The 57,671-nt window shown below is 54.8% G+C and carries 55 protein-coding genes (1 of these 55 only partly in view); 17 read left to right on the plus strand and 38 right to left on the minus strand.

The features are described from left to right. Positions 1–903, minus strand: a 903-nt coding sequence (locus DWV16_RS19570) for an HAD-IC family P-type ATPase (protein WP_243007294.1), incomplete at its 3' end; no start/stop codon positions are given. A gap of 18 nt (positions 904–921) precedes the next feature. After that, positions 922–2,664: a potassium-transporting ATPase subunit KdpA gene (gene kdpA / locus DWV16_RS08230; RefSeq protein ID WP_118478669.1), complete on the minus strand. Its 1,743-nt coding sequence runs from the start codon at positions 2,662–2,664 to the stop codon at positions 922–924. A gap of 284 nt (positions 2,665–2,948) precedes the next feature. Here kdpA and DWV16_RS08235 point away from each other — a divergent pair, with 284 nt between their 5' ends. Further along, positions 2,949–3,149, plus strand: coding sequence for a hypothetical protein (locus tag DWV16_RS08235; protein ID WP_066458650.1), 201 nt, complete (start codon positions 2,949–2,951; stop codon positions 3,147–3,149). 355 nt (positions 3,150–3,504) lie between these two features. On the opposite strand, the gene DWV16_RS08240 is transcribed toward DWV16_RS08235, so the two are convergent. After that, entirely contained in the window at positions 3,505–4,833 is a 1,329-nt protein-coding gene (locus tag DWV16_RS08240; RefSeq protein ID WP_118478671.1) for an MATE family efflux transporter, read from the minus strand. A gap of 484 nt (positions 4,834–5,317) precedes the next feature. On the opposite strand from DWV16_RS08240, the gene DWV16_RS08245 reads away from it, so the two are divergent. Continuing rightward, entirely contained in the window at positions 5,318–5,758 is a 441-nt protein-coding gene (locus DWV16_RS08245; protein ID WP_118478673.1) for a GNAT family N-acetyltransferase, read from the plus strand. Positions 5,759–5,993: 235 nt separating this feature from the next. Here the strand turns inward: DWV16_RS08245 and DWV16_RS08250 are convergent, their stop codons facing one another. Together DWV16_RS08250 and DWV16_RS08255 are read right to left on the minus strand one after the other, a co-directional pair. Further along, on the minus strand, positions 5,994–6,938 hold the full coding sequence (locus DWV16_RS08250) for a (4Fe-4S)-binding protein (protein WP_066458641.1): 945 nt from the start codon (positions 6,936–6,938) through the stop codon (positions 5,994–5,996). A gap of 13 nt (positions 6,939–6,951) precedes the next feature. Continuing rightward, positions 6,952–8,577, minus strand: coding sequence for an FAD-dependent oxidoreductase (locus DWV16_RS08255; protein WP_118478675.1), 1,626 nt, complete (start codon positions 8,575–8,577; stop codon positions 6,952–6,954). Between the two features lie 138 nt (positions 8,578–8,715). Here DWV16_RS08255 and DWV16_RS08260 point away from each other — a divergent pair, with 138 nt between their 5' ends. Next, the gene (locus tag DWV16_RS08260; RefSeq protein WP_066458634.1) at positions 8,716–9,627 is read left to right on the plus strand and encodes a LysR family transcriptional regulator; all 912 of its coding nucleotides are present in this window, start codon (positions 8,716–8,718) and stop codon (positions 9,625–9,627) included. A 27-nt stretch (positions 9,628–9,654) separates the two neighbouring features. Here DWV16_RS08260 and trxA read toward each other — a convergent pair whose 3' ends face one another. The 5 genes from trxA to DWV16_RS08285 form a co-directional block, all read right to left on the minus strand. Beyond that, positions 9,655–9,966: a thioredoxin gene (trxA, locus tag DWV16_RS08265; protein WP_066458632.1), complete on the minus strand. Its 312-nt coding sequence runs from the start codon at positions 9,964–9,966 to the stop codon at positions 9,655–9,657. Between the two features lie 98 nt (positions 9,967–10,064). Beyond that, complete coding sequence (locus DWV16_RS08270; RefSeq protein ID WP_118478677.1) at positions 10,065–10,733, minus strand: Crp/Fnr family transcriptional regulator; 669 nt, start codon at positions 10,731–10,733, stop codon at positions 10,065–10,067. A 30-nt stretch (positions 10,734–10,763) separates the two neighbouring features. Continuing rightward, a complete protein-coding gene (locus DWV16_RS08275) occupies positions 10,764–11,156 on the minus strand; it encodes a NifB/NifX family molybdenum-iron cluster-binding protein (RefSeq protein ID WP_066458622.1) in 393 nt (130 codons plus the stop codon). Further along, complete coding sequence (locus tag DWV16_RS08280; RefSeq protein ID WP_066458621.1) at positions 11,134–11,541, minus strand: DUF134 domain-containing protein; 408 nt, start codon at positions 11,539–11,541, stop codon at positions 11,134–11,136. The genes DWV16_RS08275 and DWV16_RS08280 overlap by 23 nt, the downstream gene beginning before the upstream one ends. A 227-nt stretch (positions 11,542–11,768) precedes the next feature. After that, positions 11,769–12,713, minus strand: a complete 945-nt coding sequence (locus DWV16_RS08285) for a sugar-binding transcriptional regulator (protein ID WP_066458618.1) — start codon at positions 12,711–12,713, stop codon at positions 11,769–11,771. 276 nt (positions 12,714–12,989) lie between these two features. Between DWV16_RS08285 and deoC the strand changes: the two genes are divergently transcribed. After that, positions 12,990–13,655, plus strand: coding sequence for a deoxyribose-phosphate aldolase (deoC, locus tag DWV16_RS08290; protein ID WP_066458616.1), 666 nt, complete (start codon positions 12,990–12,992; stop codon positions 13,653–13,655). Positions 13,656–13,788: 133 nt separating this feature from the next. Here deoC and DWV16_RS08295 read toward each other — a convergent pair whose 3' ends face one another. The 6 genes from DWV16_RS08295 to DWV16_RS08320 all read right to left on the minus strand — a co-directional run bounded on the left by DWV16_RS08295 (position 13,789) and on the right by DWV16_RS08320 (position 19,451). Continuing rightward, positions 13,789–14,802 carry an asparaginase gene (locus tag DWV16_RS08295; protein ID WP_243007295.1) on the minus strand — a complete coding sequence of 338 codons (1,014 nt, stop codon included), beginning with the start codon at positions 14,800–14,802 and terminating at the stop codon, positions 13,789–13,791. 83 nt (positions 14,803–14,885) lie between these two features. Beyond that, positions 14,886–16,076: a M20 family metallopeptidase gene (locus DWV16_RS08300; RefSeq protein WP_118478681.1), complete on the minus strand. Its 1,191-nt coding sequence runs from the start codon at positions 16,074–16,076 to the stop codon at positions 14,886–14,888. A 14-nt stretch (positions 16,077–16,090) separates the two neighbouring features. Beyond that, entirely contained in the window at positions 16,091–16,825 is a 735-nt protein-coding gene (locus DWV16_RS08305; RefSeq protein WP_118478683.1) for an amidohydrolase family protein, read from the minus strand. Then, a complete protein-coding gene (locus DWV16_RS08310; protein ID WP_118478685.1) occupies positions 16,822–17,574 on the minus strand; it encodes an amidohydrolase family protein in 753 nt (250 codons plus the stop codon). Before DWV16_RS08310 ends, DWV16_RS08305 begins: the two co-directional genes overlap by 4 nt. A 6-nt stretch (positions 17,575–17,580) precedes the next feature. Continuing rightward, positions 17,581–18,039, minus strand: coding sequence for a hypothetical protein (locus DWV16_RS08315; protein WP_147349445.1), 459 nt, complete (start codon positions 18,037–18,039; stop codon positions 17,581–17,583). Between the two features lie 26 nt (positions 18,040–18,065). Next, complete coding sequence (locus DWV16_RS08320; RefSeq protein WP_158572822.1) at positions 18,066–19,451, minus strand: cytosine permease; 1,386 nt, start codon at positions 19,449–19,451, stop codon at positions 18,066–18,068. A gap of 254 nt (positions 19,452–19,705) precedes the next feature. On the opposite strand from DWV16_RS08320, the gene DWV16_RS08325 reads away from it, so the two are divergent. Further along, positions 19,706–20,671, plus strand: coding sequence for a LysR family transcriptional regulator (locus DWV16_RS08325; RefSeq protein ID WP_066458590.1), 966 nt, complete (start codon positions 19,706–19,708; stop codon positions 20,669–20,671). Positions 20,672–20,717: 46 nt separating this feature from the next. Here DWV16_RS08325 and DWV16_RS08330 read toward each other — a convergent pair whose 3' ends face one another. The 8 genes from DWV16_RS08330 to trxB all read right to left on the minus strand — a co-directional run bounded on the left by DWV16_RS08330 (position 20,718) and on the right by trxB (position 30,485). Further along, positions 20,718–21,713 carry a Gfo/Idh/MocA family protein gene (locus tag DWV16_RS08330; RefSeq protein WP_066458587.1) on the minus strand — a complete coding sequence of 332 codons (996 nt, stop codon included), beginning with the start codon at positions 21,711–21,713 and terminating at the stop codon, positions 20,718–20,720. 26 nt (positions 21,714–21,739) lie between these two features. Next, entirely contained in the window at positions 21,740–22,732 is a 993-nt protein-coding gene (locus DWV16_RS08335; protein WP_066458584.1) for a LacI family DNA-binding transcriptional regulator, read from the minus strand. Positions 22,733–23,125: 393 nt separating this feature from the next. Then, entirely contained in the window at positions 23,126–25,024 is a 1,899-nt protein-coding gene (locus DWV16_RS08340) for a sialidase family protein (RefSeq protein ID WP_158572823.1), read from the minus strand. Between the two features lie 44 nt (positions 25,025–25,068). Next, positions 25,069–26,358, minus strand: a complete 1,290-nt coding sequence (locus DWV16_RS08345; protein WP_341472910.1) for a TRAP transporter large permease — start codon at positions 26,356–26,358, stop codon at positions 25,069–25,071. After that, positions 26,355–26,873, minus strand: coding sequence for a TRAP transporter small permease (locus tag DWV16_RS08350; RefSeq protein WP_066458578.1), 519 nt, complete (start codon positions 26,871–26,873; stop codon positions 26,355–26,357). Before DWV16_RS08350 ends, DWV16_RS08345 begins: the two co-directional genes overlap by 4 nt. Positions 26,874–27,318: 445 nt before the next feature. Continuing rightward, complete coding sequence (locus DWV16_RS08355) at positions 27,319–28,395, minus strand: C4-dicarboxylate TRAP transporter substrate-binding protein (RefSeq protein ID WP_118478693.1); 1,077 nt, start codon at positions 28,393–28,395, stop codon at positions 27,319–27,321. A gap of 308 nt (positions 28,396–28,703) precedes the next feature. Continuing rightward, positions 28,704–29,459, minus strand: coding sequence for a polysaccharide deacetylase family protein (locus DWV16_RS08360; RefSeq protein WP_118478695.1), 756 nt, complete (start codon positions 29,457–29,459; stop codon positions 28,704–28,706). A gap of 96 nt (positions 29,460–29,555) precedes the next feature. Further along, positions 29,556–30,485 (minus strand): thioredoxin-disulfide reductase, encoded by a 930-nt coding sequence (gene trxB, locus DWV16_RS08365; protein ID WP_066458548.1) that lies wholly within the window; start codon positions 30,483–30,485, stop codon positions 29,556–29,558. Positions 30,486–30,659: 174 nt separating this feature from the next. On the opposite strand from trxB, the gene DWV16_RS08370 reads away from it, so the two are divergent. The 7 genes from DWV16_RS08370 (at position 30,660) to DWV16_RS08405 (ending at position 38,110) form a co-directional block, all read left to right on the plus strand. Further along, on the plus strand, positions 30,660–31,529 hold the full coding sequence (locus tag DWV16_RS08370) for a prephenate dehydrogenase/arogenate dehydrogenase family protein (protein WP_195376831.1): 870 nt from the start codon (positions 30,660–30,662) through the stop codon (positions 31,527–31,529). Next, positions 31,516–32,604 carry a 3-dehydroquinate synthase gene (gene aroB, locus DWV16_RS08375; RefSeq protein WP_118478697.1) on the plus strand — a complete coding sequence of 363 codons (1,089 nt, stop codon included), beginning with the start codon at positions 31,516–31,518 and terminating at the stop codon, positions 32,602–32,604. Before DWV16_RS08370 ends, aroB begins: the two co-directional genes overlap by 14 nt. Beyond that, entirely contained in the window at positions 32,597–33,874 is a 1,278-nt protein-coding gene (aroA, locus tag DWV16_RS08380; RefSeq protein WP_118478699.1) for a 3-phosphoshikimate 1-carboxyvinyltransferase, read from the plus strand. Before aroB ends, aroA begins: the two co-directional genes overlap by 8 nt. Next, a complete protein-coding gene (gene aroC, locus DWV16_RS08385) occupies positions 33,846–34,964 on the plus strand; it encodes a chorismate synthase (protein WP_118478701.1) in 1,119 nt (372 codons plus the stop codon). The genes aroA and aroC overlap by 29 nt, the downstream gene beginning before the upstream one ends. A 412-nt stretch (positions 34,965–35,376) precedes the next feature. Next, a complete protein-coding gene (locus DWV16_RS08395) occupies positions 35,377–36,393 on the plus strand; it encodes an ABC transporter substrate-binding protein (RefSeq protein WP_066458533.1) in 1,017 nt (338 codons plus the stop codon). A gap of 42 nt (positions 36,394–36,435) precedes the next feature. Further along, positions 36,436–37,323, plus strand: coding sequence for an ABC transporter permease (locus DWV16_RS08400; protein ID WP_118478703.1), 888 nt, complete (start codon positions 36,436–36,438; stop codon positions 37,321–37,323). Next, positions 37,316–38,110 carry an ABC transporter ATP-binding protein gene (locus tag DWV16_RS08405; protein ID WP_066458527.1) on the plus strand — a complete coding sequence of 265 codons (795 nt, stop codon included), beginning with the start codon at positions 37,316–37,318 and terminating at the stop codon, positions 38,108–38,110. Before DWV16_RS08400 ends, DWV16_RS08405 begins: the two co-directional genes overlap by 8 nt. A gap of 51 nt (positions 38,111–38,161) precedes the next feature. On the opposite strand, the gene DWV16_RS08410 is transcribed toward DWV16_RS08405, so the two are convergent. After that, positions 38,162–39,172 carry a sugar-transfer associated ATP-grasp domain-containing protein gene (locus tag DWV16_RS08410; RefSeq protein WP_158572824.1) on the minus strand — a complete coding sequence of 337 codons (1,011 nt, stop codon included), beginning with the start codon at positions 39,170–39,172 and terminating at the stop codon, positions 38,162–38,164. 176 nt (positions 39,173–39,348) lie between these two features. On the opposite strand from DWV16_RS08410, the gene DWV16_RS08415 reads away from it, so the two are divergent. After that, positions 39,349–40,359, plus strand: a complete 1,011-nt coding sequence (locus DWV16_RS08415) for a hypothetical protein (RefSeq protein ID WP_118478707.1) — start codon at positions 39,349–39,351, stop codon at positions 40,357–40,359. An 84-nt stretch (positions 40,360–40,443) separates the two neighbouring features. Here the strand turns inward: DWV16_RS08415 and DWV16_RS08420 are convergent, their stop codons facing one another. Then, positions 40,444–40,659 carry a hypothetical protein gene (locus DWV16_RS08420; RefSeq protein ID WP_118478709.1) on the minus strand — a complete coding sequence of 72 codons (216 nt, stop codon included), beginning with the start codon at positions 40,657–40,659 and terminating at the stop codon, positions 40,444–40,446. Positions 40,660–40,892: 233 nt separating this feature from the next. Here DWV16_RS08420 and DWV16_RS19025 point away from each other — a divergent pair, with 233 nt between their 5' ends. Beyond that, positions 40,893–42,224, plus strand: coding sequence for an FMN-binding protein (locus tag DWV16_RS19025; protein ID WP_118478711.1), 1,332 nt, complete (start codon positions 40,893–40,895; stop codon positions 42,222–42,224). Between the two features lie 52 nt (positions 42,225–42,276). On the opposite strand, the gene DWV16_RS08430 is transcribed toward DWV16_RS19025, so the two are convergent. From DWV16_RS08430 to DWV16_RS08445, 4 genes are read right to left on the minus strand one after another with little or no spacing between them, the layout of a single operon-like run. Then, on the minus strand, positions 42,277–43,482 hold the full coding sequence (locus DWV16_RS08430) for an aspartate kinase (RefSeq protein ID WP_066458511.1): 1,206 nt from the start codon (positions 43,480–43,482) through the stop codon (positions 42,277–42,279). Positions 43,483–43,516: 34 nt separating this feature from the next. Next, positions 43,517–44,407 (minus strand): homoserine kinase, encoded by an 891-nt coding sequence (gene thrB, locus DWV16_RS08435; protein WP_066460402.1) that lies wholly within the window; start codon positions 44,405–44,407, stop codon positions 43,517–43,519. Positions 44,408–44,409: 2 nt separating this feature from the next. Further along, on the minus strand, positions 44,410–45,657 hold the full coding sequence (locus tag DWV16_RS08440) for a homoserine dehydrogenase (protein ID WP_118478713.1): 1,248 nt from the start codon (positions 45,655–45,657) through the stop codon (positions 44,410–44,412). A 50-nt stretch (positions 45,658–45,707) separates the two neighbouring features. After that, positions 45,708–46,142, minus strand: a complete 435-nt coding sequence (locus DWV16_RS08445; protein ID WP_066458505.1) for an ACT domain-containing protein — start codon at positions 46,140–46,142, stop codon at positions 45,708–45,710. 237 nt (positions 46,143–46,379) lie between these two features. Between DWV16_RS08445 and ytvI the strand changes: the two genes are divergently transcribed. Then, positions 46,380–47,450 (plus strand): sporulation integral membrane protein YtvI, encoded by a 1,071-nt coding sequence (gene ytvI, locus DWV16_RS08450; RefSeq protein WP_066458502.1) that lies wholly within the window; start codon positions 46,380–46,382, stop codon positions 47,448–47,450. A gap of 24 nt (positions 47,451–47,474) precedes the next feature. Here the strand turns inward: ytvI and DWV16_RS08455 are convergent, their stop codons facing one another. Further along, positions 47,475–48,104: an HAD family hydrolase gene (locus tag DWV16_RS08455; RefSeq protein ID WP_066458499.1), complete on the minus strand. Its 630-nt coding sequence runs from the start codon at positions 48,102–48,104 to the stop codon at positions 47,475–47,477. Between the two features lie 170 nt (positions 48,105–48,274). Between DWV16_RS08455 and DWV16_RS08460 the strand changes: the two genes are divergently transcribed. After that, complete coding sequence (locus DWV16_RS08460; protein WP_066458496.1) at positions 48,275–49,087, plus strand: DivIVA domain-containing protein; 813 nt, start codon at positions 48,275–48,277, stop codon at positions 49,085–49,087. Further along, the gene (locus DWV16_RS08465) at positions 49,068–49,622 is read left to right on the plus strand and encodes a FumA C-terminus/TtdB family hydratase beta subunit (RefSeq protein ID WP_158572825.1); all 555 of its coding nucleotides are present in this window, start codon (positions 49,068–49,070) and stop codon (positions 49,620–49,622) included. Before DWV16_RS08460 ends, DWV16_RS08465 begins: the two co-directional genes overlap by 20 nt. Before the next feature lie 54 nt (positions 49,623–49,676). On the opposite strand, the gene DWV16_RS08470 is transcribed toward DWV16_RS08465, so the two are convergent. The 7 genes from DWV16_RS08470 to sdaAB form a co-directional block, all read right to left on the minus strand. Then, positions 49,677–50,693, minus strand: a complete 1,017-nt coding sequence (locus DWV16_RS08470; RefSeq protein ID WP_118478715.1) for an ABC transporter permease — start codon at positions 50,691–50,693, stop codon at positions 49,677–49,679. After that, complete coding sequence (locus DWV16_RS08475; protein WP_118478717.1) at positions 50,693–51,847, minus strand: ABC transporter permease; 1,155 nt, start codon at positions 51,845–51,847, stop codon at positions 50,693–50,695. Before DWV16_RS08475 ends, DWV16_RS08470 begins: the two co-directional genes overlap by 1 nt. 21 nt (positions 51,848–51,868) lie before the next feature. Then, entirely contained in the window at positions 51,869–53,677 is a 1,809-nt protein-coding gene (locus tag DWV16_RS08480; RefSeq protein ID WP_118478719.1) for a hypothetical protein, read from the minus strand. A 46-nt stretch (positions 53,678–53,723) separates the two neighbouring features. Continuing rightward, positions 53,724–54,389, minus strand: a complete 666-nt coding sequence (locus DWV16_RS08485) for an ABC transporter ATP-binding protein (RefSeq protein ID WP_066458487.1) — start codon at positions 54,387–54,389, stop codon at positions 53,724–53,726. 221 nt (positions 54,390–54,610) lie between these two features. Then, the gene (locus DWV16_RS08490) at positions 54,611–55,960 is read right to left on the minus strand and encodes a sensor domain-containing diguanylate cyclase (RefSeq protein WP_066458485.1); all 1,350 of its coding nucleotides are present in this window, start codon (positions 55,958–55,960) and stop codon (positions 54,611–54,613) included. 122 nt (positions 55,961–56,082) lie between these two features. Next, complete coding sequence (sdaAA, locus tag DWV16_RS08495) at positions 56,083–57,015, minus strand: L-serine ammonia-lyase, iron-sulfur-dependent, subunit alpha (protein ID WP_066458483.1); 933 nt, start codon at positions 57,013–57,015, stop codon at positions 56,083–56,085. A gap of 14 nt (positions 57,016–57,029) precedes the next feature. Further along, positions 57,030–57,671, minus strand: the 3' portion of a protein-coding gene (gene sdaAB, locus DWV16_RS08500) for an L-serine ammonia-lyase, iron-sulfur-dependent subunit beta (protein WP_370218970.1). 24 nt of this gene lie beyond the right edge of the window; only the last 642 of its 666 coding nucleotides appear in the window; its start codon lies off the right edge, out of view; its stop codon occupies positions 57,030–57,032.

Consider the following 57,671-nt stretch of genomic DNA (forward strand, 5'->3'; position numbering starts at 1 on the left):
CGCGCGGCCGCTCATCGCGAGGACGTTCGCCTGATTGAGGCGGCTCATGCCCGCGATACCGATCGCGGAAAGCAGCGCGCCGATCGTGGTGGGCGCGAGGCAGACGAGCAGTGCGACCAGGGAAGTGATCGAGGTTGGGTTCGCCATACCGGCCTGTTTGGCTGAAAAGTCAGAGTAGGAATAAAGCGACATTGTGACCATCAGGAAAATGATCGAAAAGGCTACCAGCAGGATCTGCAGGGCAATTTCGTTCGGGGTCTTTTTGCGGGCCGCGCCTTCAACCATGGCAATCATCTTGTCAAGAAAGCTTTCGCCCGCCTCGCTGGTGACCCGCACGACCAGCCAATCCGAAAGGACGGTCGTGCCGCCGGTGACCGCGCTGCGGTCGCCGCCCGATTCACGGATGACCGGAGCGGATTCGCCGGTGATGGCGCTCTCATCCACAGAAGCCGCGCCGTCGATGACCTCGCCATCCGCCGGGATCTGTTCCCCGGCGCGGACGATGAACAGGTCGCCTTTTTTCAAGACCGAGGAAGAAACCTCTGTAAAATGTTCCCGGTCGGACGGATCCGAAAGCCGGTGCGCCTGCACGTCACGGCGCGCGGCGCGCAACGAATCCGCCTGCGCCTTGCCGCGGCCTTCGGCTATCGCCTCCGCGAAATTGGCGAAGAGGACGGTCAGCCAGAGGATGACTGCGATACCGAGCGTGAAGCCGCCGGGCGCGTCCTGGATACCGAAAAGGCTTAGGATATAGAGGATGGTGGTCAGGATCGCGGAGATATAGACCAGCATCATGACCGGGTTTCGCGCCTGTGTCGCGGGCGCGAGCTTTATAAAGGAATCCTTCATCGCGCGGACGACCATTTTGTGATCGCTCAGCGCGGTTTTCTTTTTCTCGTTCATCAAATTCTCACCCTTTCTTTAAGCCAGCATCTGGAAGAACTCGGCAATCGGGCCAAGCGCCAGTGCCGGGAAGAAGCTGAGCGCGCCGATCAGCAAAACAATCATGATCAGCAGGAAAACAAACATCGCGTTGCAGGTGGAAAGCGTACCCGCGCTGACCGCGACCTTTTTCTTTCGAGCCAGGCTGCCTGCAATGGCAAGGGTCGCCACCATCGGCAAAAAGCGTACCAGCAGCATTGCCAGGCCGAGCGCCACGTTGAAGGATGGGGTGTTGCAGTTGAGGCCCGCGAAGGCGGAGCCGTTGTTGCCGCCCGCCGAAGCGAAGGCATAGAGGATCTCCGAAAGGCCGTGCGCGCCGGGATTATTGAGGCTTGCCACCGAGGATGGGAGCAATGTCAGCACACCGCTTCCAATCAGGACCGCGATCGGCGTTGCCAGGCAGACCAGTACCGCCATCTTCATTTCATACGGCTCGATCTTCTTGCCAAGATATTCCGGCGTGCGCCCGACCATCAGGCCGGCGATGAACACCGTCATGATTACGAAGCCGATCATTCCATAAAGTCCGCATCCCACGCCGCCAAAGACCACTTCGCCCAGCATCATCAGGAGCATCGGGATCATGCCGCCAATCGGCGTATAACTGTCATGCATCGAGTTGACCGAACCGTTCGAAGCCGCGGTCGTGAACGCCGCCCAAGTGACTGAGGTTGGGATGCCGAAACGGGTCTCCTTGCCCTCCATATTGCCGCCGGAATAGCCCTCCGAGGCGGTGATGTCAACCGTACCGCCCTGTGCCATCTGCGGGGTTGCGGCCTGTTCGCTCACCGCGACGACCGCCAGGCCGATGACCAGCATAATGAACATCGCAAGGAAAATCGCATAGCCCTGCCGCTTATCCTTTACACATTTGCCAAAGGTGAAGCAGAATGCCACCGGCAAAACCAACAGAAAGATCATCTCGATCAGATTGGAAAACGGGGTCGGATTTTCAAACGGGTGCGCCGAGTTGGTGCCCTGGAATCCACCGCCGTTGGTGCCCAGCTGCTTGATGGCAATCTGGCTCGCCGCCGGTCCGAGCGGAAGCACCTGTTCAGTCACCTCGGTGCCGTCCTCCAGCGTGATTGGCTCGACGAGGCTTACCGTCTGGTATTCATCAAACGACTGGACAACCCCCTGCGAAACCAGCACAAGGGAAGCCACCAGACAGATCGGGATGAGGATGTACAGGGTGTAGCGGGTAACATCTGCCCAGAAACTTCCAAGCCCGGTTTCTTTTACTTTTGTGAACCCGCGGATCAGCGCGAACATGACCGCGCCGCCGACCGCCGGAGTGACAAAGTTCTGAACAGTCAGGCCCATAAACTGGGAAAAGTAGCTCAGAACCCCCTCCGCCGAATAGGACTGCCAGTTTGTATTGGTCACGAAGCTGACCGCCGTATTGAAGGCGAGGTGCCAGGAGTTGCCCGGCACATGTTCCGGATTGAACGGCAGGATGTTTTGGAACTTGAGGATCAAAAACAAAATCAGAAGTGAAAACCCGCTGAACGCAAGCGCGCTGGCCGCATATTTCTTCCAGGTCATCTGCTCATTCTTGTCGACCCGCAGGATCCGGTAGATCAGGTTTTCGCACGGGGTGAGCACGGGAGATAAAAATACCTTCTCACCGTTCATAATCTTTGCCATGTAGCTGCCCAGCGGAATCGCCGCCAGCACAAGGATCGCGAGATAGAATATGTATTGCAACGTCGCGTTCATCAGCGGTCATCCCCTTTCATAAGAACATAGGCCAAATAGATCAGCACCAGTACCGAAATAACTCCGATCGCTGCTATCACAATTTGCATGTTTATCCCTCCTTTTTACGAACCAAAGTCTATCATGAATGAAATTAGAGTGCCGTTAAAACCGCCCGGTTCAGATTAAGACGGTATTAAAATTCTCCCGGAGCCAAAATGTCTTTGCAAAGCCTTAATGCCCGCTCTCAAACCTTTAACCCATGCGAACATCTTCGGCTTTATACTATAAACAAAGGATGTGATCTTATGGAAGCACTTGTATTAATTGGCGGCCTTTTCTATATCATTGCGGTTGGCTTCTGGGTCACGCGCCGTTTTTCCCGCTCCCTGCAAAAAGGTTTTTACCAGCAGCGCTGGTCCGCCAATGAGCAGACCCCTCAAATGGGAAAAAAGACACATTTTACGTTTTTTCATCATCTCTTCCTAATAGGAAAGGGCGGTATCTAACCGCCCTTTCTTTTTTACATTCCAGGATTTGATTTTTCGAAATTTATTGACACAGCAGAAGATGGGCGCCAACGGCGGATACTGTTCTTTCGGAGGACCCCGCGCGGCAAATCCTGTGCCGCGCCGGTGAAGCGGTCTGTGTTCCGCTCGTCCTCGCCGCCCGGCGGCCGGGCACGACGGACATCGCGGCCCGCATTCAGGAGGAGCTCAGCCCGCTTTGCAAAGACGCCTCAAGAGGATCACGACATATGGCGTCGGCCCAATAACTTTCGGATCTTCCCCGGATTAAAAACAGAATCTTCCATACAAAAACCGGCGCGCACCAAATCTGGTACGCGCCGGTTTTTTGATCGGGCTATCGGGTTTTCCCATCCACATTTCTGAGTTTTGGCCAAACGAGCAACAGCATTGTGCCAAAGCACGCCGTTCCGCCAATGAAGTTGGAGACCGGCTCCGCGAGAAATACCCCGTCGGTGCCGAACCAGAGCGGCAGCAGGAAGGTCAGCGGGGTTACGATGATCACCTTGCGGAAAATCGAGAAAAAGACCGCCTGCTTCGATTTGCCCAGCGCCACAAAGACGTTCTGCCCAGCCATCTGCAGGGACATCATGAAGATGCCGAAGAAATAGATATGCATCGCGGGCACCCCCTGCGCAATCAGCTCCGGATCGCTGTTAAAGATATGAATGAACGGTTCCGGAAAAGCCATCAGACAGATCCACACCGCCGTTGTGTATGCGACGCAGACAATCGCTGTAAACTGGATGCCCTTGCGTACCCGCCCGTATTCCTTTGCGCCGTAATTAAACCCGAGAACCGGCTGCGCGCCGCTTCCAATTCCATTCGCGGGCATGATAATAATCTCACGCAGCGAATTGATAACCGTCATGACACCAACGTAAAGGTCTCCTCCGTACCTCTGCAAGGTCGCGTTGCAGACGATCTGCACCGTCGAGTTGGTGATCGCCATGATGAACCCCGATGTTCCAAGCGCGAGAATACGCCGTACAAGCGCTCCCCGAAGCCGGAGCGTTCTTTTCTGCAAGCGGTAGATTGCATCCGGACTCGTGAGAAACCGCATGACCCAGAAAGCGGAGAGAAACTGCGACACCACCGTGGCGAGCGCCGCGCCGCGCACCCCCATCCCAAAAACAAAGATAAAAACCGGATCAAGCAGAATATTGACGATCGCGCCAAGCAGCACGGTCATCATCCCGATGCGGCCAAAGCCCTGAGAATTGATGAAGCTGTTCATTCCAAGCCCCACCATCACAAACAGGCTCCCGCAAAGGTATATCGTAAGGTAAGCGTCCGCATAAGGAAATGTCACATCGCTCGCGCCAAACAGGTAGAGCAGCGGCCGTTTGAAGCAGAGGCAGATTGCCGTGAGCGATACGCCAAATATCAAAAGCAGCGTGAAGGAATTGCCCATGATGCTTTCGGCTTCCTCATGGTCTCCGCGGCCGCGCGCAATCGAGCAGAGCGGCGCGCCGCCCATGCCCACAAGGTTCGCAAAGGCGGTGATGATCGAGATGACCGGAAAGGTCAGTCCCAGCCCAGTCAGGGCCAGTGTCGACGCCTGCGGGATATGGCCGATATACATCCGGTCCACCACATTATAAAGAACATTGATCAGCTGCGCGATCGTCATCGGCAGCGCAAGGCCCATGATATTGCGCCACATACTGCCTTTTGAAAAATCATTTTTCTCCGTCTGTTCCTCGCCTGCCTTTTATTTGGACGCATAACTGTTTCATGAAAAGTGACGCTTATCATATTCGCTGGGCATATAAGTCAAAATTAATACGCCATTCGCCGTCATCTTTTACGATAACATCCTGCCAATGAAAATTATCCTTTTCTATAACTCTAACTTTAAAGAACTGAATCTGTCAAGATATTGCGTGGAATTTTATGTCGTACCCTCGGTCTTTATAAAATCCGGGAAGCAAAAACTTAATATGCAGCTATTTTATTGATTTAATAGGCAAAATCGTTTTATAAGCCCTCATAAGTGTTTTTATAATCCCTTGAAACGGCTTAATTTCATTTCCAACTCAGTGAAACGTTTTGAAGGGCATGCAGTGGACAAACAATATGGAGTATGATATAGTGCAGATGTCAAAAGCAATGTTATTTTGATAGAAGCGGATGGGATGGGGATATGTATGAAAATAATTAAAGTTGAAAATAGAAATCAAGCACTAATAGAACAGCTTGAAAAAGTCTGGAAAACTTCTGTGAAAGAAACGCATTTATTTTTGTCCGATGAAGAAATAAACAATATCCAAAAATACATTCCGCAAGCATTAATAGGAATTCCTCATTTAATTATTGCAGAAAACGAGAACGGCGAGCCAGTTGCATTTATGGGGATAGATGGACAAAAACTTGAAATGCTATTTATTGCCCCCAAAGAACGCGGACGTGGTCTAGGAAAAAAATTACTTGAATACGGCATCAAAGAATACGGGATTAATGAGTTGGGGGTTAATGAACAAAATCCAAAAGCAAAAGGGTTTTATGAACATATGGGCTTTAAAGTTTATAAAAGAACCGAAACAGATGAACAGGGTATGCCATATCCTATTTTGTACATGAGATTATGAGTAAATAACGCAAGTGATAGCAACAGTCAAGGGAGCGAAAGCAAATAATGCTTTCGCTCCCTGTCATTATGGTATTTCTTTGTTGCGCAGTAGAGGCAGTAAAAGCCTTACAGGACACACCTTTCAAAATTCGCTATGGACTGAACATTCTAAAGGTGCAAATAGGCTTGTATTCATGTGGTTTGCGTGAACTTACACCTTTAGTCAATGCTTACTGGTACTATTCTTTCCCTATTCAGCACTGAGCGCCGCCTTCGAGATGCAAAGGCGCGTCGAGAATCTGCTGTTTTCTAGCGAGGATTTCATCCGAAAGCAGTTGGGAGATGAAGTTGTCCGCGCCAAGCCGGTCGATCATGATGCCGAAGCGCTCACCGGTTTTTCCCTGTTCACGGTAGATGAGCAGGGCTTTTTCGATGCAGGACAGGACCTGATCCTTGGAAAAGACGCCTTTGACCGGTGTGCCGGGACGGACCGCCTTGCCCCATTTGCCGCCAACATAAAGCTTGTAACCGGAAGCTTTCTCTTCAATCGTATCAAAGGTGCATTTGTCGATGCACTTACCGCAGTTGTTGCAAAGCGTCTCGTCCAGCACGACCTCACCGTCTTCCATATGGAGCGCATGGATTGGGCAGAGGGAAACCGGCGGGCATTTTTTACAGCTGTTGCACATGTCCGCGTCGAATGCCGGGACCCGCTGACCGACGATGCCGAAATCGTTCAGGTCAGGTTTGATGCAGTTGTTGGGGCAGCCGCCAACACCAATTTTAAATTTATGCGGGAGTTTGACGTCGTACCAGCCCTTGTAGAAAATTTCGTGGATCTCCGCGGCCAGCGCCTGGGTATCGCAGAGCCCATGGACGCAGACGGTGCCTTTGCAGGCCACGACCGGACGCACGCGGGAACCGGTGCCGCCGGTGACCAGCCCGTCTCGGGCGATAAATTCGGTGAACGGCTCGATGTCCTCATATGCGAGGCCGGGCAGCTCAATGGTCATGCGGGAGGTATATGTAACCTTGCCGTTACCGAATTTTTCCGCGGCTTCTGCCAGCGTGATCGCCTGAGCTGAGGTGATTACACCGTTGACCGTGATGATCCGCGCGGAGAAATGGACGCCGTCATTGTTGGCGAGAAACCCTCTGCCTTTGACGGCTTTCTTTTCCGCTTCCGTGGGTTTGTACATTCTATTCGCTCCTTTATTCTTCTTCGATTGGATTGAAGGTGATTCCGCCTTCGAGCACCTTCGTGTTGGCATAACCGTACCGTTTCAGACGGTTCTGGGCAAGGTATGCCTGCTTCCCCTTCTTGCAGACGAGCACCATTGGCGTCTGTGGGTCGATGCCCGCAATCGGACCGTTGATGCTGGTGAACGGGATACTGCGGCAGCCGGGAATCGAGGGAGACTCGGTTACATCCACCCAGAGGGTCCCCGCAGGCATCGTTTTGGCTTCGCTGAGGGTCACACCATCCATAAAGCCGTCAAGCTTATTGATGAGCACGTCGACGGCGGTGACAAATGGATGGATTGCGGTAGAAAACGGCGGTGCGTAGCAGAGGTCGAGATTATCGAGTTCGTCGACCTTCGCGCCGAGCGAAATCGCGGTCGCGCCGACGTCCACCACCTTATCAACTTCGCCTGTGCCGAGCGCCTGTACGCCGAGCAGTTTGCGGCTCGTGCGGTCGGCGATCAACCGGATGATGAAACTGTCTGCGCCGGGATAGTAATGGGCTTTGTCATCGGTCACAACGGTGACCGAACAAACGTCGTAGCCTTGTTCTTTCGCGGCCACGGTATTGAGGCCGGTTTTGGCAGCGTTTACACCCGGCAGCTTGACAATTGCCGTGCCGAGCACGCCGGGATATGCCTTGCCCTTTCCAGAAAGGATCTTGGCCAGCAGGCGGCCTTCCATGTTGGCGGAGGAGCCCATGGGAGACCAGGCGGACTGACCGGTGATGCGGCTTTTGACCAGAACGCAGTCGCCTGCTGCAAAGATGTCCGGGTCATTGGTCTGCAGGTGGTCATCCACCAGCAATGCGCCGTTCTTTGCCATTTCCAGGCCGGTGTCCATGAGAAAATCGGTATTCGGGCGGATGCCGAGCGACAGGATAACCGCGTCGGCCTTCATGGCACGGTTTTCGGTGCGGACTTTCTGTACTTTGCCATCGCCTTCGATGGCGACCAGCCGGTCGCCGGTAAAAACCGGGATGCCTTCGTCGCCAAGCTTATTTTCAGCCCATTCCGCGAAATCCTGGTCAAAGCCGGGCATGATCTGATCTGCCATATCGATGACGACCGGCCGCACACCCTGCAGTTTGAGGTTTTCGGCAACTTCGAGCCCGATGAAGCCGCCGCCCGCGACAACGGCACGCTTGACGCCCGTGTCGATTGCTTCGCGCAGACGTACTGCATCGTCTGGGGTACGCATGAGAAAGACGCCGGGCAGGTCGACGCCTTCTATCGGGGGACAGACCGAACGCGCGCCCACTGCGATGACCAGTTTATCGTATGGGAAGGCCATGTCCACACCGGTGTAGGTTTCCCGCGCGTGAACAATTTTGGCCTGCCGGTCCACGCCGACCGCTTCGATGCCGCAGCGAACCTCCACGCCGGTCAGGACGGAAAAGCGTTTGGGGGTGTTAACAATCAGCTGGTCGCGCGAAGGAATGACGCCGCCCACATAGTAGGGCAGCCCGCAGCCCGCGTAGGAGATGTCGTCGCTTTTGGTTATGATGGTGACCTTGCAGTTGTCCCCAAGTTCACGTTTGAGCTTGGCGGCGGTCTTGGTGCCGGCGGCGACGCCGCCGATGATCAGGATATTCATACGTTTCATCCTTTCACCTGCCCGGAATATTCACCGGGGCTTTCATAGTTATCATTTTAACACTTGACATAATATATGTAAAATACTAATATTTAAATAAAATCAATAGGTAAATACCTATGAATTAAGGAGGCACACATGACGACACGACATCTGCAGATTTTCGTCAAAGTGGCCGACTGCGGCCGTATGAGCGAAGCCGCGCGCGAAATGTACATCACCCAGCCTTCGGTCAGCCAGGCGATCGCCGAGATCGAACGGGAATACGGTGTGCGGCTGTTCGAGCGGCTGGGAAGGAGCCTCTACCTGACCCGCACCGGCAGCGAACTGCTCGACTACGCGCGGCATTTTCTCTCGCTTTGGGAGGAGATGGACGGTTACCTCAAAAAAGCCGCAGAGCGGATGCACCTGCGCGTTGGCGCAACCGTCACGGTCGGCACCTGTGTGATGAGCCCGATCATCTCCTGGCTGTGCCGGGAATTCCCGGTCGCGCAGCCAGAGGTATTTGTGGCGAACACACATATCATTGAGGAACGGCTCCTGAAAAGCGAACTGGATATCGGGCTGGTGGAGGGCCGGATCACCCAGCCGGATCTGGTCGTCAAACAGGCAATCCAGGACAGAATGGTGCTTGCCTGCGGAAAAAACCATCCGTTTTTTGGCCGTGCTTCGGTGATGCCTTTGGAGCTCGCGCACCAGCCGTTTGTACTGCGCGAGGAAGGGAGCGGTACCCGTGCACAGCTCGAAAATCAGCTGCGCCTGCGGCAAATTCCTTATGAAGTCAAATGGACCTGCTATAACGAGGGCGCGATCAAGAACGCTGTGATGGACGGGCATGGGATTACCGTGCTGTCCGAACGGCTGGTACGGCAGGAGATTTCAGAAGGCAGGCTCTGGGCCTGCGGGATTGAAGGTCTTTCACTCGGCCGCAGTTTCAATTTGGTGTACCACAAGAACAAGTTTTTTTCGGAAGTGCTTTCCTGTTTTGTTTCGGTCTGTGAACGGTTCGGACAGGAGGAACAGAAGCATCCCCACGGACAAACCCCATGAAAAAAAGCCGCCCGCGGGCGGCTTTTTTTACTTCAGCATCTTGGCAACCATAAATTTCGGTTTGACGCCGACCGATGTGGATACCGGCTTGCCGTCCTTTACCAGCACCAGGGTTGGGATGCTCATGACGCCGAACTGTTCGGCCAGTTCCGGCTGTTCGTCGATGTTTATCTTGCCGACCTTGACTTCGCCGGAATGTTCTTCAGCGATCTCATCAATGACGGGGGAAAACATCCGGCACGGGCCGCACCAGGGCGCCCAGAAATCGAGCAGCACTGGCTCGGAAGCGTTAAGTACCTCTTGGTTAAAGTTTTCTTTTGTAATAGAAAAAGCAGACATCTTACATGCTCCTTTCAGGATGTGTTTTGTTTACATCCATAGGATACAGCAAAATGCCCGCCTTTTCCGTGACCAAGTCACACAGCGAAAGGAATTTGTCAGCGGAGACTGTCCGCTGCAAGTTGTCGGAGTTTATCGGGGGAAACGATGGTAACCGTACCGCGTGAGAGCGCCACAATTCCTTCGGACTGAAAATATTTCAGCATCCGGGTGACTACTTCGCGCGCGCTGCCCAGATGCCGGGCAGCCATTTCATGGGTGATCCGCAGCTGATTCGTGTCCGCGATTTCGCCTTCTTCCAGCAGAAAAGCCGCCAGCCGGGAATCAAGCCGTTTGTAAAGGACCTGGTCCATCAGCCACATCACGTCGGAAAACCGGGAAGCCATCAGTTCGTTCGTGTAGTTGGCCACCGCGGCGGATTGCTGCATCAGCCGCTGGTAAACCGGTGTGGGGATCAGCCAAAAGCGGCTGTTCTGTGCCGCTTCCACCGTGATATCGAACTGGATGCTGCGCAGCATGCAGGAGGCGGAGAACAGGCAGATATCCCGTTCAAACAGCCGGTAGAGGGTGATTTCACGCCCTTCCTCCGACAGGATGCTGGCGCGGAGCTGTCCGGACTGCACAACAAGCAGACCCACGCAGTCCTCCGATCCATTGTGGATCACGGTTCCCTTTAATACCGATCGTTCGACCGCGTTCTTACGCAGCAATTCCCGCTGATCTTCTGAAAGCTGATCCCAAAACGGGAGGAATGCTCCCAGTGGCATTACAACGCCTCCGTTCCTATTGCCTGCAAATCAATGATTTCCCGGGCAGCCGTCATGGCCGTGGCATTCGCCGCCATGATGTTCGTGACCGTGATGGTCACACAGCGTATCGGGGTCATACTGGAGCCGTCCCGCCAAAAGCGCGGCGGCCTGCTCATCCGCGTTTCCGGCGGCGCCGGGGAAGATGGCGATCCCGGCCTGTGCCAGGGCGGTGCGCGCGCCGCCGCCGATGCCGCCGCAAATGAGCGTGTCGACGTCATGTGCCTTTAGAAAACCCGCCAGGGCCCCATGACCGCTCCCGTTGGTATCCACCACGCGGGCGGAGAGGATTTTCCCGTCCTCTGTGTCATAAATCTTGAACTGTTCGGTATGGCCGAAATGTTGGAACACCTGGCCGTTTTCATAAGTGACTGCAATTTTCATTGGGACAACCTCCATCACATGTTTGATTTCCTTCGCATCGGCTGGCGCACCGCCGTCCGCCGCAGTTTCTGCCGCAGCATTCGCGGGCGCGCGGGCAGAGGATATAATCCCCGCCGGTGATCGTCAGGATTTTGCCGTTGACAAGGGCGTCGGCAAGCTTTTGCCGGGCGGCGTTATAAACTGCCTGCACAGTGGTGCGCGCAACGGCCATCCGAGCGGCACATTCCTCCTGTGTGCAGCCGAGCAGATCGATGAGCCGGATGGTTTCGTATTCGTCCAGCGTCATTTTGATCCGGCTTTCCGGCTCGGCGGCCGTATCCAGCGGCCCAAACCGTCCGCACTGCGGCAATGCGCAGATCCGGCGGCATTTTTTTGGCCTCGGCATGCGTTCCCTCCTTGTCTGAGCTTGTTGTATTCTATTATACTCTATTATTGACATATGTCAATAATAGATGGATTAGAGCTGAAAATCCCAAAGGAGGCACCCGAATTTGCATTTACAGACACGGAAGTCTATTTTTTATACATCGGCCTTTGGACGGCGCGTTTTAAATTAACCGGCCCATGCGGCGAGACTTATGCCGCATGGGCCGGTTTCATTTTTTCTATCTTTCAGTCGTCCATCTCCAGCAGTTTTGCCGCTGAAAGAGAATCGATCGCAAGCACATCGACATAACGCGCCCGCAGGCAGGCATGCAGCACAGGGACCTTGCCCGGATCCGCTACACAGGTCATCACCTGTTCCTTGCCACGCAGATCGGAGAGCCGGATACCAAACGTCCGGTCGTCAAGCGCCTGGTCACAGAGTTCCCCTTCCTCATTGACAAACCGGCAGCAGATGCTTCCCACCGCATTTTTCTCCCGCAGCTGTGCAATCTCCCGATCACCGATATAATCCGCCCTGTAAAGACAGCAGGTTTCATTCGCCTGCGCAAGCGAAACGATCAGCTTGTTGCAGGAGCAGGCCAAATCGAGCATCTTTTTTACCTTTGCGTCGTGCAGCAGCATGTCGAGAATAATCGAATTATCAAGCATGGCTGGACATGGGAGGGTATAGGCGTCGGCCGTATGCAGCTTTTGAGAAAGCAGGCTTACGATTTCTCCCGCGTGGCTTCGGGTACTTGTATTGTCCACGCTTCCGGTCACCTGCACCACCGAAGCATTGCCAAGCGCCAGCTCGGGAAAATATTTGGCCATGGTATAAAGGGTATATCCCCAGGAAACGCCAATCCGGTCACCCGGCGCGAGAAATCCGGAAAAGAATGCCGCCGCTTCCTGCGCGGTGATCTGGACGGCAAGCGCCGCGTCCTGCTCTGGCACCGAAATCACCTTGGCCGCCTTCAGCGGAAAACGGGACATCAGACGGTCTTCCAGCAGGCTGCTCCCACCAGCTTCGTCATCGATAAAAATCTTGACGATCCCCTTTTCCCGCGCCTGCGCGAGTACACGCGAAACCTTCGCGCGCGAGATGCCAAAACGTTCCGCAATGTCCGACTGGGTACAATCGTGGTTATAATAGAGCCCCGCCGCCCGTTTGATCAAGTCGATATCGTTCATACGATCCCTCATTCCGCTCCTCATCTGAGCAAAATTTCACATTTGAAATATTTTTATCTTTTAAAAGTATTATAATACAGCTTGTCCGCTCATGCAAGCTTTTTACAGATCAAATACACACAAAGACAATTTGATCAATTTTGCACAAATTTTCTATATAATTTTGTTTTTTACGAAAACCGCTTGACTTTTCTCTGAATTTACATTACGATAGAAATAGATTTTGAAATTATTCTCTAAATCGATTAATTGATCATTTTTAGGAGGACATCTGCTATGAACTTTAAAAAAGCCGACATCGCCAAAATGTGCGACCACACCCTGCTCAAAGCTTTTGCAGAGGACGGCCAGATTGAAAAACTTTGCAACGAGGCGAAGGAATACCACTTTGCCTCGGTCTGCGTCAATCCCTGTTATGTGGCGAAAGCCGCCGAGCTGCTCAAAGGCACCGGTGTGAACATCTGTACGGTGATCGGATTCCCTCTGGGAGCAAATACCCCGGAAACCAAAGCGTTTGAAACAAAGGACGCCATCGCCAAGGGCGCGACCGAGGTCGACATGGTTATCAACGTGGGCGCGCTCAAATCCGGCCGCACCGACGACGTGTATAACGACATCAAGGCGGTGGTGGATGCGGCAAACGGCACGCTGACCAAAGTGATCATCGAAACCTGCTACCTCACCGACGAGGAAAAGGTTGCCGTTTGCAAGCTGGCCCAGAAAGCGGGCGCAGACTTTGTGAAAACCTCAACCGGCTTCGGCACTGGCGGCGCGAACGCGCACGACGTGAAGCTGATGAAGGACACGGTGGGCGATACGATGAAGGTCAAAGCCTCCGGCGGTATGCGCACCTACGAGGATGTTGTTCCGGTACTCGAGGCCGGTGCGGACCGTCTCGGCGTGAGCGCGAGCATCGCCATCTGCGAGGGCGCGCCCGAATAAACCGTTCCCCCGCGACGCGGAAAAAAGTCCGCGCCGTATCAATATTGCGATCTCTCTTCATTCTTCAGCCAAACCCACAAAGAAAAGGGCCTGCGGAAATTCCGCAGGCCCTTTTCTTTGTCCGGCTCCGCCTTCACGTCGCAGGCGCGACGGTCAGTTCCCCTTCCAGGCTGCGCGCAAACAGATCCGAAATCTCCATCGGGCTTTTCCCCTGCCCAAGTGCCCACATCAGCTTGGTGACCGCCGCCTCGGTCGTCATATCGCCGCCTGGGATGACCCCTTTTTCCAGCGCGCGGCGGCCGACCTCGTAGGTACTCATGTCGCTGCGTTCATAAAGGCACTGGCTGCACACCACAACCGCCACGCCTCCCTGTACCAGCCCTTCAAGCGCTGAAACCAGGTCGCGCCGGATAAAATGCAGCCCGCCGGAACCGAACGCCTCGATAACCACGCCGCGGCATCCGAGCTTCGCCAGCGCCGCGAAAAGCGCCGGGTCCACGCCGGGGATCAGTTTTACAAGCGCAACGCGGTTGTCCAGCCGGTCGCGCAGGACACATCCAACCGAACGGCGGGATGGAAGAAGCTCTCTGCGGACGAGCAGACCGTCCGCGCTGACCTGTGCGACCGGCGGCAGATTGACACTCTCAAACGCGTCAAAATCGGAGGTGCGAACCTTAACCGCCCGGCAGCCGAGCAGCACCTTGCGAAAAAACGCGACAAAAATCCCCGGTTCACCCGAAGCCGCCATCGCAAAAGCTGTGCGCAGGTTTTCCGGCGCGTCGCTCAGCGGATGCCCGATCGGAAGCTGGCTGCCGGTAAAGATGACCGGCAGATCGATCCCCGGCAGCATAAAAGTGAGCACCGAGGCGGTATAAGCCATCGTGTCGGTGCCGTGGGTGATCACCACTCCATCGTATCCCTCCCGCATCGTGTAGACGCTGCGGGCGATCAGCTGCCATTCCTCTGGCTGGATATTCGAGGAATCCAGCGTCAAGATATCGCGCACCGTCACCTCATAGGGCAGCGGGCCCAGATGTTCCAGCAGCTGCGCGCCGGTTTCTTCCGGACGCAATCCCCGCTCGGACGCGCCGGATGCAATCGTGCCGCCGGTTGCCAAAAGCAAAATCCGTTTTTTCTCGCCGGACAAAGGCTTCATCTCCTCAAAGGTTTTGTTCGGATGTACAGAGCAGGGGCCGGACCAGCCGGTCCGGCCCTCAAAACAGTTTTATTTTATTCCCACCGGGCAAGCCAGTCAAGCGCGGTCTGAGCCATCAGCGCGGACCCGAGATACAGCTCGCTGTCGTCGATCGCGAAGCGCGGGTTGTGGTTGGCATAAGTTTCGCCTTCCCGGGGCGGTGTGGAAAACACCCAGTAGCAGCCCGGGCAGTGCTGCAGAAAGACCGACATATCCTCACTGCCCATAAGCGGTTTTTCCAGCCGGTCCACGCGCTCCTCCCCAAGCAGCCGCCGTGCGGACTGCTCCGCGAAAGCGGTCAGCTCCGGATCGTTCATCGTGACCGGATAGCCGCGTTCGTACACGATCTCACAGGAAGCACGCATCGTTCTGGCGATACCTTCGCACATCTCCCGGATCCGCTTCTCAAGTTGAATGCGGATCCCTTCGTTCAGGCAGCGAACCGCTCCCTCGAGCACAACCTCGTCCGGGATGATGTTGTAGACCTCGCCGCCGTGGATCGATCCGATGGTCAGCACCGCCTGATCGGTACCATTGATTTCACGGCTGACGAGCGTTTGCAGCGCCGTGATAAGATAAGCGCTCACCGCGACCGGGTCAACCCCCTGCGCGGGCGCGGAACCGTGGCAGCCACGGCCGCGCACCATAATTGTGAAGCTGTCGCGCGAAGCCATGAACGCGCCCGGATAGAATCCAAAATGACCGCCAGGCAGCTCGGTCGCCATCACGCCCGCATGCTGGCCGAACACCGCGTCCACACGCGGGTTCTCAAGCGCCCCTTCGTCTATCATGCGCTGCGCGCCGCCGGAACATTCTTCACCGGGCTGAAAAATCAGCTTCACACTACCAGAAAAACATGCCCGGTTGCGCATGAGCAGTTCTGCGGCGCCCAACAGCATCGCCGCATGCGCATCATGCGCGCAGGCGTGCATCCGCCCGTTTTGTGAGGCGAACGGAATTTCCGCCTTCTCCGCGATGGGCAGCGCGTCCATATCGGCGCGCAGGGCCACGGTTCGGCCCGGCCCCGATCTTCCTTCGATCAGCGCGACGATGCCGAAATGCGCCTCGGATATCCGGTACGGGATGCCCAGCTCTTCCAGCCGCGCACATACATATGCCGCTGTCTGCGGCAGATCGAGATCCAATTCCGGTATCCGGTGCAGGTCCCTGCGCCAGCCGGTGATTTGATCCGCCAGGCATTTTGCCTGGCAAAGCATTGATTCCATTGTTTTCCTCCAGCTCACATCGCCAGAAGCGCGCGGATATTTTCTGAAAAGATCTTATCCTTCTGCATCTGCGGGATCTGTGCCGCTTCGACACGCGCAATTTCAAGCGAGATATCCATATAGGGCGCGCAGGAACCGAACACTACGTTTTCTTCGCCGGCTGACGCGATCAGCAGCTCAATGAAGTCCCGGCGATAGACGCCGGACAGGTCAAATTTGAGGTTTTTCGCGGACTTGGCGGCATAGACCGCATCGTCGAAGCTCAGCCCGCTGATGTCAAGCTGCCCGCCATGGGTGGCGATAAAGGTGATCTGCGGAAATTTCATCGCAAGCTCCCACAGCTGCAACGGCTCAGATACGCAGGGATACCCGGTAGAAACGTAAACCGGCAGGCCATGCCGTCCACAGGCCTCCACCGCAGGGTATACCTTCGGATCGCTGATGATAAAGTTGTCCTCCCACGGATGCAGGTGCAGGCCCCTGAGCCCATAGGAGACAAGCGCGTCCACCTGCTGTGGGGCAGACTTTTCAAGCGGATTTACCCGGCCGAAGCCGATGAGCTCCGGATGGGCTTTCTGCACTTCGGAAATGTACCGGTTCGCCCTGTCGTAGTTGTAGTCACAGGGTTTGAACGGGCGCACGACCGCCCGTTCCACGCCGTTTTGTTTCATCTGCGCGAGCAGCTCCTCCGGCGAAACCGAATTGCCATAGAGCGAATCGCCCACAAATGCACATGCGTCAAATTTCATACGGCATGCCCCCTTATCGTCTTCAGCCCGAGAAGCCGGACGGCATTTTTATAGAGGATCTTGGCTTCGGTCTCCGGGTCGAAGTGCAGATCCAACACCTTTCGCAGGTCGGAAACCGGATCGCCCGCCGGGTTGTCGGTCGCGAAGAGCACCCGGTCGGCGCCAAGCTCCTCTACCGCCCTGCGTACAATCGCGGGATACGGGGTCGAGGAGGTGTCGAGGCAGACATTCGGGCAGGCTTTTGCCATACGGATCGACTCCTCCCCGTGGAAGAACCCGCCCATGTGGCAGATGATCTGCGTCTCCGGACAGAGCCCGGCGCCCAGCCCGATCTGCCAGGGCTGGGCCGCCACCTTGTCGCCGCAGTGGATAAATACCGGCAGGCCAAGTTCGGCTGCCTTTTTCATCACTGCCACGCAGAAGGGATTGTATGGTTTTAACAGATTGGAGATCGGGTGCAGCTTGAACCCTGTAATCTCAGGGTGTTTCGCCGCCTCTTCCATTGCGGAAAGCGCCGCGTCCCCGCCGCTGGGATTGACCCGCAAAAAACCGGTCAGGCGTTCGGGGAAACGCCCCACAAAATCCAGCAGGTTTGAAAGCGCCTTCGGATATCCTGGCGCTTCGCCGTAAGTGGTAATACAGGTCAGATCGATCCCGGCGCGGTCCATAAGGTCAACCACGCGTTCTGGCGGATCGATCCATCCGAACGTTTCATATTCGTCCGCATGCCCGTGGAAATCAATGATCATGCCGCCTCAGCCCCCTTCCCTCATTGCGTCGGAATGTTTCTTCCGCTGCTTGGCGGAAAAGACAAAGCACAGGATGAAGATACCCACCGCCACCAGCATAAAAATGATGCTGGCGCTTGTAAACATCCGGGAAGTGAAGGCGGCTTCCGCCGTCTGTCCGCTCGCCGCGTCCTTCACGACGATCTTATAATCGCCCATCAGATCGATTGTATAGGTTTCAAAGCATTCGTTCGCGCTGTTCCAGCGCTCCTGGCGCGGGCTTACGTCAACCGTGGCGCCGTTGGGCTTGGTGATTTGAATGCTGACATCCTGGGGATCTATCTGCTGCTCTGAGGAAACCGCGATGACTACCAGCTCGCCGGTGGAATACGCGTCCTTGACCTGCACATCCAGCGCTGCCGCGCTACAGCAAAGCAGGGAGGAAATCAGGAAGATGACCGCGAGCTGAAAGATCCTTTTTTTCACTGCAAACACCCTTTCTTTCACGCCAGTCATTCGGCGGCCTGCGGTTCTTCAGCCTCTTCGCGGATAACCGCGGGCGATTCCATCACATAGCCGGCAGCCATTTCCGCCTGCGGGAACTTCGGCAGTACCCAGAAACGGTAAAGAACATAATAAATGACCGCACTGCTGACGATACCTACGATCGTGCTGAAATCGAGCCGGATGATCGAAAGCAGAAATCCCGCTACCAGCGCGAAGATGCCCGCCTGGTTGACGCCTTTTCCATAGGAATATTGCCCACCGGGCTCATAGAGCGCGCGCATGTTATATTTCTGCTTGCGCAGGAAGATGAAGTCGGTGATCATAATACCGGAAAGCGGCCCGAGCAGCGCGCCATAGACATTCATAAAGGAATAGAATCCATTCGAGGTGGTCAAAAACCACGGCAGAACAAACAGCGACAGGCAGCCTGTAAACACCGAGGTGAACCACCAGGGGAATTTGAAAATGTGCTCCCAGATCATATTTGCGGGCATGATGTTCGCAAACATGTTGGTGGAGAACTGGCCCAGGATGATAAACGCCATCGCAATGATGACAATGAAGAAGTTCGGGACGTATTTTACGAACAGGTCGACCGGGCTCCAGATACCGGACATCGCGTAGACCACCATGCCAAGACCGCTCAGGACCAGGACGGTCGGGATGAGGCCGCAGGCATAGGAGGCAACATACTTCGGCACCGAGGAGTTGTCGACGTGGCGGATGTAGTCGGAGGAATTCACCACGACGGTAATCCCCATGCTGACGTTTGCAGTGACCACACCCCAAAAGGGCAGCCCCCATGACCCGCCGCTGGATGCGACCGAGGAGATGTTCTCGACGCCGAACAGGTAGAATACGTACACGCCCATGATGAGGATCACCACGAACAGGGCGATAGCCGCATAGGCGGTGAAGTTGAGGATACTCTTGACACCGAGCATCGAAAGGACAACCTGCGCGAAATGGAACACGAAAAACCAGACCCAGATGTTGTCGTATCCAAACAGGATCACAGAGAACATATTGAGGCCCAGCGCGCCCAAAAAGGAATTGTATCCTGTCCACAGGATCGCGGGAATCGCACGGATTGCGGAGACATAGCTTGCGGCTTTGTCCCCGAAACAGGGACGCATCTGCACGATCATCGGGATGCCGAAATGAAATCCCGGCAGTCCGTTCGCGGAGAGCAAAACCACATTAATCAGCATCGCGATTGTGAGTGCAATCATCGCCTGCACCATGTTCAGCCCGGCCGCAATCGCGCCGGAACCGGTCATAAACGCGAAGATTGCAATCAGGTCCGAGGCCCAGGAAAAGGTGAACTTGGGGTAGGACATCGTCTTTTCGGCATCCAGGACGGGGGCCAAGGATGCTTCTACCTTTGCCATACGATCAACTCCTTTACACGGTATCAGATTTTTTGCTTTCACCCGGTTCATACGGGCAAATGCCGCCATCCGGCTGCTCCGCCTGTCGTTCCCTCCTTTCATTTTTGCAGGAATTCACGCCGCTTTATTCATATTATTTATTTAGCCGGCGTTTAATAAGTTGTTAATCATATAATAACACTTGCGTAATAAACAGTGTTAAGCTAAAATAGTTATAGGGGTATAGCTATTTTATACATTCGGAGGAAATCCGCATGAAACTTGAGCATCTGCGTTACGTCATCACAACTGTGGAACAGGGTTCCATCTCCAAGGCTGCGCAGTCCCTGTTCCTCACCCAGCCACATCTGAGCAAAATTATCCGGGAAGTTGAAAATGAAATCCGCTACCCGATCTTCCTGCGCCAGAGCGACGGCATCGCCCTCACCCAGAAAGGCGCGCAGTTTCTTCTGCATGCGCGGCGGATGCTCAATGAAGCTGACAGCATGTTCGCGCTTAGCCATGAGCCGGAACAGACCCATCATTTCAGCATCTCCACGGTACGCACCTCTCTGGTGCTCGATTGTTTCCTGCAGCTTTTGCAGGAGCATCAGGACGACCCATACCTCCAGTTTTCCATCTGCGAAAATGGGAACAACACCGCCATCGACGATGTTTACACCCAGAATGCTGAGCTCGGCATCGTTTACCTGCTTGCCGCCGAACGAAAAAACATGTTCGACCGGCTTTCCCGCCGCGGGATCTCTTACCACCGTATCTGTCCGCTGCCGCATCAGATCATTATCTCCTGCGAACACCCGCTTCTGGAACTCGGCCGGCCGGTCACCCGGGAGGATCTCTATCCCTACGGGATGCTCCGCTACGGCCGCGGCATGGTATTTGGCAGCGAAAATGCCGATTCCATCTGGTACAATTCCTTCCTCGATCTCAACCGCATCGGCCGGACTGTCTATGTCTATGACCGCGCCACCATGCACAACCTTCTGACCGCTACCGACTTTTTCACGCTTGGCACGAGCCCGGCCATCTATCAGGAAAGTCTGCACAAAATCGTTTCGATCCCCTTTACCGAGTCCTCCGTCAACCAGGAAGCCATTGTTGAAATGGGTTACATCCATCTTGACGGCACGCCCTATACAGAAGTCTGCTCCCGCTTTATCGAGCTGCTGAATGAGGCTTACGCCCCAGGCGGTTCCCGGGAGCCCATCCATAACGGTTAACAAATCCCCCGGGCAGGAATCTCTGCCCGGGGGATTTGTTACGTTTTTACAATATGTGGTTTTGTTCTCTATATACCGCTAACATCTGATCTACAATTTTTGTTACATGAGCGGCAGTATACAATGTGCTGGGGCATTTCGACTTACCCAACAGATCGTCCACCACCAATTGAATCATCGGCTGCTGCACATGGTCATATTTTTGTACTTGAACGATTTTAGTTTCCCCACCTACAGTCACAGCAAAGGGTTCATTGTCAAAAACAGAAAATGAAATCATCCCTTTGTCCCCAACGATTTCGGTCCGTTCCTCATTTCGAAATCCAGAAAAGCACCAAGTCGCGCTCCCCTGCGGACCCGAATCAAATTGAAAACAGGCGGAAACAATGTCCTCCACATCGTACAGTCCCGCCTGATTCGATGCTATCGTGAATACATTTTGAAAATTGCCTATTAAATATTCCAAAATGTCCACGCAATGAACTGACATATCCAAGAATTTCCCACCGCCGGCTTCTTTTCTTAACCGCCAAGGCAGGGTATCCCTACAATATTCCTCCACTTCTGGAACCCATTGGCAGAATACATTGACAAAACGGACGTTTCCGATGATCCCATCCTCCAAAATTGCTTTGATTTTCTGAAATTTATCCATTGCCCTGCGGTAAAAAGCTGTGTATCCCTTTACCTCAGCCTTTTCGAATTCTCGTATAATTTCCAAGCACTCGGAATAAGTATTGGCCAACGGTTTCTCAATATAGGCCGCTTTTCCGGCTTTTGCACACTGAACTGCATATTCCTTATGAAATCGCGGTGGAGTCGCTACATATACCGCATCAATATTGGGATCTGCCAGCAATTCATCCGCCGTACGATAAACGACTTTTACCGGATGCTTTTCTGCATACGCTAAAGATTCGGCATAGTCCGCACTGGTAACGGCATATAAACTGGAGCCCCGCGCTTTATAGAAAGCGGGGCCGCTCTTTTTTTGCGCAACCGCTCCGCATCCAATCATTCCCCATCTGATTTGATCCTTCATACTTCCTCCCGCTAAAAATGACTTCTCTAAGGCGTACTTTTACGAAAAACAATATCGGCGCTGATAATCGTCTTCTTGGGTACCTTGCGCCCCTCAAGCGCATCGCGCAATATTCTGGCCGCAGTGGCGCCTACCGCTTCCTGATTATTGTTGACAGAGGTCAACATGGGCAAAGAAAGCTCAGCATATTTAGAATTATTACACCCAATTACCGCTATATCATCCGGAATCTTCTTTCCGATCCTGGACAGCTCATTCATGATCGTCACTGCTGTTATATCCTCTCCGCAGATAATTGCATTGGTATCCGGCATAAGTTCCAGTATTTTGTGACAAGCCCTCTTGCATTCTTCAATATTATGATCTGTCTTTACGATTAGTTTCCGATCGGATAAGGACAGACTCTCGATTGCTTTGAGATAGCCTTTCTTTTTTTCCAAAATACTGTTTGTGGTGTCGTCCATGACAAATGCAATTTTATCCCGCTTCTTTTCATATAGCAGCGTTACGCATTTTTCTACCGCCGAACATTCGTCCGTTATAATACTGTACACGTTGTCCAATTCTATATAGCCGTTTGTGATTACAATAGAAATGTTCGGCATGTACTGTTGGATTAATTTTTCCACTGTGTGGCTCTGGAAAACAGACCCAACCAAAATGATTCCATCCACTTTTCGCTCGGCCATCATATTAAAATAATGCTCCTGCCGCTTTGGATCCTTTCCTGTGCTGCACAAAATACATCCATATCCCCAACGAGTAAGCTCCTGCTCAATGGTATAGGCGGTATTCGCGTGATGTTCGCTGCGAATATCCGGCGTAATAATCCCAACCATCTTTAAGGTGGTGCTGTTGACAAGCCCTCTGGCAATTACACTTGGAACATAATTGCTTCTATCAAGCACCTGTTGAACCTTTTCTCTCGTCTTAGGCTTAATTCCAGGGTGATTGTTAATCACCCTGGACACCGTAGAAATAGAAACATTCGCTTCACGCGCAATATCGTAAATTGTCATCTAGATCACTCTTTTGTTAATATTTGTGTCGTATTTAACCGGCATTAAAAAGGGCGAGGCGAAACGGTTCCCTTAACGGGAAAATCACAGCGCTTCAAAATCCTTTCGGGATTTTGCGAGATCGACGTATACTCGCTTTCAACACATTTTATTATAAAAAAATCTTCCATATTGGCAACATGATTCAATATTTATCAAGTCTTTTCCTCTTGGTATTTTGAAATGCCCATCATTTCCACCATTAGATCTGCTATAAATTATAACACCAATTAAAAACATATAAAATATTTAGTGAAATATGGTTAGGTCAGACACCGCATTGCGCACCGCAGTTTGAACGCAGCGCGCAACGCGGCGTCTAAATCTTTCAATACCAGATTTCTTGCCCTTTGATCAGCCCTCGCTGCCAGCTCGCCAATTGCCAATCAGCTCAGTTGTCCGCAGCGCCCGATCATATACCCGCAGTTTCTTGATCTTCTTTCCGATCACTGCCGTTTCACCGCCACGCGCACTTTCCAAATAAGGACTGAAGCGCCCCCATCCAAACTGACGCGCATCTCCGCCGTCATTAAACCTTCCATCGCTTACAAATGAAATGACATTGGGGCCGCCATCAACAACGACGCCAATATGGTGCGGCCCTGCTTGCGCAAGGATATGATCGTCACTGGACCACGTATTTTCAGTCATATCGTCCCGCAGTACGATCGTTACCCCTCCCCGCTCATTTGTGAAAATACAAGTACCCCTGCCATCCGTCGTCCGGTTGTCAAACAACATCTCACCACTACCAGTATTCTCCACCCAAAAATCAATGGTAAATCCCTGACGCGTTCTTTGGCTGCGATAATCTGAATACTTTTCATTCAACCGTGCAAAATCCGGAAGAATTGGGGCTTTCAGAACCTCATCACCTGAAGATTCTAAAATTAAGCCACGCTTCGTGACCTCGCAAACATTAAATTGATTCCACATATCCTCAAGGAACGTTTTATCGATATGATGAATACGAGCAATATCCTTGTTCGTTTCCGTCAAGTAGTACTCCCCATCGTCTTCCAAAAGGTCAGGATAAGAAATCCGTACAATTGGATCGTCCGTATATAAAACAATTTCCGGCTGAGACCACTCCAACTCAATTTTACCCTCATGCTCAACTTCGCGACCGGCAAGAAGCCAGACCGGATTGCGGTCCTCAAAGGAATAATGACTGTTTTTTCCAATCCTATCCAAAAATCCCGCCCCACCGTGGTTATGGAACCAATATAGATATCTTCCGTCCGAAGTCTTCCATGCAAAATTTGCCGCACGCGGACATTTCACACGTTTGCCATCTGCATAAGACATCCAAACAGGCTCGGTCCAAGTATAACCGCCGTCATCGCTATACGATATCGCGGGCCAGCCGTCAATGGTTCTATAGACACAATGAATTCGGCCATTGGAAGTGGAAAGGAAACTATGCTCTTCCGCGATAGGCGCGGCCCCATCGGGTGCCCGAAGACCTATATCGCCATCCGGCAGCGTCTCCCACACAATTTTATCGGCATCGCGCTCTGTCATGATGTTGGACGATTTGAACAAAACGCCCTCGCTGCGTGAAAAGAGCCCTTCCCCAAAGCTGCCGACCTTCGTGAATGGAACAAACGCGGTGTCTCCCATGACCAGCGGAATCGCGGAATTCATGCCAAAGAGGATCTTTCCCCCCGTCGGATTTTCCCTGTCAATCGCAAACTGGCGCATCGGTATCGCATAACGTTTGACCGACCAGGTCCTACCGTTATCGTCGCTGTAACGGTAGCAAAATTCCCCCAATGAATCGACACGGCGGCACATTCCGGAATCATATGGCGGATTGTCGCCGGGAATCTCCCTGACATCTATATTATTATAAATATAAAAAGCATAAATTCTTCCGAACGCAGTTTTCAGCAGAACCGCTTTTGATCCTTCCGGACCGTCCGCAGGCTCTATATCAATGGGTTCTTCCCAAGTTTTTCCCTGATCTGTCGAACGGCGAATGGTGGTCCGTTGGCTGTTATCGGCTTCCTGTCCATCGCCGATACTTAAGGAGCATACCCATGAACCGTCATTCGCTTTAATAATAAAAGGTTCATCAACATAATGGTTTCCGGCATGAATTACCTTGCCATTTTCCAGCATCCTCCAGTCAGCCAGAACCGGAGTTGGTTCGGTCTCAAAAGAAGCTAAGAAACCATCCATGAATACCTTGTGCGGCCTGTTTCCATCTCTAATTTGGGGCACTTCATTAACATTTTTATACTGGGCCATTTCCATTCCTCCTTGAATAATACATATAATAAGTTATTTCTGTTTTATGCAGCACCATAAACCAGATTCGGCAGCCACAACACCATATCCGGGAAGAAAATCATAAGTGCTATGACCACAAATATCATGCCAAAAAACGGCATTGATTCCTTTACATATTCTTCCACCGGACATTTCAGGATATCGCACACCGAAAACATCGCCGTTCCTACCGGAGGAGTCATTGCGCCAATGATGACCGTCAGTTCGAAAATCAATCCAAAATGGACCGGGTCAACCCCCATATTCATGACAATCGGCAGCATGATCGGGGTAAAAAGCATCGTGTTCACCGTGCTTTCCATGAACATGCCCATGATGAACAGGAACAGTGTCAGAACAATCATCATCAGGTATTTGCTTTCTGTCAATTTCGTTAACGCCGTCGCAAGGATCTGCGGAAGTCCGCTGTAGGTAGACGCATAGCCAAATATAGCCGCAACAGCCGTGATAAATAAAACCACGGAACAATCTTTCATGGCATCCTTCATAACCTTAACCAGGGACTCCCGGGTAAGTTCTTTATAAATGAACTTGCCAACAAACAGAGCATAAACAACCGCAAACGCACCAGCTTCCGATGCGGTAAACACACCAAAACGAATTCCAACGATCAGCAGAACCGGAAACAACATCGCCCAAATGCATTCCCACAGGCTTGCGCCGATTTCTTTAAGCGGAGGCATTTTCTCGCTTTCTCTCGCATAATTCCGTTTTCTGGCAATCAAATACGACGGAATCAAAAGGGCAATTGTCATCAAAATGCCCGGCACGATCCCACCGACAAACAGGCGGCCGATGGAAACGTTGCCTATTGCCCCGAAAATGATCAGCCCAACGCTGGGAGGAATCGTAGCCGTGATCGTGGAACTAAGCGCAACCACTGCGGCGGAATAGCCTTTGGAATATCCTCTCTTCAGCATGGATGGGCCTAAAATTCGCGCTTCCATCGTAGCGTCCGCCACCGCAGAGCCGGATATACCACCCATGACAGCGCTGAGCAGACAGCTCACACAGGCCAGACCGCCAAACAGATGGCCAATACACTTCATTGAAAATTTGACAAGTCTGTCTGTGATGCCGGACGCATTCATCAAACTCCCGCATAGAATAAAAAATGGTATCGCCAGCATGGTAAACCCCTGTGTAGTCGATACCATGCGCTGAACAGCAATGGAAATTGTAAGATCCGGGACCATAATGTAATAGCTTAAGGAGGCGATACCAATGGCATAAACCAATGGCATTTTGATAATCAACAAAGCTAAAAACAGGATGACTACAACCCACATCATTTACCCTGCGCCTCCCTTTCTTGTTCCGTATCCACATCTGTATCAAGGATCTCTTGCTGACCTCGAATTTTTCGGATAATTCGGAAGATAGTGGTCAACAGCATCGCATAGCCGAAAATAGCAACGCTGATGGTAATCCAAGAATAACTGATCGGCAGCACGTTCAATCGACGCTCATAATTTTGGATTGCCAAAACAACGGCATAAGTGCTGATATATCCTAAAAATACAGCGGTCAAGATCAGACTGATATAGTCACAGACTATCTGGATCTTTTTAGGAAATCGATTATAAAAAATGTCCACCGATACATGTCCATTTCTGCGCCAAGTGGCCGATGCCGCAGCAAAAGTAAACCAGGTAAAAAGCAGCTGAGCAACCTCAACCGACCATGGATTTGGCCGCCCAACGGCACGTGCAACCGCTGACAAAAAGACCAGAATTACCATGATACTTAATAAAACCATGCTGAATCGATCTTCAAACGTTTTCCATAAATCTATCAATTTACGCAAATGAACTCCTCCTATATCCAATCTAAATTGAGGGCATCAGGAAAAGTGTTCGGAAAGTCCGGAACTCCCAGTCAAATGAGGATCTCTAGCAAAGGCGGCAGGAGGAGTCTGTTCTCAACAGAGGCTTTGCTTTCTTGTTCAGCTAACGAATAAAGAAATCTTACTTTCCCATCTGGCCTTGGTAGCGGCCTTGCCATCCACCTGTCTCACGAATACACAAAAATAGATCCCATCGCAATCATCGCTATATCGCCCGACTGCCAAAAATCCAGATTTATAACAGCATCTCATGCAGGATTCATTGTTGGACAATCTGAACGATAACGACATAAACAAAACGGCGAGATTCCCGCTGCGGATACTACAGCGGGAATCTCACCGCCCGCAAAGGCTACGCCGGGCTAACCCCCGCTTTGCCTTTCATATCCACGGTCTATTTCGGTATTCAGCCGTTTTTCAAGAATTCATCAATCTCTTTCTTCACTTCAGTAAATTCCGGGAAGTCTTTATACATCTTATCAATTGCAGATTTGAATTCGGCAGTATCCACATCGGTTATTTTCATACCAGCAGCTTCCATTTCTTTTTCCATATTGGCGGTTTCATTCCTAGCAATTTCCGAAGCATAATCTCCAGCTTCCTGAGAAGCTTCCAGCATAACCTTTTGATACTCCTGAGGCAATGCATTGAACCACTGATCGCCCACAATCAGTGCCGTAAAAAGCTGGATATGTCCGGTACGGCTCATGTATTCCGCAACTTCCTGCAAACGCGCTGCATAGATTCCCGGTGTCTGCCCTTCGGCGCCATCCACTACCTTGGTTTCCATAGCATTATAAATGTCATTCCAGGGCAGCCCCGTGGGTTTCGCGCCAAGCGCTTCAATCATTTTGTTATAGAGAGGAGTGCCTGGGGAACGGATTCGCAGACCGGACAGATCTGCAACTTTTGTAACTTCTTTATTGGTGATAAAGTTTCTGGAACCTTGCCACCAGTTAAAGGTGAGAATTTTGTAGCCTTCTTTTTTATTCAGATCATCATACATTTTTTGCGCAATATCAGAGGAAATTACTTTTTTGCCGTCCTCATAACTTTCGTAGATGTATGGCGCATTTAAAATAGCCAATTCCGGAACAGAACCAGAGAAGCGGGAAGCATCACTGATACATCCAACATTGGAGCCGGTTTTAATCTGTTCGAGCAGATCAGGTGTATCACCCAATTGATTGGAATGGTAAACCTCGACTTGTACTCCCCCATTGGTTCCCGCCTCTACAATTTCTTTATATTTATATAAACCTATTGTAACGGGATCTTTATCACCTTGAACATATCCCAATTTGATGGTATAAACTTTATCCGGCTTTTCCGCGCTTTCCACTGAATCTCCAGAGGCTTTTGGAGATTCGGCCTGAGCCTGAGGAGCTGCACTTTGGTTTCCGCCGCCACATGCGCTAGTTGTAAACAGTAAAATTGCCGCTAATAAGAATCCTCCCAGTTTTTTCATTGCCTTCTTTTTCATTTCTTCTGCTCCTTTTAATTTAGTAGTAGTTATTAAAGCCCCTCTCCAAGGGCAAAAATCACATTTTAAGAAGGGTAATGTTTTGAAAACGCTTTCTAATTGATTTAATTAAAACTATATCATATGGATTTATTTTTGTCAATATATCATATTAATAATTTACTTTTAATTATATTATTATATTAATTATCCATATAAATTTCGAAGCGCTTTCAATTTTTCCGAAATATTCTTCACTTCACTGGCAAAATCAGGGGTTAATTGGAAAAACAGAAGCCCCGGACAGGAATTCCTGTCCGGGGCTTCTGTTACATTTTGGGAGATTGCCGACCGGTGTGATCAATGGTATACGGCGCGGGGTATATAAGTTCTCCAACCGTGACAAAATGGTAACCCCGTGTCGTGAGCTGGTCGAGTGTTTGTGCCAGCGCGGCGGGGGGGTTTGCCTTGCCTGCGGGCCAAAGCATGATATCCCCCGGGGCGGCCCGGCCGCATACCTTTTCCACCATCTCTTCCACTGGCGGTGTCTTCCAGTCAACCGAATCGTTGGACCATTGAATAGCCTCCCAGCCAAGGGCACGCGCAGTCGAGATCACCATATCGTTATATGCACCGGACGGAGCCCGGAAGAGATGCAGCTTCTGTCCGGTCGTTTCCTCAATGATCCGTTTTGAATCGTCAAGCTCCTTTACGATCTCCTCCCGGCCAAGCTTCGTCATATCGGGATGGGTATTGGAATGGCTTCCAAGCTCATGCCCGGCCGCGGACAGTTTTTTGGCCGCTTCCGGATATTTTTTGCACCAGTCGCCCACCAGGAAAAAGGTCGCCTTGATTTTGCGTTCGTCAAGTAACCCGATCAGCTTGTCGATGTCGCTGTCGTCCCAGGCACAGTTGATCCCGAGCGCCGCGACTTTTTCCTCGGTATCCACTGAATAAACCGGCAATTCCCGTTCCGCGGCGGAGGTGTGCATCGCACGGCCCGCCACACCGAACAGCAGCAGAACCCCCAGCAGAATGCACCCCACCGCCGGAAGGACTGCCCTTCGCGAATATACCCTGTACATACGATCACCTCATGGTATCTATATGCGCGGATGCTCCCATTCAGACGGCCACAACAAAAGAAGGATGCACAGCGTGCATCCTTCTTTTGTTCTCTTTTAGACGAGCGACGCAATATAATTACCCGCCTCGAACGCCGCGACCGCACCGTCCCCGGCCGCCGTCACGATCTGACGCAGGGATTTTGTACGGGTATCGCCCGCCGCAAAGACGCCAGGCAGATTGGTACGGGTGTCTTCATTTGCAACGATATAGCCGGTTTTATCGAGTGTGATCTGGCCGGCAAACACCTCGTTATCCGGTACCAAACCGACCGCTACAAACACGCCGTCGGCAGCAATTCTCCGTTCTTCCCCGGTATTTACATCCTTCACCGTGATTGCACCGACCTTTTTCCCATCCTCCTCGGGCAGGATCTCCAGTGGTACCGCACTGAGCACCAGTTCGATATTTTCCCGCTTATAAAGGCTATCGGAAAGCACCTTGGAAGCACGGAACGCATCCCGCCGGTGGATCAGGTAAACCTTCTCACAGACGTTTGAAAGGTAGAGCGCGTCCTCCACGGCGGTGTTGCCGCCGCCGATCACGACGGTAATTTTTCCTTTATAGAAGCCGCCGTCACAGGTTGCGCAATAAGAAACGCCGCGCCCCGCATATTCTTCCTCCCCGGGGATTTCAAGTTTGCGGCGTTTCGCACCGTTGGCAATAATGACCGCTTTGGCAGTGTAATGTTTGCCCGATTGGGTATCGACCGATTTTTCCATCCCGGCCAGTTCCACCGCGTTTACTCCATCGAATTCGATCTTGGCGCCGTGTTCGACCGCCTGGTTATAGAGGTTCATCCCAAGCTCCGCACCGCTGATCTTACCCACAGCCGGATAATTCTCCACCTCGGGAGTATTGGCCATCTGCCCGCCATATACATATTCCTCGAGCACCAATGAACGGTAGCCCGCGCGCTGGACATAGATCGCCGCGGTGAGTCCTGCCGGACCCGCGCCGATGATAATCACGTCATAAGCAGCCATAATCACGTCTCCCAACTATACAAAAACAGTCTTTTTCTTATTTTACCCCATTCAATCAGAATATGCAACAGTTTTTCCCGATCATTCCCCGTCGCATTCGCCAAATCTGCCCTATGATTTTTGTTGCGCTTTTGATATAATACATCTGTTAATTGATCTTTGGAGGCGTTACGCATGTTCGGAATCGAAAAAGAACCCGTCCTGAAAATCGGCGTGGTTGGGCTTGGGCTGATCGGCGGCTCGATGGCAAAGGCGTTCAAACGCTGCACCCCTCATATTGTTTATGGATGCGATAAGGACGCAGCCGTGTTGAATGACGCGACCGGCTGCAATGCGATCGACCATATGGTCAAGGACTTTGATTTTTCCATGTGCGATCTTGTCTTTATCGCACTCTATCCGCAGCAGACGGTCGACTTTGTAAAAAAGCACATCGGAACCTTCCGTCCCGGCAGTATCCTGATGGATCTGTGCGGCATCAAAGGATATGTCGTCAAAAGCCTCGCCAGTCTTTGCGCCGAACATCAAATTACCTATATCGGCGGCCATCCGATGGCCGGAAAGGAATGTTGGGGATTCTGCGGCGCGGACGCGCAGCTTTTTCGCGGCGCGAGCATGATCGTTACGCCGGACGGCGATACGCCCGAGGAAGCGCTTGATCTGCTCACCGGGCTATTTGCAGATATCGGCTTTGGAACAATCAACCGCACCACCCCCGAAGCGCACGACGCGATGATCGCTTTTACCTCACAGTTGGCGCATGTGGTTTCAAGCGCCTATATCAAAAGCCCGCGCGCGCAGCGGCACGACGGCTTTTCCGCAGGCAGCTACAAGGATCTGACCCGCGTCGCGAAGCTCAATCCCCAGATGTGGACCGAGCTCTTCCTTGAAAACAGCGGTGCGCTGCTCGAGGAGATTGACACGCTCATCACACACATCCACGAATACCGTGACGCGATTGCCGAAGGCGATTCCGAACGGCTTTACAAACTGCTCGACCATGGCAGAAGGATCAAGGAGGCGCTCGACCATGAAAACGATTGATGTTAAAACCGGCAGACCGTATCAAATCCATATCGGGCATGGGCTGCTTTCCCGGTTTCCGGAGCTCTTCGCAGAGGTTTACGGGCAGCGCCGTCCAAAGCTCGCGGTCATCACCGACGACCGCGTGAACGGCCTTGGACATCCTGGCGAAGCCCTGGGGCCTGTTCCAGCGCTCGAAGCGGGACTTCAGGCGGCGGGTTACGAAACCTGCAAGTTCATATTCCCGAATGGCGAACCATCCAAAAATCTGGATACGGTGCGGCAGGTTTACCGCTTTCTTTCCGAAAACGGCATCACCCGCACAGATGTGGTCATCGCGGTCGGCGGAGGCGTGGTCGGCGACCTCGCGGGATTCGCGGCAGCCTCCTGGCTGCGCGGGATCGATTTTGTCCAGGTGCCCACCACCCTGCTCGCAATGGTCGATTCCTCGGTCGGCGGCAAAACCGGCGTGGATATCCCCGAAGGCAAAAATCTCGTCGGCGCTTTCTGGCAGCCGGCGCTTGTCGTCTGCGACACCGCCATGCTTTCCTTTTTGCCTGAAGAGATCTTTTCAGACGGCATGGCCGAAGTTGTCAAATACGGAGCCATCCTCGACGGGGATCTTTTCGCGCTGCTTGAACACGGCGAAATTGACAAGCGGATTGCGGAGATCGTCGCGCGCTGCGTCGCACTCAAACGCGATGTCGTTGAGAGCGACGAACGGGACAAGGGCCTGCGTCAGATTTTAAATTTCGGCCACACTTTCGGCCACGCCATTGAAAAGGAATCCCACTTTACCATCACTCACGGACAGGGCGTGGCCATCGGCATGGTTCTGATCGCCCAAGTTTGCGAGAAAGCCGGGATCACCCCGCCGGGAACTGCGGACAAACTCGCCCGGTGCTGCAAAATTTACGGGCTCCCGACCGCCAACCCCTACCCGGTTGAAACGCTTTGCGGGCACGCGCGCGGCGACAAAAAACGCGCCGGAAACAAAATCACGCTGATCACCCTTGACCGGATCGGCAAAGCGGCGCTGCACCCGGTACCGGTGGAAAAGCTCGAAGCCTTCATGCGGGGTGATCTCCATGGCTGATTTTTGCGTCTATCCCGGGGCGCTTCATGGGCAGCTGCCCGCGCCGCCCTCCAAATCGGCGGCGCACCGCGCGCTCATCTGCGCCGCGCTCGCTGACGGAAACAGCGTTGTCGCGCCGCTCGCCAGCTCGGAAGACATGGCAGCGACCACCGGCGTACTGCGTTCAATGGGGACAGAGATTGACTTCACAGCGGATGGCAGCGCAAAGATCACGAGCGGATGCCGGCCCCAGGACAAAATGGTTCTGCTTGACTGCCGCGAAAGCGGCTCAACCCTGCGTTTTCTGCTGCCGGTCGCCTGCGCGCTCGGTCTCACTGCCACGATCGCAGGACGCGGGCGCCTGCCCGAACGGCCGCTCGGCCCGCTGATGCGCGCGCTCAAAGCGCACGGCATCTCCTTTTCCGGCGAAAAGATGCCATTTATTGTGCGCGGGCGCCTCACCCCGGGACGTTATGAACTTCCCGGGGATGTCAGCAGCCAGTTTGTGAGCGGCCTGCTCTTCGCGCTGCCGCTGCTTGACGAAGCAAGTGAGATCGTCCTCACCTCCCCGCTCCAGTCCGCCGGCTATGTGGACATGACCCTTGCGGCGCTCGGCACGTCCGGGATCACGGTTGAACCCACCGAAAACGGTTGGAAAATCCCCGGCGGGCAGCATTACCGTCCCGGAGACCGGGCAGTCGAGGCCGACTGGTCGAACGCGGCCTTCTGGCTCTGCGCGGGTGCGGCCGGCGGCGAGGTGCGGCTCACCGGGCTTTCTAGCGTTTCCACACAGGGCGACCGCGCCATCGTGGAAATTCTCAAACGGTTCGGCGCGGACATTTCCGCCGATGCCCACGCGATCCAGTGCAAGGCCGCAAAGCTGCGCGGCATCCGGATCGACGCGGGCCCGATCCCGGATCTTATCCCGGTCCTCGCGGTGACCGCCGCCTTCGCCGAAGGGGAAACCGAAATTTATAACGCCGCGCGTCTGCGGATCAAGGAAAGCGACCGGCTTACGTCAGTCACCGCGCTGCTGCGTGGGCTTGGCGGGACGGTTGAGGAATTCCCCGACCGGCTTGTCATCCACGGCGGAAAACTTCACGGCGGAATCGTGGACGGCATGAACGATCATCGTATTGTCATGAGCGCGGCAGTGGCGGCGCTCGGCTGCGAAGCGCCGGTCATCATTCGAGACGCGGGCGCAATTGCGAAATCCTATCCGGACTTCTTTGACGACTTTCAAAAATTGGGAGGTGGATGCGATGTCGTCCAGTTGGGGGAAAAACTTTAAAATTTCGGTCTTCGGCGAGAGCCACGGCCGTTCGATTGGTGTGGTGCTTGACGGGGTTCCCGCCGGGCTTACGCTCGACATGGAGGAGCTGAACGCTTTCATGCAGCGCCGCGCGCCGGGCAAAAACAAAGCGAGCACCCCGCGTAAGGAGCTCGATTCGCCGCAGATCCAGTCCGGCTTTTATAAGGGGGTGACGACCGGCACGCCGCTGTGTGCCGTCATCTTAAACGGCGACCAGCATTCCGCCGATTATACGCAGTTCGCCTCGGTCGCACGGCCGGGACACGCCGACTACACCGGTTTTCTGCGCTACGCCGGATATAACGACGTGCGCGGCGGCGGGCATTTCTCGGGCAGGCTGACCGCGCCGCTCTGTTTCGCGGGCGGCGTGGCCAAGCAGCTGCTTGCGCGCGAGGGAATCCTGGTGGGCGCGCACGCCTGCCGCATCGCCGGAATTGACGACCGGCGGTTCGATCCCGTTTCGCTCGGCAAAGAAACGCTCCTTTGCGCCGCGTCCCGCAGTTTTCCCACCCTCGACGAAGCCGCCGGGAACCGGATGGCCCAAGCGATTGAAGAAGCGCGCCTGGCGCAGGACTCGGTGGGCGGCGTTGTCGAATGCGGGGTGACCGGCCTTTCGGCCGGGATCGGCTCGCCGATGTTCGACGGGCTTGAAAACACGGTCGCCTCAATCGTATTCGGCATCCCGGCGGTCAAGGGGCTCGAATTCGGCGCGGGCTTTGCCGCAAGCGACCTGCGCGGTTCCGAAAACAACGATCCATTCGCCTTGAAAAATGGAAAAATCGCCGCCGAAACGAACAACGCGGGCGGCATCCTGGGCGGTATCTCGACCGGCATGCCGGTCATCCTGCGCGTTGCCTTCAAACCGACTCCTTCGATCTCTCAGGAACAGCAGACGGTGGATTTTCGCGCGCATACCCAGGGCAATGTCAGCATCCATGGACGGCACGACCCGTGCGTCGTGGTGCGGGCGGTGCCGGTGGTTGAAGCGGCGGTCGCAATCGCTGTTGCGGAAGCACTTCTGGATGCAAGGGGATACGAAGGACTGCGGGCAACAACGCACCAGAATTAAGCAATTTGCATAAACTATCGCATAAGCTATTGACAAATCGAATTCTTACGCTTATAATACATTCTAAACCGGAGACGGAGAGATAAAACCGCAGGCGCACGCACAGAGAGCCGGGGATGCTGAGAACCCGGACGGAACGCGGGGCGGACAAATGGACTCCCGAGGGCGCGATGAAAGGCCGCAGGCCAAGTATCCCGCGACGTATGCTCACGTTACAGGGCAAGGGGCGTGTTGGCGCTCTGATGAGGTGGATGTCTTTGACATCAATCAAGGTGGTACCGCAGGTTTTGCACCTGTCCTTGTATGAGGACAGGTGTTTTTTGTTGTTGATCCGGAAAACGAACAAAAAAGCCCCGGCACGGTATCATCCCAACATAAATTTTTAGAATTTATGTAAAAGGAGCAAATGAACATGAAAAAGATTTTTGCAGCAATTTTGGCTTTCGCGATGACCGTATCCTTCGCCGCATGCGGCGCAAATGAACAGACGCAGTCCTCCGCGGCGGCTTCGCAGGCGGGCTCCGCCGCTTCTTCCGCATCTGACACCTTCCAGATCGGCCTCGTGCAGATCATGGAGCACACCTCCTTAAACCAGATCCGTGAATCGTTTGAAGCGGAAATGCAAGCGCTCGGCTACGGCCCCGACAAGGTGGCGCTTGACTACCAGAACGCGCAGGGCGACCAGTCGAACCTCAACTCGATCTGCCAGAAGTTTGCCGGAGACGGCAAGGACATGATTGTTGCGATCGCAACCCCTTCGGCGCTCTCCGCCGCGGCCGCCGCGCCGAAGATCCCGCTCGTCTTTTCCGCTGTGACCGATCCGGTCGCCGCCAAGCTCGTCCAGAACCCCGAAGCGCCGGAGGGCATCATCACCGGCACCTCGGACGCGATCCCGATCGACCAGGTATTCGCGCTGATGAAACAGCTCACCCCCAACGTCAAGACGGTCGGCATGATCTATAATCTGGGCGAAATCAACTCGGTGACGGTCATAGACGAAGCCAAGGCCTACTGCGACGCGAACGGCCTTTCCTATGTTGAAGCTACCGTCGCGAACACCGGCGAGGTCCAGCAGGCGGCGCAGTCGCTTGTCGGCAAGTGCGACGCCTTCTACACCCCAATCGACAACACCGTCGCGACCGCGATGTCGGTCTACGCGGACGTGGCGCGGCAGGCGAAGCTCCCGATCTACACCGGCGCCGATTCGATGGTTATCGACGGCGGCTTCGCAACCATCGGCGTCGATTACGTCCAGCTCGGCAAGCAGACCGCCCAGATGGCGGTCAAGGTGCTCGAAGGCACTCCGGTTTCCGAAGTGCCGGTTGAGACACTGACAAACTTCTCCACCACCATCAACACATCCACCGCCGAGGCGATCGGCGTCACCATCCCGTCGGATCTTCTTGCAAACGCAAACGTTGTGGAATAATCCCGCCGGCATAACCCGAAAATTTTTGGAAAGAGTGATCGTATGAGCATGCTCGCACTGCAGGGTGCAATCGAACTGGGACTCATCTACGCGCTGGTCGCGCTGGGGCTGTTCGTTTCCTACCGGGTACTCGATATCCCGGATCTCACAGTGGACGGCAGTTTCACCCTCGGCGCCGCGGTCTGCGCTGTGCTGACCATGAAAGGGCACCCCTATCTGGGGCTGCTGTTCGCGGTTGCGGCCGGATGGATCGCCGGGATGGTCACCGCCTTTTTGCAGACCAAGATGCGCGTCTCCCCCATTCTGGCGGGCATTCTCTCGATGACCGCGCTCTATTCCATCAACCTGTGTGTGATGGGCGGCGCGCCGACCATCGCGCTGCTGGGCATGCCGGGGATTTTCACCCTTTCGCAGGCGGCCTATTATAAAGCGGCAGTGCTGCTCGGTACCGTCATCGTGGTCTGCGCCTTTTTGATCGTCTTTTTCCGCACATCCACCGGGCTTTGTATCCGCGCCACCGGCGACAACGCCGATATGGTGCGTTCCTCCTCAATCAACACCGACCGGATGAAGTTCATCGGCCTGGGGCTGGCAAACGCGCTGGTCGGGCTTTCCGGAGCGCTGATTGCCCAATACCAGAGCTTTGCCGATACCAGCACCGGTGTGGGCATGGTGGTCATCGGGCTTGCGTCGCTCATCGTGGGCGAAGTGGTTTTTGGCCGTCTAAACGTCTGGCGCAACATTCTTGCCGTCGTACTCGGCGCGGTGCTCTACCGCGTGATCATCGCGTTCGTGCTCGCGCGCGGCATGAACCCGCTCTTTCTCAAACTCATCTCCGCCGTGCTGGTCACCGTGGCGATCTGCTATCCAGCCGTAATCGAGCAGTTCAAACTTCGTAAACTGATGAAGGAGGCCGCCAAAAATGCTTGAACTGAAAAACGTCAGCAAGACCTTCTTCCCCGGTACCGTAAATGAACGCCGCGCGCTGATCGATCTGAACCTCACGCTCGCGGATGGGGATTTTGTCACGATCATCGGCGGCAACGGCGCTGGAAAATCCACCCTGTTCAACGCGATTGCCGGCGCGTTTCTGATCGACGCGGGCAACATCTGGCTCGATGGGGAAAACATTACCTTTCAGCGCGATTACCGGCGCGCCAGGCACATCGGGCGGCTGTTCCAGGACCCGCTGGGGGGTACGGCGCCGAACATGACCATTGAGGAGAACCTTGCGATGGCTTATCTGCGCGGCACCAGGCGCGGCTTCTCCTTCGGCGTGAGCAAAAAAGACCGGGCGTTTTTCCGCGACCGGCTCGCAGAGCTGGATCTGGGGCTGGAGGACCGGCTTGACACCAAAATGGGACTCCTCTCCGGCGGGCAGCGGCAGGCGGTCACGCTGATGATGGCCACCATCGTCACCCCAAAACTTTTGCTGCTCGATGAGCACACCGCCGCGCTCGACCCCGCGACCGCCGAAAAGGTCTCACTTCTCACGCAGGAGATCGTCCGCAAGGATAAGATCACCACCATGATGATCACCCACAACATGCACCAGTCGCTCTCCTGCGGCAGCCGCACCATCATGATGGACGAAGGCAGGATCATCCTGGATATCAGCGGACCGGAACGCAGCGGCATGACAGTTCCGAAGCTGCTGACACTTTTTAAGAAGCAGAGCAGCAAGGAATTTGATAACGACCGCATGATGCTTGGATAAAAATAAAAGCCGCTCCCGGCGAAACCGGGGACGGCTTTTATTTTTAGGATTTTACAGCCCTTCGACCGCCTTCTCGAACCGCGGAAGCAGTCCGATCCGATCCGGCCCGAGATGCACCTGAAACTGGTAGATGTCATGTCCCGGGAAATGATTCGCCTCGATCAGCATCGGGCCTTTTTCGGAAACCGCCACGTCCCAGCCGATGTACCCGAGCTCCGGGATGCGCATCGCGGCTTCCTTCACGAGCGCGACCGACTCCTGATAAAACGGAATCTGGCAGCCTGCAAGTTCCACTCCGGTCATCGGGTGGGTATGGTAGGCCTTGCCGTCCTTATCCGCGCCCGGCGTGGAAATCTTTCCGGTGTCCATATCCACAATCACGGCCATGCCGCCCGAATTGAGGTTGTCGACCTTCTTGCCGTTGCCGATGCGCATGCTCGAAAAGACCAGATGCACCGTATCATGGTTTTTGATGGTCACCAGCCGCAGCGTATTGACCGACAGCGGATAAATTTTGCTGATATCCGGGTGCTGGACGATAAAGTCCTCCGCCAGATATTGTTTGCCCGCCATCAGCATGTCATAAAGCCCGACAATCTGGCTCTTGTCCGAAATTTCAATGAACTCCACCCCGCGCCCGCAGGTTCCGTCGAGCGGCTTTGCAACAAACTTCGGATGCTTTTCACAGAACGCTTCAAATTCTCCGTGAGTGGTTTCCCGCAGATCAATCCAGCTGCGGCCGGTCAGCCCGTCAAACCGCTTGAGGAATTCGATCTTATCCTCCAGAAGATGCCAATTCTCCTGCGGGTTTAAGAGCCGGACGAACCGGTTATTCTGGCCGCGGGTGATATAGGTTCTGCGCTGGGCAGCGTTCAAAAGGTAAAACTCGAACACCAGATAATCCATATAGCCCGCCTGGTATTTGAATCCGCAGGCTGCGATATCCGCAAGGATCATGAGCGTATTTTTACCGGTTCGCGCATGTACGGTCTTTGCAGTTTTGAACATTGCGCCGTAATCCATCCCGGCGATGCGGCTGAGCACATATTTGAGATTGGGCATAGCCTTCTCCATCCATTCTTTTGATTTGCGCGGCATTTCCCACGCCTTGTCCGCTTTGTCCATTATATCTGATCATCCGACAATTTTCAACAAGCGCTTTTTCCCTGTGCAATAAAACGCCGCCTATGCCGCACTTATTGAGTACAATCCATTCCTATGAAAGTATGAGGTCAATTATGAAAAAAATCTTAACCGCTTTGATCCTTTCCGCCCTGCTGCTTACGGCAGCGGCTTGTTCCACGGGAGCCCCGCCCGCTGAACCCGTCTCCACCGCCGCTTCTTCCGAGCCGGATCTGGAATCCTCCAGTTCCATCATTGAGGCCGCCGAACAGCTCGTCCCGGACGATGCAATTGATTATAAAGGCGCAGTCGTTTCGGTGGAAACCCAAGACGGCGGCAAAACCGGCTCTCTCACCATGCAGGATGATTCCGGCGAGGAATATATTTTTCATTTTAATGAGAGCACGATCATCGGCATCGACCTTTCCGCAGTCCAGCCCGGGGATCTGCTCAACATCCGGCACAGCCCGGCCGCCACATTCAGCATCCCGCCCCAGAGCGCCGCTTATGAAATTCTCTCCGCCGGCCAGGCTCAGGATATCCCCCTTGCAAGCGAACCGATCCATGTCGCTGACGCTGCGGTCTACCGCGGCGTGGTGGACGACTTTGCCGTGGATGACAATGGGCACACCGCCCTGATCCTGCGGCAGGTGCCCGGCACTGATTTCGGCTACCCGGTCCTGCAGGCCGTTCTGGACGAAAATACACGGTACAGCTTTGACACCGCCGGTATGGGCAACGGCTCATATCTGGAAATTTTCTACGGCGGCCAGCCGGACGCTTCCGGAACTGTCACCGCCATCGCGGTCAATGACATGGGACCTGTGGATCTTGTGGTCTATAACGGTATCCTCGTCGAAGCAAACACCGAAGAAAACTACCTGCTGCTTGACCCGGTTGACGAAAACGGCATGCAGTACCGGTTTAATTTCAACGATTCCACCCAGTTTTATCTGGATTTCAACGCACTTGCACCCGGCGACAAGCTCAATGTCCTGCATGATGCGGCTTCTACCCGCAGCATCCCGCCCCAGAGTTTCGCGCGTGAGGTGCGTCCAATGGCCGCGCTTGAAAATGCTCCCGCACCCATCCCTGCGGCCAATCCCACTTCATCCGCCCTTTCCTGAAAACCCACAGAAAAAGCCCGCAGCCAATTGGCCGCGGGCTTTTTCGTTTTTGCACAGGCCCTTCAAAATTTTTAGGGAAACATTTCACTGTTTTTCTTCAAGTTCCTGGATTCGCTTCTCCAGACCCTCTATTTTTCGCGACTGTTCTGTATAAAGCTCGGTAGCGACGGCCAGCACAACCGCCAGAAAAGCGGCGGCACGATAAATGTGCTGCGGGTCCAGCAGATATCCCGCGAAGAAGAAGGTAAACAGAAAGACAAGGATCAGCCAGATGGTAAGCGTCGATAAAAAACGTTTCATAGGAACCTCCTGCCATGTGGATTTCCCAAAGAAAATCCATTTTTTTCATATTATCATATTCTCTCCCCACCCACAAGATACAGAAAAAACTGGGCAGACCGGTCTTTGGGCCCCGCCTACCGCAAAGGCAAACTGCCTGGAATGGGTTGGAGCCGGATTGACTTTGCAGAAGCTGAATGGTATAATTTTTAGGTTAACGGAATCCTATCTGTATTATCGGAGGTTGTACATAGATGAAAAAAATCCTGTCGCTTCTGCTCGCCGCCGCATTGGTTGCCGCTTCCTTTTCCGCCTGTAAGCGGGAAACCGAACCGGCCGAACCGCCTTCCTCCTCTTCCGAGCCGGAGCCGGTCTACGTCTATCAGGACGGAGAATATTCCGTCTCCTATGCGGTGCCCGCCATCGACCGCACGCTCGACTACCTGACCATTTCGGTGAAGGACGATGAAATCACTATTGAGGAATACGGCATGAAAGAGGATCCGGGCCCGGCTTCCCAGACAGGCGATTCTTCCGCATCCGGTGAAGCGGTTTCCACGCCTGCCTCCTCCGCCTCCTCCGCCTCCTCCAGTGCGGAATCCACAGCCAGCGCTTCGGCGGATTCCTCCTCCCAAGCGCTCACCACCGCCGAGGCAGAAGCCCTCGAAGCCGCACAGCTGATCCTTGAGGAATATAACGGCGTGCGCGGGAATCTCGATAAAATGGAACCCATCAAAGACCAGGAGGAGCACACCTACCGGTTTATCCGCATGATGCGAACCGCGCTCGAATCCGCCGAAGCGGGCGATCAGAAATCGGTCACGCTGGGCAAATATGCGGATGGCACCTATAAATCCACCATGCCTGACTTCAATTCGGACGGCTGGAAGGAATATGTTGAACTGACTGTCAAAGACGGCCTCATCGATACGATCACCTACGACGCCATCGGTAAGGACGACCCGGCATCCCGCATCACCACCGACACGTCTCTCAATTCCGGCAACCAGGGCCCGTCCTATTACTATCCGCAGATCGTCACCAACTTCATCGAAGCGGGCGACGACCTGACGAAGGTCATGTCCCCCACCAACGGCGCTTCCGCCACCAAATCGTTCAGCAAACTGATGAACCCGCTGCTCGCAAACATGATCTCCGGAGGGGAAAAGGAGATCATTGCCCCACGGTATGTGAACGGCACCTACCGCGCACAGTTCACCGACTTCGATGAAAATGGCTGGAAGGATTACGTGGTGATCCGCATCGATAGCGACAAGGTCACCATCAAGGAATTCGATGCGATCAGCAAGGCTGATGAGACCAAGCTGAAATCGCAGGATACCGAGCTGGCTGCCAAGCAGAAGGAAAAGACCGGCATGACTCCGGAAAAGGCATTCGACGCGCTCGAAAAGAACTGGAACGGCGCGGATAACGACGTCACCAAAGTGGAGAATGTCGCAGGCGCAACCGTCTCCTCCAATAACTTCAAGCTCCTGGTCGGCCAGATTCTGGCGACCGCCGCGCTCGAAGGCGACAACGAAGCCACGCTGGAGGTTGAACGGATCGCCTCCACACCGGCAAAATAAACATAAACCAAAAAGCCCCCGGCCGTGGCCGGGGGCTTTTTGAACATTCTTCTTACATTTCAAATGCGTCATGGATGGCGCTGAGCGCTTTCTCGCTGTCGTCGAGCGAAACCAGCACCGAGATCTTGATTTCACTGGTCGAGATCATCTGAATGTTGACATGCGCCTCCGCAAGCGCCTCAAACATCTTGCTCGCAACGCCGGGATTCGACTGCATGCCCGCGCCGACAATTGAAACCTTCGAGATGTTGTCATCGCAGAGGATTCCCTTGCCATTCACCTGTTTGTTGATCTCCTCCATCAGTTCCATCGCGGCCTGCTTATGGGAACGGGAGATGGTAAAGCTGATATCCTTGGTGTTGTCGCGGCCGATCGACTGCAGGATGATATCGACATTGATCTTCTTTGCGGCAAGCTGGGAGAATATTTTAAACGCAATACCCGGCTGATCGGGAACACCGACGATCGAAATACGGGCAACATCGTTATCTCTTGCGACGCCTCTGACAAGCATTTTTTCCATTTTGACAACCTCCTTAATCTTGGTGCCGGGATTCTGGGTGTAACTCGAAAGAACCTCAAGGTTCACGTTGTATTTCTTCGCCATCTCGACCGAACGGTTGTGCAGGACGCCCGCGCCGAGCGTCGCGAGCTCGAGCATCTCGTCGTATGTAATCTCGTCGATCTTCCTTGCATTCTTGACAAGGCGCGGGTCGGCGGTGTAAACGCCGTCCACATCGGTGTAGATCTGGCACAGATCGGCATGCAGCACAGCGGCCAGCGCGACCGCGCTCGTATCCGAACCGCCGCGGCCCAAAGTGGTCAGGTCGTCATAGCGGTTGATCCCCTGGAAGCCCGCCACAATCACGATGTTGCGCTTGGAAAGCTCGTTGTCGATACGTTCCTTGTTGATCCGGCGGATACGCGCCGCGCCATGGGTCGAGTCGGTCAGCATGCCCGCCTGCCAGCCGGTCAGCGAAATCACCGGAAATCCAAGTTTTTCGATCGCCATCGCGAGCAGTGACATCGAAATCTGCTCACCGGTGGTGAGCAGGACATCCATCTCTCGCTTTGATGCGTTCGGATTGATCTCCTGGGCCTTTGCAATCAGGTCGTCGGTGGTATCGCCCTGCGCGGAAACCACAACCACCACATTGTTGCCCTGCTGGTAAGTATCCGTAACGATCCGCGCCACGTTAAAGACGCGCTCCGCATTCTTTACGGACGATCCCCCGAACTTCTGTACCACTAAGTTCATTGCTATTCCTCCAAATGTAGATTCAAAAATCCTGTTATACCCGCTCAATCACGGTGCCCAAATTGTCTATAGACAGTGTATGCACCTGCCAGCCGCCGAGTCCCAGCGACGGAAGCCGCCGCGCGACGCAGTCGCCGAAATCCGAGAGCTTCGCGTCGACGATCGCCATCAGCGTCGGACCCGCGCCGCTCAGATAAACCGCATAGGCGCCCAGATCGTAGCAGGCTTCCATCACCGGTTCAAAGCCCGGGATGAGCCCCATTCGGTACGGCTGGTGCAGCCGGTCATCGGCTGCGATGCGCAGATTCTGGTAATTGCCGCTGTAGAGCGACACCGACATCAGTGCCGCGCGCGACAGGTTGAAAACGCCGTCCCTGCGGTCAATCCGGTCGGGCAGCACCGCGCGCGCCTTCGAAGTCTTGAGCTCGAAATCCGGGATGACCGCCACAAAATGCAGTTCCCCCCTGATCTCCTGCTTGACATAATGGACCCGCCCGGCTTCAAACACCGCCGTGACCAGCCCGCCGCAGAGCGCCGGGGTGGAATTGTCCGGGTGCCCTTCGATGCCGGCCGCAATGTTGATGAGTTCCGCATCTGAAACGGGGTTGCCCATCAGTTTGTTCGCGCCCTTGAGCCCACCGATTACGCAGGCCGAGGAGCTTCCAAGCCCGCGCGCGAACGGGATGTTGTTGATCTGCCCGATCTTGAGTCCGCGAAACGGCACTCCGCACAATTCATAGAGGTGCTTCGCGGTCGAATAGACAAGATTGGTTTCGTCGGCCGGGACCGGGGCCCGGTCGAGCGATTCGATCACAACGCCGTCGTATTCCTCCATCGTGATGTAGTTGTAAAGATCGACCGCAAGGCCGATTGAGTCAAAGCCCGGCCCGATATTCGCGGAAGTCGCCGGGATGCGTATCTTCACCGTCAATAGTCCAGCACCCGGATCTTTCCGAGGACCTCCACGCCCATCCCGGTGAGCTTTTCGACCGCCGCGTCAATCGTGCGCTCCGGCAGCGGTCGTTCGGTCACAAAGGCAAACTCGTCGGCTGGCTGTCCCGGGCGGGAAAGCACCTGCACCTCGCCGAGCAGCTTCCTCGCCACCTCCAGCACCTTGACCTCGTCCGAACGGCAGCGCAGATAGACCCGGGTCACATTGTCCGCGCGGTCCGCGACATTGCCGCCCTCCGACGGATTCCACCGCAGCGAAGGGCTGGTATCGGTCGCTTTGACGCATTCGATGATATCGCCCACAACGGCTGAAGCGGTCGGGAGCTTGCCCGCGCCCTTGCCGTAGAACACAACGTCGCCGGTCGCGTCGCCGCGCACGAGGATGCCGTTGAATACGTCGTCCACCGTGCCGAGCTGGCTCTCATGATGGATGAAGGCCGGCGCGACCATCGCGGTGATCTTTCCGCCGTCGCCGGCGCGTTTGCAGCGCCCGATCAGCTTGATGACCGAGCCGAAATCCTGCGCATACGCGACGTCCTCGAGCGTGATTTTGGTGATGCCTTCGGTGTAGACGTCCTTTGGGAAAACATGCTCGCCGAACGACAGCGACGCCAGGATGCAGATTTTGCGGCAGGCGTCGTGGCCCTCCACGTCAGCGGCCGGGTTGCGTTCGGCGTAGCCAAGCTTCTGTGCCAGCGCGAGCGCCTCGTCGAACGCCATATTTTCACGGATCATTTTGGTTAAGATAAAGTTGGTCGTGCCGTTTAAGATGCCCGCGATCTCATCGATCTGGTTCGCCGCCAGGCACATATGCAGCGGCCTTATGATCGGGATGCCGCCGCCGACGCTCGCTTCAAACAGATAGTTGCAGTGGTGCTCCCGCGCAACCGCGAGCAGCTCGGCGCCTCTCTGCGCGACCAGTTCCTTATTGGAGGTCACAACGCTTTTGCCGCGTTCAAGGCAGGCCTTGGTGAAACCGTAGGACGGCTCAATACCGCCGATCACCTCGGCGACGACCTTGACCGAATCATCGTCCAGGATCTTGTTAAAATCCTTTGTGAAGCGGTCCGCGAACGGGCTGTCGGGAAAATCCCGCACATCCAGTATGTATTTGAGATCCAGCTCCTGGCCCGCTTTTTTCTGCAGGCTTTCGCGGTTTTTGAAGAAAACCTCCACCACGCCCGAGCCAACCGTGCCATATCCCAGTACGGCAATATTGATCATGTTGCTACCTCCCTGACGGGGACCGTCTTATATCCCCGTGATTTTCTTTCTCAAATGGTCTTTGCTTCGACAATCCCGTCGAGGTTTCCCAGCATCTCCAGGATTTCCAAACGTGAACAGCTCGCGTTGCCGATACGCGCAGAAATCGAAACGATCGCCACGCCGTCAACCGGGATGTTCTGGTTGACCGTGATGATATTCGCGCCCGCCTTATAGAGTTCGGTCAGGGTGGAGGAAAGCACGCCCGGCCGGTCCTCCAGCGTGAGTGAGAAGGTCACAAGGCTCTCACTCATCCGCTCATCATAAAGATAGACGGAATCCTTATACTTATAAAAAGCGCTGCGCGAGATGCCCGCCAGCTTTGCCGCCTGGGAAGAGCTTTTTGCTTTACCTTGCGCAAGCAGCATCTTCGCCTCGACAACCTTCAGGAAAACCTCCGGCAGCACCTGGGCGCTCACCAGGAGGAAATTGGGCTTTTCGCTCATTTCCGTCCACCTCTCACATACTTTTGTATCGCAGCCAAATACACTATACCATACCGTTTTGTGAAAGTAAAGGGGCAGTTTGTTTATTAATTGTAAGAAATTCCAGAAGGTCTTGTTTAATATATACAACGGTTTTTCCATTCTGCATAGCTTCCTGCCAATGTTTTGTACTGTTTGGCACGTGGTTATATCGGCCGGTGTTTTCAGCATAATATGCTAGAAACGGGAGGTGAGGCGGTGCAGGAACAGGAAAAACGCCAGACTTTATTTTACATCCTCTATTATGCCGCGATCGGCGGCACGCTTTTCTTTTTCTTCAAATATGTCTGTATCTGGATGCTGCCGTTTTTCCTCGGCACCGGCATCGCGGCGCTGATGCGTCCGCTCACCCTTTCCTTTGCAAAGCGCGCCCATATTGGCGAAAAAACCGCCTGCGTGCTGATCCTGCTTTTTTTCTATCTGACGGTGGCGGGCGCGGCTGGACTGTTTCTCACCATTGTGCTCGCCCAGCTTTATGAGCTGCTTTTGCGCCTGCCGGATCTCTACGCACAGAACATCGCACCGGTGCTCGACCGGCTGAGCGGCTGGTTTTACGGTCTAGCCGGCCGTTTCTATCCGGACACCGGGCAAAGCCTTGAAAGCCTTTCGGATGCGATCGCCGCCGCCACACAGCAGGCTGCGGTCGACGGTTCGGCCCACCTGGTCAGCTGGGCCGCGGGAATCGCCGCAAAGCTGCCCCTCCTGCTCATCGCGGCAGTTTTCACCGTCGTCATCTCGATTTTAACCGCATCGAATTACCGCATGGTCGCGCGTTTTTTGCGAAACCTCATCCCCAAGCGGCTTGCGCCGCGCGTATGCGGGCTGCAGCGCTTCGCACGCGAGACCATCTGGCAGTTTGTGCGCGCCTACATCATCATCATGGCGGTCACTTTCTGTGAACTCGGCTTCGGGCTGTGGCTGCTCGGCTTTGAATATGTCCTGCCGGTCGCGGCGGCCATCACCCTGCTCGACATCCTGCCGCTCATCGGCAGCGGTACAATCCTAGTGCCCTGGGGACTCGTGCTGATCGCGGGCGGAGATCCGCCCGGGGGGATTGGGCTGCTCCTGCTGTTCGCGGTCATCGAGGTCATTCGCAACATCATCGAACCGCGCATCGTGGGCGACCAGATTGGCCTGCATCCCATTGCAACGATCACGTCCATGTACGCCGGGCTGCAGATCGCGGGGTTCGTCGGGCTGTTCGCCGCCCCCGTTCTGGTTCTTTTCGCCCGCTATCTATACGAAAACGGCACGGAAGAAGCGCTCTGACAGGCGCTTTCCCGTGCCATTTTTTTAACCAAGCAGCATCTCTACCGCTTCCGGCAGCTGGTCCGCGGCCGTGATACGAACATCCGCGTCCCGCACCTCATCCGGATAGAGCCCGTAAAGACAGCCGATCACCGGCACCGCGTTATTTCGGGCGGCTTCGACGTCGTAAACGCGGTCCCCGACCATCACCACTTTTGCAGGTGCAAATTTCTCGATGACCCGCCGCAATAAATCGGATTTATCACAGCCGAGCACAACATGCTGGACAAAATCGAAGTACTGGGTCAGCCCCAGGCTGTCGAGCACCTGATAGACATAATGGGATTCCCCGTTCGAACAGAGCGCGACTTTATAACCGCGTGTACGCAGTTTTGCAAGGCTCTCCGGAATGCCCGGATACGGGCGTCCCCGCCGGACAAAATCCTGCACATGGCGGCCAACCGCACGGGAGTATTCGAGGTATTCCTCCATGGGGCGGTCGGGCATCACAATTGCGCGGGCATTCTCAATCGTGCAGCCAATCAACAGCTTGAGCCGTTCATCCGAAAGCATGGGCAGCCCCCGCTCGCAGAGCGCCGCCTTATAAGATGGGATCAAGAACAGATCCGATTCACTGAGTGTCCCATCCAGGTCGAAAGCCACAACTTTTTCCATGTTTTCTCCTCCCAAGCCTCCAAAGTGTTCCTCATAGAGTATATCATACAAAAACTCGGAATCATATTGTGCAATTCTGAAAAAATCTCTTTGTTTTTCCCGGGAATAATGGTATACTTAATATGGATTTTGCCAAAAATACAGAACGTTTGTCGAAAGGAAGAAGTAGAATGGCTGATACAGCGTTTTTCAAGACAACGACATTCGGCGGATTCGACAAAAAGTCGGTCCTGACTTACATAGATTCCCTCAATGAAGGATTCCACAAAACCGAGCAGCAATACCAGGAAAAACTGAACGCTTTCGCGCAGGCACAGGAATCACAGATCGCCCACATCAAGAACCTGGAGGCGCAGCTCGCCGACCAGAACGGCAAGCTTGAAGCAGTCGCGCTCCAGCTTGAAGAGGAACGCCGCCAGGCCGCCGCCGCGCAGGAGATGCTCAAAACCCTGCAAACCCAGAACGAAGAGCTGCAGGAAGAGCTGAACGCCTCCGAACGCGAGGTGAAAATCCAGACCGAGCGCAGCCGCCAGCTGCAGTTCAAAGCCGAAAGCCTCGACTACAAGAGCAAAAAATACGACGAGCTCTCGAACCAGATCGGTGATACCATCATCGAAGCCAAGCGCGACGCGGAGCGGATTGTTGCTGAAGCGAATGCCCAAGCCAAACAGTCCGTGGACCAGGCCAATGCGCAGGCCAAACAAATCACCGATCAGGCCAAGGATTATATGAAGAATTTCTATGCGGAACTCGCAAGCTTCAATGGCGACGCGGGCAGACTGCGCAAATCGATCGAAGAGATCCTTTTCGTCCTCAATGACCGTGTCGATGTGATGCAGGAAGTGATCAGGCAGATCGAGGACCGGTTCAACCCGCAGGAAGGCGGGCTCAGCTATATCGAGGAACCCGGCCAGCCGTTTGCCGAACCGGACGACGAGGCGGGACATTTGGGAGGGGTAACGCGTGAAGACCTATCGGATTGATGCCTCCGACCTGAAGCGTATGGCCAAGGAACTGCGCGCGGGCGACCGCGTGCTGCTCAGCGGGACGATCTATACCGCCCGCGATGCGGCGCATAAACGGATCATGGCCGCGCTCAAGGACGGCGGCCCGCTTCCCTTCCCTATCGAAGGCTCCACCATTTACTTCGTAGGCCCGACCCCCGCGCCCGAAGGCATGGCGATCGGCTCCTGCGGGCCGACCACCTCAAGCCGGATGGACCCTTTTACCCCCGCGCTTATGGATCTCGGGCTTGCCGCCACAATCGGCAAAGGAGACCGTTCGCAGGCGGTTTACGATGCGATCGTCCGAAACAGAGGTGTCTATTTCTGTTCGATCGGCGGCGCGGGCGCGCTCGCCGCGCACTGTATCAAACGGTGCGAGGTCCTCGCCTATGAGGATCTTGGCTGCGAATCGGTCAAACAGCTGCTTCTTGCGGAGCTGCCGCTGATCGTCGCCGCCGACTGTACCGGCCAAAACCTTTTTGAAACCGGCAGGGCGCAATATCACATCGCGTAACCATAAAACGGAGAACTCCCCGGCGAAAAAACGCCGGGGAGTTTTTGCACCCTTTTAAAAGCCCTGCAGCAGCCTGAGCAGATACCATGCCGGCGAAAAAAAGCGCAGTATACCAAGCCCAGCCGGAAGCAGTTCCGGGCTTATAATCGAACCGGAACAGAATATTCCCGCCAGCAGCCAGACCGGCATCAGCGCGGCAACCGCACCGGAAAACCGCCGCAATGCCGCCGCAAGCATACGGAAAGCAACGCCCAGTAGGGCAAGCGCCACCAACAGCGCGGCGCGTCCGGCGGGCTGATATCCGCCCGGCAGCAGCCGGCTGATGCAGACATCCGTCAAAACCAGCACCGCCAGATTGAGCAGCACATCGGCCAATGCCGGCGCCAGGGCGCCGGAAAGCCGCCGGCCGGAAAGGGCCGAAAGCTGCTGCAAGGCGCGTTTTCGCTCATCCCCCGCAAGCAGTCCGGACAGCACCGCGCAACCCAGAAAAGCCGTGGTAAGCACCGCGTAGAGCAGCAGGGAGACACTTTGCTCCGCGAGCGCCTGCACCGATGCCTTCCCGACTGTTTGCACCGTAATGGTCATCGGGGTGGCTTCGCCGCGCAGCCCTGCAAGTATCCCTTCCACATCGGCTGAACCGAGCCCCGCCTGCATCAGGTAATCCCGCACATCCTGCGGCAGTCTCGCCTCGGCGTAGGCGGAAAGCACCACCTCATCCAGCAGCGGACGCATATAGGAGCCGTCGGTTGTGAGCGCGGTGACCGGGTTCTCCCCGTCGGAAATCCGATATCCGCAGTGCAGCTTTCCGGCCAGCAGATCCTTTTCAAGCGCCTCCTCGCTGTCGAACAGCAAAAAACGGCAGCTGGCGTTCTTCTGTAAGATTTCCGCCGTATCCCGCCCGCTCTGCGACTCGGCAAACAACCCAACTGTCAAGCCGGATGGCTGTCTGTCCGGCAGTAACACCGCAAACCCAAGTGCCAGCACGAGAAAACAGGCCGCCGTCGCCGCAAAGGAAGCCGAGCGCAGCCGCGACCAGATCTGTAAACGCAGGAGCGTCCCGAAATACCGCATCAGGCCACCCCCTTATGCCGCCAGCAAAACCACGCCAGCAAAAGCATGGCCGCCGCCATGGCCCCCGCCGCCAAAACGGAGCCGCTGGAAAGCGGCTCCCCCAGGACTGCCCCGGCAAGCGCGATCGCCCGCCCCGCGGGCAGGAATCCCGCAATTCCGGTAAAGGCGGCGGGCATCAGCGCGAGGGGCAAAAAGCCGCCGGCACAAAGCCCCATACCGGTGGAAAGCAAAATCGATGCGGCCGCGCAGGCGGAAAAACTTTCGGTCAACAGGCAAATGGCCAGTGTCCAACCGCTCACGAGCAGCAGAAACAGCAAAAAGGCCGCGAGTTTTTCCATCGTAAAGCCGAAACGGTGGCAGGCGGGTAGAAAGAGCAGCAGTCCCAGAGCCGCCGTAAATACCGCGATATGCGCGAAGGCGGACACAAAGAGCACCATGCCGTCTGCGCGCGCCCGCACAGCAAACCGTTTCAGACCGCGCACCGCAGGCATATAGAGGAACCCATAGGCCAAAAACAAGAGTGCGCAAAGCGACGCCGCATAATAAAGCGGCAGCGAAAGCGTGCCGGTCGCGGAAAGGCGCTCCTGCGCGACAAGTTCCAGCCGCGAAAGGAATTCTTTAAGGAAGGTGAGGTTCACATCCATAAGCAACAGCTCGTAATCCTTCCGCGGCATACCCTCTCCATAGTTCACCGCTTCCTGAACCGTGTACACCCCAAGCTGCGCGGTTGTCAGCGCCGAAGCGCCAGCCTGGGCGAGCTCCCGCACCCACATTGCTTCAAGCGGCGTGGAGATATCCACCTCCAGAACCGGGCTGAGGTTCTCACCGGTCAGCACGCTGTCAAGAAAGCCGTCCGGTATGGTCAGCACCGCGTTATAATGCTGGCGGTCCAGTTCCTCCGGCGAGGCAAACGACACCTGAAACAGATCGGACAAGCTTTCCATTGACGCAAACGAACGCAGCAGCGTCCTGCTCATCGGGTTCTGGTCCAGGTTCACGATCGCAACCTCAGCTTTGGGGACGCTTTTTTCCGGCACGGCGGCAAACACCGCCCCCAGAAGGCCCAGGCAGACTGCAAAAACGCAGAGCAAGCACAGCAGCCTGCGGCCGCTGTGCTTGCATGCGATGTAAAATGCAGTTGCAAATAGCTTCATGAAGTATGTATCCCCTGCCGTTTATGCGCCCATCAGAAAGGGCATGAGGGAACCGAAGAACTGCTGCGCTCCCGCTTCCATCTTCTGCATTTCAGTTTGCAGTTCCTGTTCGGACATCTTGAACAGCTCTTTGGTTTCCCTGGAAATCACATAGGGTGAATCGATCGGCGCGCTGTCCGCGTCGAGCTTGAAGTAAAGGCTCATCGTCTGCCCTTCGGTTGTGAGCGAACCGCCGATCTTTGGATAGGTGAATACCACCTTGCCGTCCGTCTCGGAAACAGAGCCTTCCGCCACCAGGTCAACCGCAATTTCCTCGGCACCGACAGCCGTGGGCGCCGAAATGTCCATATTGACCCCGAAGTTGGCGGCCCCTTCCCGATCAAATCGGAAAGACTCGGACAGATTGAGTGTAAGGATATTCTCCGCCTGCACATCAAAAGCCACTCTAAGGTCATAGGCGCCATCAGCATACTGATCGTCCAGCGCCATCTTTATGTCGACGACTTCACCCTCTCCGGCGCCAGTTATTTTACAGGCCACAGTGAGTTTTTCGGTCATATCCTCAGCAAGCGCATAGTTCAGGGAGATTCCTTCAAAGGTGACGGTATTCACCGTGACCGGTTTGACGACCGCCAGCACCGACTGAATGATGTTCTTTTTGCCCACTTTTACCACTGCTTCAGTCTCCAGCGGCGGCATTTCCTGCTCCAGGACGCCAATGATCTGATCGTTCATAAAAGCTTCGTAACTCATCCCGGTGTCGATCAGCATCGGCTCGAAAGCAGCGCGATATATTCCCGCGAACGGCGAATCAAAATAGAGATACTTCACAACATCGATCACCGCGCCTTTGACATCCTCTCCCGGAATGATGATCTTATAGCACTTGAGGCCCTCCTCTTTAGGCGCTTTCTCAAAGGTGGCGTTGTCCAGCGCGCCGCCCATCAGCCGGTACAGGTCTTCAGCCATCTGTTTCTGGTTGGCCACGCTCATCGCGTCCATCGAGTTCAGCTGGCTGTTGATCTCTTCCTGCATCATGTTGAGCGTCTGTTCATCCATCCCGCTCGTCGCATAAAGCGGGCTCTGCTGGAAATCCTGCGCAAAGGTCGCGGGATTAAACGAGAACACCGTATCAGAAAAGCTGGGGATTCCACCAGCGACCAGTTCCGGAGAACCATACAGATAAAGCCCAATCAGATCCGCTCCATCCATATGTACCGCGCCATCCAGTTCAAAAACCTTGCTGTCCGGATCGTTGACATAGCTCCCCTTCAGGCCGAAGCCCTTGAGTATTTTGGAAATGATGGCGTTTTCCGCAGTGCTGACGCCCATGTCAACCTGATCGACAGCAAGGTTAAAGTTGGTTTTCGCCGGGGCAGATTCGGCCAGACCGGTCAGGTATTTCATACCGGGCAGTTCCTGTGCCAGCCGGTCCTTCTGCGCGGCTACCGCGGCGTTGGTCGAGGTAAACGCCTTGGAAACCGCGTCCCGCGGTTTCATAAACATCCCACCCAGCGTTGCCGCCAACAGGGCCACCGCCGCCACCAGCACAACGCACAGGATTCCAATAATCAGCATGGCCGGGGATTTTTTCTTGACCGGCGGCTCAGGCGCGGTGTAAAGGCTTGCCGGGTCTGGCATCTCCGCCGTCTGATAAGGCATTTCCTGCTGTTCTTCGCCAGCTGGTTCATCCTGCCGCACTTCGGCCTCCGGTGCGTCCTGCGTCTCTTTCTTCTCGGCAGGCTCAGCTACCGCGGTCGCGGCGTCCTGCTGTCCCGAGAGGGTCTGCTGGCCTTCCAGTTCCTCTCCGGGAATTTTGTTTTCATCCATTCTCTGGTACCTCCTAATCGGTTGGGTTCATTTTCTATGAAAAGCTTTATGCGCGGGAAAGCAATGTGATAACCTGCGCGGTCCGCGCGGAAAGGTCCCCTTCCAATTTCTGAGGGGCCAGGGTCTGATGATCCTTCAGAAGAATCACTGAATCGGCGGACGCGGCAATCTGATGCGGGTCGTGCGAGGAGAAAAGAAGCCCCGCGCCCTCGGATTTGAGCCGGCAGAGCAATTGGACGATCTCTTCCCGGCTTGCAAGGTCGAGGCCATTAAACGGCTCATCCATGAGAAGGTAAGCCGGGCGACGGACCAATGCACAGGCAATCTCGGCGCGCTTTTTGAGCCCGCCGGAAAGCTTCCGCACCGTGCGGCGTGCATAGGGCGAAAGCCCCAGCTGCGTTTCCAGCGCGTTTTGAGAGAATACTTCCCGCGCGGGACGCCCTGCCGCCGCATACCAAAGCAGCAGGTTGTCCCGCACGCTCAGGTCGGTCAGCAGCGAAAGCTCCTGCGGAACGTAACCAATCGTTCCGTCACAGGATACCTTCCCCGCGTCCGGCTTTTGCAGGCCCGCTGCGATGGTGAGCAACGTGGTCTTGCCAGCGGCATTAGCCCCGGCAAGGCAGACCGCCTGTCCACGTTCACAGGTGAGCGAAGCGCCCTCCAGTACCGCCGTCCTGCCATAACGTTTCACAAGGCCCGCCGCTGTCAGCACATCATCCCCACCTTCCAATAAACAATATGAGTATAGCATAACGCACCGCCGCATGACAATCCCATTTCCGCTTGCAAAACATGGTATCAGGGCCGCGGCAGGATTGCCGCGGCCCTGGGTAAATATATCCCGTTTTTTCGGGAAGGCCTCTCCGCGCCTGCGCAGGCAGCGCCGCCCTCTGCTTTGAAGGGGCAAACGGCGCCGCAAATGCGCGGGGGCGTTTATTTATGACCGTCAAACAGCAGAACGCAATTCTTCCCCTGCTTTTTGGCCGCATAGAGCGCGGTATCAGCGCTGTGGTAGAGCGAATGGAAATCCCGCCCATCCTGCGGGAACAGGGACACCCCGATGCTGCAGGAAATCCGATCCTGGCAGTCCTGCCCATTCAAAACTCTGTTGAAAATTCCAAGGGTCTTATCCGCACGGCCGAACACGAACTCCCGCGATGGGATTCCTTTGAGGAAAACCAAAAACTCATCTCCCCCAATCCGCCCGATCACATCCGAAACGCGGAACAGCTTCTTCATTTCACCCGCAATAGCCGACAGTACCGCGTCACCGAAAAGATGGCCTCTGGAATCATTGATCTGCTTAAAATTGTCCACATCAATAATCAGCAAGGCACAGGCCTCTTCCGGCTGCGAAGTCTCCAGCACGGATTCCACCAGCTTCTGGGCCGTCCCGCGGTTATAGAGTCCGGTGAGCGCGTCCTTTTCCGCCTTATCGAGCAGATTCAGCATCAGCCGCTTTTCCGAATCGATATCCACAATTACGCCGACCGATTTAATCGGCTTTCCCGCGCCGTCGAACTGCACGCTCGCGCGGATACGGCACCAGATATACCGCCCTTCGGAATTTGCGATGCGCAGTTCCGTTTCCGTATACGGCGCCCCCCGCCGCGCATCCTCCACAAGCCGCAATGCCCCCTCCTGATCATCCGGATGGATGGGCGCATTCTTTAACGCGGTTTCCATACTCTGGGCGGGAAACACCGGATAGCCAAATTTCTTTTCCCAGTTTTGAGAAACCATGAGCGAATTCTCTGCAATATCCCATTCAAAAATGATATCCGTAGTCTGATCCATGATGATCTGATGCCGTTCCAGGCTTAAACGAAGCTCCTCCTGGACCTTCTTGGTATTGGTGATATCAATTACGATGCAGTAATAGGTATCCGGTTCCGCCGCGTCTTTCGACTTGACCAGCTGCCCTTTGTCAAGCACCCACATGGCATGCCCATCTTTGCAGTCCACCCGGTATTCGATTTCCTTCGTATTGCTGTACTGAAGCTGGCGCTGCGCTTCCCGCAGGGCGTTTTCCCGGTCGTCCGGATGGATCATCAGCCAAAAACTGTCCTGGAAGAGATCTTTGATTTCTGCCCTGCTGTAACCAAACATCGAAAGAAAGCCGTCGCTAACCTGCAGAAGCGTGAGCGGCTCAGCAGCAGTACAGCGGAACACCCCGCCGGGAATATTGTCCGTCAACGCGCGTAGATCCTCGTTGCGCGCCCGCAATTCGGCAGACTGTCTCTCCAGTTTCCTGCGCAAAGCCCGGTTTTTCAAAGGTTCCATAGCGGCGTTCCCTTTCGTATACAATCAGGCCGGATTTTCTTCCAGCCATATATATATGAATTATAGCACATTTCGGCTCCCTTTGAAAGGGCCCCCGAAAAAGATTCCTCATTGCCATGCTATTACGGCATGCACCTTCCACAACTGCCGCAGCCGCCTGCGCGCGGCAGGTCCGAATCTCCGAAAACCTGGCCGGCAAGCCGTTTTCCGGTCGGCGTGGCGGCCAGCCCGCCTTCGGCGGTTTCCTTGAGCGCGGGCTCCATCGCGTCTCCCACCCGCTTCATGGCGCCGATCACTTCATCGGCCGGTATTGCGCTGCCGATACCCGCCAGCGCCAACTCTGCCGCAGCCAACGCGTTCGCCACACCGGCGGCATTGCGCTTGATGCAGGGAATTTCCACCAGTCCCGCCACCGGGTCACACACCAGGCCAAGCACATTTTTCAGCGCAATGGCCACCGCGTCGGAAACCTGCTGCGGCACGCCGCCCGCAAGCTCAACCAAGGCGGCTGCTGCCATCGCGGAAGCGGAACCGCATTCTGCCTGGCATCCCCCCTGCGCGCCGGCAAGCGACGCTTTGTTTGCGATCACCATACCGACCGCCGACGCAGTAAACAGCGCCATCACGCAGTCGCGTTTGGGCAGGCTGCGCGCCTCTTTGAGCGAAAGGATCGCTGCGGGCAGAATCCCACAGGACCCAGCGGTCGGCGCGGCCACGATCCTTCCCATCGCGGCGTTCAGTTCGGAAACAGCCAGCGCCTTGGTCAACGCGCTGCCAAACAGCCCGCCGCAAAGCGTTTTTTCCGCCTCCACAGCCCTTTGCATCTTATGGGCGCTCCCACCGGTCAGTCCGCTGGCCGAGCGGAGTCCCGGCGCACAACCTTCCCGAACCGATGCGGCCATCACATCGAGGTGGTTTTCCATCTGGGAAAAAACTGCTTCCTCGGTGCTTTCCAGCTCCTTTGCCTGCTGCGCAAGTACAAGCCGTGAAAGTTTTTCCCCGCTTTCCTGTGCCGCGCTCACAAGCCCTGCGATCGAATCATAATGTATATCCATTTCTTTCTCCTTTGTCAAATCGGCTGCAGCATGGTGGAACCGATGACGTTTGGCAGCTGCCGGATACAGGCGTTCAGCTCCTTGCCCACCTGCCCATCCACCTCTATAGTCATAACCGCCGTGCCGCCTTTCTGTTCGCGGGAAAGCCGAAAATTGCAGATATTGACCCCAAGGCTTGCAATCAATTCGGTGACTTGGGCGATGGTCCCCGGCGCGTCCCGATGCAGGACAATCAGAGTGGCGTATTGGCCGGTGATCTCAACCGGCATCCCATTGACTTCAGTGATCAGGATATTTCCGCCGCCGACCGACGCACCCTGTACCCGCACTTGACCTCCGTTTTCCCCGATCAGTATGATCAGCGCGGTATTGGGATGCGCGTTTTCGAAAAACTCCGGCCGGATCGAAACCTCCAGGCCCTGTTCCTTCGCCAGTTCAAGGCTTTTGCGGATACGCGGATCGTCGGGCTTCATGCCCATGATACCCGCCACCAGCGCTTTGTCGGTTCCATGCCCTTTATAGGTTTTGGCAAATGAGCCATGCAGGCGGATGTCGGCCCGCACCGCTTTCTCGCCCAGCAGCGCGTAGGCAATTCGCCCAATACGCGCCGCGCCCGCTGTGTGGGAACTGGAAGGCCCTATCATCACTGGGCCGAC

Origin of the sequence: Anaerotruncus sp. AF02-27 (genome assembly GCF_003465835.1) — a bacterium.
Taxonomy (GTDB): Bacteria; Bacillota; Clostridia; order Oscillospirales; family Ruminococcaceae; genus Anaerotruncus; species Anaerotruncus rubiinfantis.

What these genes read in the sequence shown, in the direction of transcription:
- DWV16_RS08235 (WP_066458650.1), top strand. Translation starts at nt 2,949, where the DNA reads ATGGAAGCACTTGTATTAATTGGCGGCCTTTTCTATATCATTGCGGTT.
- DWV16_RS08240 (WP_118478671.1), bottom strand. Translation starts at nt 4,833, where the DNA reads ATGTGGCGCAATATCATGGGCCTTGCGCTGCCGATGACGATCGCGCAG.
- DWV16_RS08245 (WP_118478673.1), top strand. Translation starts at nt 5,318, where the DNA reads ATGAAAATAATTAAAGTTGAAAATAGAAATCAAGCACTAATAGAACAG.
- DWV16_RS08250 (WP_066458641.1), bottom strand. Translation starts at nt 6,938, where the DNA reads ATGTACAAACCCACGGAAGCGGAAAAGAAAGCCGTCAAAGGCAGAGGG.
- DWV16_RS08255 (WP_118478675.1), bottom strand. Translation starts at nt 8,577, where the DNA reads ATGAATATCCTGATCATCGGCGGCGTCGCCGCCGGCACCAAGACCGCC.
- DWV16_RS08260 (WP_066458634.1), top strand. Translation starts at nt 8,716, where the DNA reads ATGACGACACGACATCTGCAGATTTTCGTCAAAGTGGCCGACTGCGGC.
- trxA (WP_066458632.1), bottom strand. Translation starts at nt 9,966, where the DNA reads ATGTCTGCTTTTTCTATTACAAAAGAAAACTTTAACCAAGAGGTACTT.
- DWV16_RS08270 (WP_118478677.1), bottom strand. Translation starts at nt 10,733, where the DNA reads ATGCCACTGGGAGCATTCCTCCCGTTTTGGGATCAGCTTTCAGAAGAT.
- DWV16_RS08275 (WP_066458622.1), bottom strand. Translation starts at nt 11,156, where the DNA reads ATGAAAATTGCAGTCACTTATGAAAACGGCCAGGTGTTCCAACATTTC.
- DWV16_RS08280 (WP_066458621.1), bottom strand. Translation starts at nt 11,541, where the DNA reads ATGCCGAGGCCAAAAAAATGCCGCCGGATCTGCGCATTGCCGCAGTGC.
- DWV16_RS08285 (WP_066458618.1), bottom strand. Translation starts at nt 12,713, where the DNA reads ATGAACGATATCGACTTGATCAAACGGGCGGCGGGGCTCTATTATAAC.
- deoC (WP_066458616.1), top strand. Translation starts at nt 12,990, where the DNA reads ATGAACTTTAAAAAAGCCGACATCGCCAAAATGTGCGACCACACCCTG.
- DWV16_RS08300 (WP_118478681.1), bottom strand. Translation starts at nt 16,076, where the DNA reads ATGGAATCAATGCTTTGCCAGGCAAAATGCCTGGCGGATCAAATCACC.
- DWV16_RS08305 (WP_118478683.1), bottom strand. Translation starts at nt 16,825, where the DNA reads ATGAAATTTGACGCATGTGCATTTGTGGGCGATTCGCTCTATGGCAAT.
- DWV16_RS08310 (WP_118478685.1), bottom strand. Translation starts at nt 17,574, where the DNA reads ATGATCATTGATTTCCACGGGCATGCGGACGAATATGAAACGTTCGGA.
- DWV16_RS08320 (WP_158572822.1), bottom strand. Translation starts at nt 19,451, where the DNA reads ATGGCAAAGGTAGAAGCATCCTTGGCCCCCGTCCTGGATGCCGAAAAG.
- DWV16_RS08325 (WP_066458590.1), top strand. Translation starts at nt 19,706, where the DNA reads ATGAAACTTGAGCATCTGCGTTACGTCATCACAACTGTGGAACAGGGT.
- DWV16_RS08330 (WP_066458587.1), bottom strand. Translation starts at nt 21,713, where the DNA reads ATGAAGGATCAAATCAGATGGGGAATGATTGGATGCGGAGCGGTTGCG.
- DWV16_RS08335 (WP_066458584.1), bottom strand. Translation starts at nt 22,732, where the DNA reads ATGACAATTTACGATATTGCGCGTGAAGCGAATGTTTCTATTTCTACG.
- DWV16_RS08340 (WP_158572823.1), bottom strand. Translation starts at nt 25,024, where the DNA reads ATGGCCCAGTATAAAAATGTTAATGAAGTGCCCCAAATTAGAGATGGA.
- DWV16_RS08345 (WP_341472910.1), bottom strand. Translation starts at nt 26,358, where the DNA reads ATGATGTGGGTTGTAGTCATCCTGTTTTTAGCTTTGTTGATTATCAAA.
- DWV16_RS08355 (WP_118478693.1), bottom strand. Translation starts at nt 28,395, where the DNA reads ATGAAAAAGAAGGCAATGAAAAAACTGGGAGGATTCTTATTAGCGGCA.
- DWV16_RS08360 (WP_118478695.1), bottom strand. Translation starts at nt 29,459, where the DNA reads ATGTACAGGGTATATTCGCGAAGGGCAGTCCTTCCGGCGGTGGGGTGC.
- trxB (WP_066458548.1), bottom strand. Translation starts at nt 30,485, where the DNA reads ATGGCTGCTTATGACGTGATTATCATCGGCGCGGGTCCGGCAGGACTC.
- DWV16_RS08370 (WP_195376831.1), top strand. Translation starts at nt 30,660, where the DNA reads ATGTTCGGAATCGAAAAAGAACCCGTCCTGAAAATCGGCGTGGTTGGG.
- aroB (WP_118478697.1), top strand. Translation starts at nt 31,516, where the DNA reads ATGAAAACGATTGATGTTAAAACCGGCAGACCGTATCAAATCCATATC.
- aroA (WP_118478699.1), top strand. Translation starts at nt 32,597, where the DNA reads ATGGCTGATTTTTGCGTCTATCCCGGGGCGCTTCATGGGCAGCTGCCC.
- aroC (WP_118478701.1), top strand. Translation starts at nt 33,846, where the DNA reads ATGTCGTCCAGTTGGGGGAAAAACTTTAAAATTTCGGTCTTCGGCGAG.
- DWV16_RS08395 (WP_066458533.1), top strand. Translation starts at nt 35,377, where the DNA reads ATGAAAAAGATTTTTGCAGCAATTTTGGCTTTCGCGATGACCGTATCC.
- DWV16_RS08400 (WP_118478703.1), top strand. Translation starts at nt 36,436, where the DNA reads ATGAGCATGCTCGCACTGCAGGGTGCAATCGAACTGGGACTCATCTAC.
- DWV16_RS08405 (WP_066458527.1), top strand. Translation starts at nt 37,316, where the DNA reads ATGCTTGAACTGAAAAACGTCAGCAAGACCTTCTTCCCCGGTACCGTA.
- DWV16_RS08410 (WP_158572824.1), bottom strand. Translation starts at nt 39,172, where the DNA reads ATGCCCAATCTCAAATATGTGCTCAGCCGCATCGCCGGGATGGATTAC.
- DWV16_RS08415 (WP_118478707.1), top strand. Translation starts at nt 39,349, where the DNA reads ATGAAAAAAATCTTAACCGCTTTGATCCTTTCCGCCCTGCTGCTTACG.
- DWV16_RS08420 (WP_118478709.1), bottom strand. Translation starts at nt 40,659, where the DNA reads ATGAAACGTTTTTTATCGACGCTTACCATCTGGCTGATCCTTGTCTTT.
- DWV16_RS19025 (WP_118478711.1), top strand. Translation starts at nt 40,893, where the DNA reads ATGAAAAAAATCCTGTCGCTTCTGCTCGCCGCCGCATTGGTTGCCGCT.
- DWV16_RS08430 (WP_066458511.1), bottom strand. Translation starts at nt 43,482, where the DNA reads ATGAACTTAGTGGTACAGAAGTTCGGGGGATCGTCCGTAAAGAATGCG.
- DWV16_RS08440 (WP_118478713.1), bottom strand. Translation starts at nt 45,657, where the DNA reads ATGATCAATATTGCCGTACTGGGATATGGCACGGTTGGCTCGGGCGTG.
- DWV16_RS08445 (WP_066458505.1), bottom strand. Translation starts at nt 46,142, where the DNA reads ATGAGCGAAAAGCCCAATTTCCTCCTGGTGAGCGCCCAGGTGCTGCCG.
- DWV16_RS08455 (WP_066458499.1), bottom strand. Translation starts at nt 48,104, where the DNA reads ATGGAAAAAGTTGTGGCTTTCGACCTGGATGGGACACTCAGTGAATCG.
- DWV16_RS08460 (WP_066458496.1), top strand. Translation starts at nt 48,275, where the DNA reads ATGGCTGATACAGCGTTTTTCAAGACAACGACATTCGGCGGATTCGAC.
- DWV16_RS08470 (WP_118478715.1), bottom strand. Translation starts at nt 50,693, where the DNA reads ATGCGGTATTTCGGGACGCTCCTGCGTTTACAGATCTGGTCGCGGCTG.
- DWV16_RS08475 (WP_118478717.1), bottom strand. Translation starts at nt 51,847, where the DNA reads ATGAAGCTATTTGCAACTGCATTTTACATCGCATGCAAGCACAGCGGC.
- DWV16_RS08480 (WP_118478719.1), bottom strand. Translation starts at nt 53,677, where the DNA reads ATGGATGAAAACAAAATTCCCGGAGAGGAACTGGAAGGCCAGCAGACC.
- DWV16_RS08490 (WP_066458485.1), bottom strand. Translation starts at nt 55,960, where the DNA reads ATGGAACCTTTGAAAAACCGGGCTTTGCGCAGGAAACTGGAGAGACAG.
- sdaAA (WP_066458483.1), bottom strand. Translation starts at nt 57,015, where the DNA reads ATGGATATACATTATGATTCGATCGCAGGGCTTGTGAGCGCGGCACAG.